Here is a 57671-nt window from a genome sequence, read left to right as displayed (position 1 = left end):
CTGGTCGAGATCCATTCGCACGCCTCGGTGGTGGGCGTGGTGTACGGCGAGGGCACCCGCGAGATCAGCGACGGCACGGTCGCGGTCTACAACACCCGCAACGGGCGGTTCCTCGGCACCACCACGCACGCCCACGACGGGGTGCCGTGGACCTCGCTGGCCGCCGGCACCCCGGCCCGGTTGCGCACCGCCGTCAAGGATCTGATCGACCGGCTGCCGCTGCGCACCGGTTTCGGGCCGGCGGGCCGCACCGGTCAGCCCATCGGATCGTCGACCGCGGGCTCCACATCGGCGCCGAACGGCGGGGTGTAGCGGCCCCAGCGGACGCAGTCCCAGCCGCGGAACTCCGGGGTCCCGTCGGGTGCCCCGTCCAGATAGCGCGGCAGCAGTTCCACCGTCTCGGTGTTGTCCAGATGGTTGTGGGTGGTGAACGGCGGCGCCATGCCGCCGATCGCGCGGGCCACCAGCCGGATCGCGGCACCGTGGCTGACCAGCAGCACATCGCCCGGCATCGGATCCGCGTCCACCGCCGCCGGGGTCAGCAGCGTGGTCCGCAACCGCTCCACCACCGGCAGATACCGGTCCAGTACCTCCTGCCCGGACTCCCCACCGGGCACGCGGACGTCCAGCTCGCCGAGATGCCAGGCGTGGTAGATCTCCTGGAAGGTGTCGTGCGCCGCGTCGGTGCCCTCGCCCTCCAGGTCGCCGACCTGCACCTCGTGCACGTCGTCGAGCACCTCGGCCGGCACCCCGGTCACCGATTCGATACAGCTCGCGGTCTGCCGGGCCCGCAGCGCCGCGGAGCAGAACAGCCGCCGCGGCGGCGAGGGCAGGCCGGCGGCGAACGACTTCGCCTGTGCCACGCCACGTTCGGTCAACGGCAGGCCGGGCAATCGGGTGTCCAGCAGTTTCGCGACGTTGCCCTCGGTCTCACCGTGCCGAACCAGGATCAGCTTTCCCGTCACAGGTCCGTCACCCCCTTCTTCAGATCCGCCAACCAGACCGCCGACGGTTCGTCCGGCGGCGGCGGCGTACCGCTGGGCGAGCCGGCCGGCCACGATCCCAGGTAGCGGATCGCACCGGCGGTGCGGTGCAGCGCCTTCAGCGCCTCGGCCACCGCGGTGTCCTCGATATGCCCCACGCAGTCGAGGTAGAAGCGATAGGTGCCCATCCCGGTCCGGGTGGGCCGCGATTCGATGAAGGTGAGATCGACACCGCGGGCCGCGAATTCGTCCAGCGCTCGCATCAGCGCACCGGGCTGTTTCGGCAGGTCCAGCACCACCAGTGCGGTGCGGTCGGCGCCGGTGGGCGGCGGCGCCGGGCGCGGGCGGGTGACCAGCACGAACCGGGTGACCGCGTGGTCGTAGTCGGCGACGCCGGTGGCCAGCACGTCCAGGCCCATCCGCTCACCGGCCAGGGTGGTCGACACCGCCGCCTCGGCGTGGCCGCGCAGCACGTCCTCGGCCGCGGCGGCGTTGGAGGCGGAGGTGAACGACTGCGCCTGCGGCAGCCACTGCGCCAGCCACATCCGGACCTGCGCCAGCGCGACCGGATAGGCGGCGACGGTCCGGACCTCGGCCAGTGTCACCCCGGGCCGCGCGACGATGGTGAACGCCACGTCCAACTCGGTCTCGGCGACGATCTGCAACCGCGGGCCGACCGCCAGCGCGTCCAGGGTGGGGGCGATCGAACCGTCCACCGAACTCTCGATGGGCACCACCGCGCCCTCGGCCTCCCCGGCCCGGATCAGTTCCAGCGCCGCACCCTGACCGGGCGCGGCGATCCGTTCGACGGGGCCGTCGAAGGCGCCCGTCGCCTCCAGCTTGGCGAGGGCCATCTCGGTGAAGGTTCCCGACGGCCCGAAGTAGGCGATACGAGGCACGGATACGACACTACTGGCCGCGCGGCGGATCCGGCCGCGGTGCGGCGCCCGCGCCCGGACCGGCCGTCAGCACGGCCACACCACGTGTCACGGACTCCGGCGAATCGGACTCGACGGCCAGCAACACCTCGCGCACCGCTCGCACCGCCGCCGGGCGCAGCCCGCGCAGGAAGGTCACATCGGGTGCGGCCAGCGCGGCCCGGATATCCATGCCGCACAACGCGGCAGCGGTCCCGGCCAGCACCGCCAGCGCCCGCTCGCCGGACTCGGTGCGGGCCACGAAGCCGGTGTCGGCGTGCGCGATCCCGGCCAGGAAGTCGGCGATCCGCGCATCCGGCAGCCCGAGGTCCAGCACCGGCACCGCGACCGGTGTCACCGCGCGTACCAGCCCGGTGATCAGATCATCCGATCGCTCACCACCGGCATCGGATCGTTCGGCGGCGCCGCCGGTCCGCTCGACAGGTGCCGGACCCGGTCCGCCCAGCGGCGCCGCCGGTCGCTCGTCGCCCGTGGCGGCCGCTCGCGCGGGCATCGCGGGCAGGCCCAGCGGGAGCGGAATCGAGGCGGGAGCGGGGGCGGAATCGTGCGGCACGTTTCGACTGTAATGAGCGGAATGCTTGCGCGACCGGCCACCATCACTTAGCTTAGGTTTACCTAACTCTTGCACCACTACCGGTTCGGATCCCTGGAGGTTCGCATGGGCCACACGACTGTCGTCACCCCCTCGGCCGCGGAACGGGTGCGCAGCGCCTGCGCCCGCGCCGGGACGGCAACCCTGGCCCTGCCCGGCACCGAACCCGTGCCCACGGTGCTGCATCACGTCCGGGCCTGCGGCGACACGGTGGTCGCGGTCGCCGCCGAGTCGGGGGCCGCCGCGGCCGCGGCGGCCTGGACCCCCGCCATGCTGGAACTCACCGACCGGGCCCCGCTGCGGCTGCGGGAACCGGTGCGGGCGCTGATCTGGTTGCGCGGCCGGTTGCGGGCCGTCCCGGAATTCGCCCAGCGGGCGCTGGCCACCGAGGTGGCCGCGGAATATCCGCACCCCGCCCTGCTCGACGTCGGCCACACCACCGTGCTGCTGCGGCTGGTGCTGGATTCGGCGGTGATGGCCGACGCGGCGGGCGCCGTCTCGGTACCCCCGGCCGAATTACGTACCGCCGCACCGGATCCGTTCTGGGAGCTGGAATCGGCCTGGTTGCAGCACATCGACAGCGATCACGCGGAGATGGTGACCGCGCTGGCCCGGCATCTGCCGGTTCGCCTGCGCGGCGGCCGGGTCCGGCCGCTGGCGATCGATCGCCTGGGCATCACGCTGCGCGTCGAAGGCCCCGAATCGGACCACGACGTGCGGCTGCCCTTCGCCGCACCGGCCGAGGACGTGGAGTCGCTGTCGCGCGCCCTGCGCATCCTCGCGGGCTGCCCGTTTCTGAACCGCATGCGCCGCCAGTGATCCGGCGCCGCGAATCGGACGCCTAGATTGGCGGTCATGGTGTCTGATTCCGCGCCGGCGTGGCCCGCGCCCGCCCCGGACCGGCCGCGGTCGGCGATCCGGCTGGAGATCGTGATCGTCCTGATCGTCACGTTCGGGCTCAGCGGTGCGAGTGCGGCGCTGTCGCTGGTGGAGAGCGCGCTGGCGCCCGGCGGCCTCGGCGGGCAGAAAGTCGCGCTGAACCCGTCCCGCGCCACCGAGTCCACCATCGACCTGCTGTTCCAGCTGTTGAGCGCGCTGCGCCTGCTGGGCTGGGCGGCCCTCGGTCTGTACCTGCTGTGGCGCAGCGGAATCGGGCCGCGCCTGATCGGCCTCGCCCGCCCGCGGCTGCGCGGCGACGTGCTACCGGGCGCGGCGCTGGCGGCGGTGATCGGACTGCCCGGCCTCGCCCTGTATCTGATCGCCCACGCCCTGGGCCTGAGCGTCACCATCGTGCCGGCCTCGCTGGGTGACCACTGGTGGCGGCTGCCGGCCCTGGTGCTGTCCGCGATCGCGAACGCGGTGGCCGAGGAGGTGCTCGTCGTCGGCTACCTGATCACCCGACTGCGCGCGCTGGACTGGTCGCCACGACGATCGTTGCTGGCCTCGGCCCTGCTGCGCGGCAGCTACCACCTGTACCAGGGCCTCGGCGGCGGGCTCGGCAACCTGGTGATGGGTGTGATCTTCGGCGGCTTCTGGCAGCGCAGCACCCGGCTCTGGCCCCTGATCCTCGCCCACGCCACCATCGACAGCGTCGCCTACATCGGCTACACGGTCCTGCACGGCCACGTGTCCTGGCTGCCCTGAACCGAATCGGGCGCCGCCCGCGCCGTTCGGGGGCGCCGTACACCGCCGCCGATTCGACATGAACCGCACCGGCGGCGGCATCAGTAGCATCAATGGAGATGAACGGCGAAGACCCCAGGCGCAATGCACGGACACGCCGGGTGTCGCCGTCCGGCGCGCCCGGTGCGTATCCGCCCTCCGACAACAAGTATCCCGACGAGGCGCCGACCCGCCCGGCGCCCGAGCCGACGCAGGTCATGCGCCGCGACCGGAACACCGGTTCGCCGCTGGCCTATTCGCAGACGCCGGGTTCGGGAAATCCACCGCCGCACCGGAATCCGCCACCCGCACAGCAGCGGTACGACCGGCCGCCGCCGCGTGACCCGAACCGGGGCGCGCCGCCGACCGCGGGCCGTCGGCCGCCACCTCCCCCGCCGCAGCGCGGATGGCGCAACCCGCCACCGGACGCCCCGCGCCATGCGGGGGCCCCGCCGCGACGGCGACGGCGGCCACGCTGGGGACGGCGACTGCTGATCCTGCTGCTGATCCTGATCGTGCTGCCGATCGCCGCGCTGATCTACCTGGACACGTCGCTGACCCGCATCGATGCGCTGGGCGGTTATCCGAACCGGATCGGTGACACGCCCGGCACCAACTGGCTGCTCGCCGGTTCGGACAGTCGCGACGGCCTGACCGCGGCGCAGGAGGCGCAGCTCACCACCGGCAGCACCTCGGATGCGGGCGGTGAGCGCAGCGACACCATCATCCTGGTGCACCTGCCGAAGTCGGGGCAGCCGACGGTGGTCAGCCTGCCCCGCGACTCCTACGTGAGCATTCCGGGCCACGGCCGCGACAAGCTCAACGCCGCGTTCGCCCTGGGCGGCCCGAAGTTGTTGTCGCAGACCGTGGAGATCGCCACCGGACTGCACATCGACCATTTCGCGAAGATCGGCTTCGGTGGTTTCGCCGGGCTGGTCGACGCGGTCGGCGGCATCGATATGTGCCTGCCGCAGCCGATGAACGATCCGCTCGCGGGCATCGACCTGCCCGCGGGCTGCCAGCATCTGAACGGCCCGCAGGCACTGGGTTTCGTGCGCAGCCGGGCCACCGCGCGCGCCGACCTCGACCGGATGAACGATCAGCGCCAGTTCCTGACCGCCCTGTTGAAGAAGGCGGGCAGCGCCTCGACGCTGGCGAACCCACTGCGGTGGTGGCCGCTCGCCCACGGCGCCACCCGGGCGGTGCAGGTGAACAACGGTGATCACCTCTGGGATCTGGCCCGGCTGGGCTGGGCGCTGAAGGGCGGCACGGTGGCGACGACGGTGCCGATCGGCGGCTTCACCGACGTGTCCGGCAGCGGCAATGTGCTGCTGTGGGACCACGATCGGGCCACCACCTTCTTCGGCGACCTGGCCGCCGACCGGCCGCTCCCACCGGATCTGATCACCGCCGGCTGAGGCCGGACCGACCCGGCCGCCGCGGCCCGGGTCCGGGCAGACCCCGGCGCCACCCACCGAATTCCGGCGGATCGGCCGGTACCGACCGGATCCCGCCACGACGGACCGGCCTCGTCGGGTCCGCCCGAATCCTGCGGATCGGATCCCACCACCGCGGAACCGGTTCCGGCGAGGTCGGCCGGAATCGGGCAGATCCGGTTCAGCGCAGGGTGATCTGCCGCGACCGCAGGCCGTCGCGCGAGCGGCGCTCGTCGGCGGTCAGCGGCGCGTCGGTGGCCAGGGCCGCGGTCAGCCGGGCGCCGAATTCGGCCGCCGCCGTGACCCATTCGCTGGGGTGCCGCTCCCGGTCCAGATCGAAGACCGGTACCAGCAGCCCGTGCGTCCGGAACGAACCCGCGAACCGGGAGCCCTCGCCGAGATGCAGTCCGCCCGCGGCGTGCACGCGGGCCAGCGCGAGCATCAGATCGTCCTCCGGTTCCGGCCGCACCCAGCGCAGGTGCGCCCGCTCCCCGGCATCCACCCACCAGGCCGCACCGATCGCGTCGGCGCCCAGTTCCAGCCGGGCCGACGGCATGATCGCCTGGTTGGCCTGCTGGATGGTCGCCGCCACCTGCGGATCGGGCTGTACCCCCTCGGGCACCCACCAGGCGAAGTCCGCGTGCACGGTCAAATCCAGGCTCGCACCGGGATCGATGACCTCGGTCAACGCCGGTGCGGCCCCGGCGGATTCGGCCACCGCGTTCAGCGAGTCGCCCGGCTCCGCACCCTGGGTCCACAGGATGGCGGCCGCCAGATCGGCGGCCGGATTGCCGGACTGGAACTGCACCTGCGCGCCGACGAATCCGGTCGGCTCGGCACCGGCCCGCACCAGCGCGGCGACCGCGCCGGGCAGCACGGTGGCGAGGACGACCGGCCGGTCGCCCTGGGCGCCCGGCGCCAGCTTCAGTGTGGCCGTCGCCGACGGCACGAACTCGCGGAGCGCGACCAGATCGCATTCGGCGGCCAGCCCGGCGAACGGGCGGGTCACGGTCTGCGCGGCCTGTTCCTGCGCTGCCCGGCGCTCGGCGAGGCGCTGTGCCCGATTGCTGTCGGGCTTGGGACTGTTGCGCTTGCTTTTACCCACGAACGCAGAAAATACAGTGTCGACGCCGTACGCACACAACCCCTCGCCGAAGCCGGTCGGCCACCATCGCCGACACCGACCAGCAGTTCCGCACCGACATCGTCCGGGCGCTCCCCGTGAGCACCAGCCGGACGAGTCCCGCCGGACGCCTTGCGCCGGCGACAACCCGGACGCTCGGACCGCCGCCGCCGTACCGAATGCCGATGGCACACCACCCGGCCGAGCGTCGGTGTTCGAGACGGCGGCCGCCCGGATCGGCGAAGCGCCGCGGCAATTCGCCGGACACGCGGTGCGCACGCCACCCGCGCCGCGCCGACGCGAACGTCGACCCGGCCCGACGGACCTCCGGCGGCTCAGACGGTGTCGAGCACCGCCTTGGTGCGGCCGGGATGGTTGGTGGCGATCCAGCTGACGCCCAGGTCGGCGCACAACTCGACGTCGGCGGGATCGTCGACGGTCCAGCAGTAGGTGGCGCGCCCGGCGGCGGCCGCCTTGTCGACCAGGTCCGGATGTTCGCGCAGGGTCTTCACCGAGGGGCCGACCGCCGTGGCGCCCACCGTGGTCGCGGCGCTGCCACCCAGGTAGCGGGAGGACTCGCCGAGCAGCACGGTCGGCAGCAGCGGCGCGGCGCGGCGGATCCGCCAGACCGCGGTGGCGGCGAAGGACATCACCACCGCCCGGGAGTGATCGGCCGAGGCCGGGGTGGCGATGCCGAACCGCTGCAACTCGGCCAGCAGCTTGTTCTCGACCAGGGCGCCGTAGCGCACCGGATGTTTGGTCTCGATGAACAGCTTGCTGGGCTGACTGCGCCAGTCCAGCACCAGCGTGATCAACTCGCTGAGGGTCAGCACCGGAGCGGGCTCCGCCGCGGTGCCGAAGTTCAACTCCCGCAGTTCGTCCAGGCTCATCTCGCTGACCAGCCCGGTGCCGTCGGAGGTGCGGTCGACGGTGCGGTCGTGCACACAGACCAGATGCCCGTCCCGGGTCAGCCGGATGTCGCATTCGAGGCCGGCGGCGCCCTCCTCCAGGGCCAGTTCATAGGCGGCCAGGGTGTGTTCCGGGCGTACGCCGGACGCACCCCGATGTGCGACCACGAACGGCGCGCGATTGCCCGCGTTCACTTCGCCATGACCTCCTCCTGCTCCGCCGCGCCGGGCGCGGGGTCCGATGCGGCACGATCCGCGTCCGAATCATCCCCGACCCCGGGCTCCGGCGCGCGGTCAGCGGACTCGCCGACCCGGTGCACCGGCTCGATCACGACCGCGGCGGGACCGGACGCCGGCACCCAGCGCCGCAGCTGCCGTTCCCGCCCGCGCAGGTCGCGGCCCTCGCATCGGCGCACCACCCACAGCGACAGCACAGCGACCGCCGCGGCCGCCAGATCGGTGTAGGCACTGATCATCACACCGTCGGCGCGGGCCTGCAGCGAATCGGCGGTGTGCCAGCACAATGCGACCACCACCAGCACGCCGTCGAGGACCCAGGCGCACCACCAGATCCGGACCGCGCGCAGCGCCCGCGGTTCGCCGCGCCGGGCCAGTTCGGTGAGGAACACGCCGGGCCACAACAGGTTGACCACCGGGATCAGGCAGCCGCACCACACCATCGGCCCCGGGCGCGGATCCTGTTCGCCGACCGCCGCATAGGCGTTGCGGCGCGCGCGGATCAGCCAGCCGGTGAGGGCGACCGCGGTGAGCAGCGCGGCCAGCAGCGCACAGCCCGCCAGCACGTACAGCGATAGATCCGAGGCCAGCAGCAACGGCTGCGGGATCAGCCGGGTCCGGTTGCGCAGCAGGATCAGGTACCGCCCGATCTCGGCCACCGCGGCCAGGACGAACAGCACCGCGGTGAGGACCAGCAATCCGGCGACCCGCGTGCTCAGCCGCGCCAGCCGGCCCGGCACGACCGGCGCCGGTTCGGACCGCGAGTCGTGCAGACCCCAGCGCGGAATCTCCTGGTACCGGGGCGGACCGGCGACGGGCGGGGACACCGGCCGGGCGCTCGGCCGCGGGCGCCGGCCCGGCGGCCGCGCCACCCAGCGGTAGTTGCGGCGCTCGGGCGGCGCGTCGACCGGGCCCGGGGACAGCAGCACGCCCCGGCAGCGCGGGCACCAGTGCATCGGCGCGCCCTGCACCGCCCAGCGCGATCCGCACCGGGCGCAGGGCTGCACCATCGCGCCGCCGCGGGGGGCGCTCATCAGTAGACCTTCGGCTCGTGCGGGCCGGTCGCGGCCAGCGGCCGGCCCGACTGCTGCCAGGCCACCATGCCACCGGCCACGTTGACCGCGTCGAAGCCGAAATGCGTGAGATAGCGCACGATCTGCAGGGAGCGGCCGCCCTGGCGGCAGACGACGTAGATCTCGGCGCCGGCCGCCAGCTCGCCGAGGCGGGCCGGGACGTCGTCCATCGGGATGTGCACGGCGCCGGGCGCGTGCCCGAGCTGCCATTCGTCGTCCTCGCGGACGTCGAGCAGCACACGGACACCGACCGACTCGGCGGCCGCGGCGGCGGATCCGGCCGGCGCCGCGGTGTCGAATTCGGCCGGCACGGCCTCGACCGGCACGGACGGGATCTCGGAGCTCGTCACGATTCGATCCTGCCACGTCGGCGCATCGAAGCCGAGGGTTCGGGGGCGGGCGGGGTGCGGTTATCCACAACTATCCACAGTTTCCACAACCTGATCCACAGGTCGAAGGTGCGGGATTCGGATGGCGAGAGCCGGCGGAGACACGGCACGGAACGGCGGGCGACCGATCCGGGACTCCCCTCCTCCAATCCCGGAGCAATCGCCCGCCGAATACTTGGACGGGGTGCGGGACCGTTCGGTTCCCGTGACTTCCGAAAATCGGCACCGCAAATCCGACACCACTTCCGAGGTCACGGAAATGCAGGACCCGTCCCGACGGCGTCGGTAGCCTGACCGCATGGAAGCGACCCGGGGGCTAATCGACGACTTGGATACGGCTGGGCTGAACATGGCACTGTCCGAGGCCACTTGTCTCGGCGCTGCCGTCGATATCGCAAATGCCCGGTTACATCTGGAGCTGGAGGTGCTCACCCTCCCGGTCGACGGGCCGCCGCCCGAGGATCGCTTCGTCCAGCTCACCCTGACCGGCGTCAGCCGGGTCGCCGCGTCGCTGCGCATCCAGTACTGGGACGAGATCGAGCCGAAGGTGATGCCGCTGGCCCTGGACGGGCTCGGCGAGGCCACCGCCGGATTCGGTGGCGCCGCCCTGCACGGCTGGGAATTCATCGATACCGACGACAGCGGCTGGTCGCTGTGGCGGGAACTGCTCAGCTTCGACACCGAGGTGAGCGACCGGCCCGCGCTGCACGTGCTGGAGTTCAGTCAGCAGGAGGGCGCCGACCCCCGCGAACTGGATGTGCGGGTGTGGTTCGAGGGCGTCGAGGTCACGACGAGCGCCGGGCGGCCGGTGGCGCTGCCGGATTTCGTCGCGGGCAGCCGGCGCTGGTGGAAGGCGCACGACGCCTGTGATCCGCGCACCATGCTGCCGGATGTCGCACCCCCCATGTGATGCCGGTATCCCCGTGAGGCCGGGGGTATTCCGGGTATCGGAATGGAGGGGCACACCCTCGGGTTGCACGGGGGCGGGTGTACGAATGATGGTTGGTGCGCTCGAACCCTACGACCGAGCGCACACAGCCCGACATCAAGGAAGGGACATCGTGGCCGAGTACACGTTGCCAGATCTGGATTACGACTACGGCGCCCTGGAGCCCCACATCTCCGGGCAGATCAACGAGATCCACCATTCCAAGCATCACGCCGCCTACGTGGCCGGTGTCAACACGGCGGTCGAGAAGCTCGAAGCGGCCCGGGAGGCCGGCGATCACGCCGCCATCTTCCTGAACGAGAAGAACCTCGCCTTCCACCTGGGCGGGCACGTCAACCACTCGCTGTGGTGGAAGAACCTGTCCCCCAACGGCGGCGACAAGCCGGTCGGCGAGCTGGCCGCCGCCATCGACGACCAGTTCGGCTCGTTCGACAAGTTCCGTGCCCAGTTCACCGCGGCCGCCAACGGCTTGCAGGGTTCCGGCTGGGCCGTGCTGGCCTACGACACCCTCGGCCAGAAGCTGCTGACCTTCCAGGTGTACGACCACCAGGCCAACTACCCGGTCGGCATCCTCCCGCTGCTGATCGTCGACATGTGGGAGCACGCCTTCTACCTGCAGTACAAGAACGTCAAGGCCGACTTCGTGTCCGCCTTCTGGAACGTGGTCAACTGGGCCGACGTCCAGGATCGCTTCGGCAAGGCCGTCTCGCAGGGCAAGGGCCTCGTCTTCGGCTGATCCGCCTGCCGTTGCGGCACAGCACGATCGGGCCCGGATTCCCGCTTGGGATCCGGGCTCATTGCTGTTTCAGGCGTGTTACCAGCGGATTGGCACTCTCCGGTACTTGTGTGCCAGACATTGTTCGAGGCATTCTCGGGTACCCAGTGATCATCGGCGACGCGTTCGCCAGCATGCGGACCGCCGCCGGGTCGACTCGGCTTCGGGAGGCACGATGCGCGCACACGACGATCCGGTCCGAATCACCCCGTTCGGACTGCACGGCTCGTTGCGGGGATTCATCATCGCCGGGCGCTGGCCCGACACCACCAAGGAATGGGCGCAACTGCTGGTACTGGCGGTGCGCGTGGCGAGCATGCCCGGCCTGCTCACCACCTCCACGGTGTTCGGCGCCCGGGAGGAACTGCCCGACGATCCGCAGCCCGGCACGGTCGGCCTGGTCGTGGCCGAGGGACCGGTGCTGGGCGCCGAGGCGGTCGAACCCGGCAGATTCGCGGGCCACGTGCCACCGGCGCTGATGATGCTGCATCCCCCCTCGGAGACCCGGCCGTCGCTGCCGGAATGCGCGGGCGCGGCCTCCGGCTGCGTGCTGTTGCCCGGGGTGCCGCATCTGGGTCTGGCGCATCGCGCGGCCTGGGTGGAGGCGGAGCTGGACGGCACCGTGACCTCGATGATCAGCCGGGTGGGCGTGGACCCGATCAGCGATCCGGACACCGCGGTGCTGGCCATGCTGCTGGCCGCGTGAGGGCGGCCGAAATCCGCCGACAAGGGTTCCCGAACTGATTCGGGTGGACACCCGAACTTGTTGTGCCGTTTGCGATTCCATGCGGAGAGGGTTGGCCTCGGCCCGAGGTTAGGGTAGGCTTGGCCGAAGCGAAGGGGAGTAGCCCGCAATCGCGCGGTCGACATACTGGTCCCATCGGGGCCCGGCCGTGTGAACCGGATTCGTTCCGGTGGGCGAGACCTTCGGCCGACGACCGATACCGACATTCCGTTCGGATGCGTCGCCGGCCGAGGGCATCCGTCTCCGGCCGGCGAGGTGACCGGGCGGTGGGGAGCCCCACATGATCGCCACCGTTCTGCTGAGTTTCGGCATGTTGTTCGTCGCCGAGCTCGGCGACAAATCCCAGCTGATGGCGCTGACGTTCACCCTGCGCTACCGATGGTGGGTGGTGCTGGCCGGGATCAGCGTCGCCAGCGTCGTGGTCAACCTGCTCGGCGCCGGAGTCGGGCACGTCCTCGGCGCCGCCCTCCCCACCTCGGTGATCGCCCTGTGCACCGGCCTGGTGCTGCTGGCCGTCGGCGCCTGGACGCTCTACGACAACCGCCCCGGGCACGAGGACGGCGAGGAGCAGGCCCCCGCGGTCCGGCCCGGCCGCGGCTTCGCGGTGGTGTTCACCGCATTCCTGATCGCCGAGTTCGGCGATCGCACCATGTTCGCGACCCTGGCGCTGGCCTCCGGCCGGGACTGGGTGGCGGTCTGGATCGGCGCGGCGCTGGGCATGGTGGCCGCGGGCGCGCTGGCCATCGCGATCGGCGCCACCGTCGGCCGCCATCTGCCCGAGCGGCTCATCGGCGTCGGCTCCGGGCTGCTGTTCCTGTATCTCGGTGTGGCCGAACTACTCTCGGCGCTGGCACCCGGTCTGGGCCGGCCCGCCGAACTGGCGCTGGCGGCCGTCCTGCCGGTCCCGGCCGGACTGGCGCTGTGGGTGGCGCACCGCCGCGCCGGTCGGTCGTCAGGGCTGATCGATACCGAACAGCTCACCGCCGCGACGCACCAGTTCGAGGATGGGTTCGCGCAGCGTCCGCAGCCCGTCCAGGTCGCCGGCGGCGATCCGGGCCGTGACCATCGTGCTGATCGCCGCCACCAGGGTGGTGCAGGCGAAGCGCTGGGCTGAGGAATGCGCGCCGAGCAGATCCACGATGATGTCGACGAAGGATTCCTGGAGTTCGACGCGGCGGGCGATCGCCTTCGACCCGACCGCGTACACCTCGACCAGATACAGCCGGGCATAGGTCGGTTCGTCCGCCAGCGCGTCCAGATAGGCGCGCAGCAGCCGGTCCAGCCGCTGCGCCGGGGTACCGGCGGCGGCCTCGGTGCGGCGGGCCGCGCCGGTCCGGGTCAGCATGATCTCCACCGCGCGCTGATAGCCCGCCTCGAAACAGTCCTCCCGGGAACGGAACTGCTCGTAGAAGGTCTCCCGGGACACCCCGGCCCGCTTGATGATCGTGGCGACCGACGTTCCGACATAACCGTTCTCGGCCATGGCGGCGGCCATCGCGCCGAGTATCCGCTCACGTTGTGAGGCGATCACCGTCTCCCGGGACAGACCGTGGCGGCCGCGGGGCAGTTGACGGGTGATACCGGCCGAGGGGGGCATGGCGGGCAACTCCATTCCGATTCACGACGGGCCGTGGGTCCCGGCACGACCTGTCGGTGGGGACGATGCGGACAGTGGGGCGGGCCGCTCCCTCCGGCGGGAGCGAGCCGGCTGGTCGGTGGTGAAGACGACCGGCTCGGTACGCGCGATCGCCACCGCCTCGCCCACACCACGACGTAGCGCCAGGTCTATTACCCATTGACCGAGTGGTCGAAACGGCAGGATCACGCCGACCCACCACGGTGATACCACCCGCCGCGAGCGCCGGGCCAATGCCCGCTCCAGCACATCGATGGCGGGTCCCAGGGGCGCCACCCCGGAGACGGTGGTGCGGCCCAGGATGGTCCGGGCCGCATCGGTGCCGAAGCCGCGTGCGGTCATATCGGTGTCCAGCTCGGCGAAGTACGCGACGCCGACCCGGGCGCCGGTGTGCCGGATCTCGTTGCGCAGTGTGTTGGCCAGCGCCTCCGCCGCCGCCTTGGAGGCGCTGTAGGCCCCCGCCAGCGGCAGGTGCACCGCCGCTGCCAGCGAGGACACCACGAGCAGATAGCCGGCGGCGTGGCCGAGATGCGGACCGGCCGCGCGCATCGTGTAGTAGACGCCGAGCACGTTCACCGCGAACGTCTCCTCCACCACCCGGGCATCGCCGCCGACGAGCGCGAGCTGCCGGGCCACCCCGGCGTTGGCGACCACCGCGTCCAGTCCGCCCAGCTCGCCCACGAGCGAATTCACCACGCGCTCCACCTGGGTCGGATCGCCGATGTCGCAATAACGCCAGGGCGCGTCGCCACACTCGCGCGCGACCTCGGCCAGCAGTTCGGCCTCGATGCCCAGCACCGCCACCCGGGCGCCGTGCGCGTACAGCTGCCGGGCCAGCGCGGCGCCGATCCCGCGAGCCGCGCCGGTGATCAGAATCCGTTGTCCGGCAACAGTTCTGCTGCGCAGTGGCCCGCGCCACCGGGACGCGCGATCCACAGGGGGGTGCATACCGCAGACCGTACCACCGATGAACAGAACTGTTCGCCGATGCGCGGCGGACAACGGATCCGCACCGCGCCGCCCTCCCCTCGTGACCATGCCCGGAACTCCGGTTAATGTGCGTTAACGGAGGGCCAGCGAGCCGTTCAACAACGAGAGGACCTTTGCCATGGAGATTTCGGGCTCCGCCGCAATCATCACGGGGGCCGCGTCCGGGCTGGGCGCCGCGACCGCCAAGCGCTTCGCCGAACTCGGGGCCACCGTCTTCGGGCTGGATCTGAAGCAGTCCATCGACCGGGCGGGCGACAACGTGCCCGGCGGCGTGACCCTGCTGCCCACCGACGTCACCAGCGGGGACGAGGTGGCCGCCGCGATCGAGACGGTGGTGGGATCCGGTGTGCCGCCGCGCATCGTGGTCAACTGCGCCGGCGTCGGCTGGGCCGGGCGCATCCTGTCCAAGAACGGCCCGCACGATCTGGAGCTGTTCCGCACGGTCATCACCGTCAACCTGCTGGGCAGTTTCAACGTGATGCGGCTGGCCGCCGACGCCATCTCCAAGACCGAGGCGGTCGACGAGTACGGGCAGCGCGGCGTGGTCGTGAACACCGCCTCGGTGGCGGCGTTCGAGGGCCAGATCGGCCAGATCGCCTACTCCGCGTCCAAGGGCGGCGTCGCGGGCATGACGATTCCGGCGGCCCGGGATCTGGCGCAGTTCGGCATCCGGGTGAACACCATCGCCCCCGGCATCATCGACACCCCGATGCTGGCCGGTGTCACCGAGGAGTACCGCAAGGGCCTCGAGGCGGGCGTGCCGTTCCCGTCGCGGCTGGGCCGCCCGGACGAGTACGCGCAGCTGGCGCAGTACATCGTCGAGCACGACTACCTCAACGGCGAGACCATCCGGATGGACGGCGCGCTGCGCATGGCGCCGCGGTAACCACTCCTCCGGCAGAACGGGCCCGTCGTGCACGGCACGACGGGCCCGTCGCATGCACCTACCACAGCGCTTCACAACCGTTGCGTGCAGTGCGGTTCACGAGGTTGTCGGTGTGAGGGACCATACTGCTACACGTGTATTCGGGCAGTGGTGACCGGAACGGTCGCGAACATGAGGGCGGGCACTCCGAGCCGCCGGCGGCTGTGGTGTGCGCGTCCGGCGAGTTCGCGGCAGCCACGCCGGCGGCTGCCACAGCCACGCCGGCGGCTGCCACAGCCGCGCCGACGGCATCGGTCACCGCCTTCGTCGATGCCCGGTCCCTCATCGGCTGTCGTCATCGGCTGCATCTGAATTCCGCGCATCCCGAGGTGCTGACCGGGGTGACGGAGGATGCCGGGGTGGTGCAGCGCCGCGAGGCGGCCACCGCCCACCGCGAGCGGGTGCGCGATCTGCTGGTCGCCGCCGCCCCCGCGCAGTGGACGGTGATCGACCCCGCGCAATCGGCCGGGGCGCGCGCCGCGGCCACCATGCGGGCGTGCGCCGCCGGGGCGCCGCGCATCTGGGGTGCGCTGCTGCCGCAGGAGCCCGACACCGGGCGGCGCGGCGGCTCGGAGATCCTGCTGCGCGACGAGCAGCGCGGCGGCTATCTGCCGATCATCGTGGTCAACCACAAGGTCACCGACCCGCGGCAGCCCGATCCGGCCGAATTCCATCCGCTCACCACCGGCCTGTACGAATGGAATCCGCGGCCGGACCGCACCGTGCGCGTCCGCACCCAGCCGCGCGACCAGCAGCGGCTGGTCCATCTCTACCGGATGTTGCAGCGGCACGGGCTGGCGAGCCCGGCCCTGGTCGGCGGCGTCGTCGGCTTCCACGCCGACCGGGTGCTCATCCACGATCTGGGCCCGCTGCTCGACGAGTACGACCGCCGCTACGCCGATCGGATCGCGGTGGTGCGCGGCGAGCTGCCGACGGTGCCGTCCAAGGTGCCGGAATGCCGTCAGTGCCCGTGGTGGACCCGCAGCGAGACGCCGGACACCCCCAGCTGCGAGCGCTGGCTCACCGACCATCGCGATGTCAGCCTGGTCGCCGCCGGTTCGCGCGCGGAGGTGCTGCGCCGCCACTCCGTCGACACCATCGAGGATCTGGCGAACTGGACCGGCGACGCCCCCGACGACTGGCAGTACGAGCCGTTCGAGGAGGCCGTGGTCACCGCGCGGGCCTGGATCTCCGGAGCGCCGCTGGTCCGGCGCGTCGAGCGACTACGGGTGCGGCGGGCCGATGTCGAGGTCGACGTCGACCTGGAGAGCTATCAGGAGTACGGCGCCTATCTGTGGGGCACCCTGCTCGACGGCGTCTATCGCCCGTTCGTCAGCTGGGATCCGCTGCCCACCCGGGACGAGGCGCGTTCGTTCGCGGAGTTCTGGACCTGGCTGATGGAGATCCGCGCCGAGGCCGTCGCGAACGGCAAGACCTTCGCGGCCTACTGCTATTCGCGTACCGCCGAGGACAAATGGCTGTACGAGTCGGCACGCCGGTTCTCGGGCCTGCCCGGCGTCCCGACCGAGGCGCAGGTGCGTGAGTTCGTGGACGGGCCGCAGTGGGTGGACATGTTCGAGGCCGTCTCCACCCAGTTCATCTGCCCGAACGGCAAGGGGCTGAAGAAGATCGCCCCGGTCGCCGGATTCGCCTGGCGTGATCCGGAGGCCGGCGGCGAGGCGTCGATGAGCTGGTACCGGCTGGCCGTCGGCTACGACGGGCCGCCCGATATCGGCCAGCGCACCCGGTTGCTGGAATACAACGAGGACGATGTGCGCGCCACCAAGGCGTTGCGCGACTGGATGGCCCCCACCGAGCCGGGCGCCCGCAGCGCCGAGGCCGAGGTCCCGGCGATGGCGGACTTCCGCTGACCCGCGGGTGACCCTTCGGAGCGCCGGGGCCGCCGTCGTATTATGTCGACGTGACTGAGCACGTCGAACAATTGGAGTTTCAGGCCGAAACCCATCAGCTGCTGGAACTGATGATCCACTCGGTCTATTCGAACAAGGACACATTCCTGCGCGAGTTGATCTCGAATGCCTCCGACGCACTGGACAAACTGCGGCTGGAGTCGTTCCGGGACAAGGATCTCGCGGTCGACATCTCCGATCTGCACATCGAACTGGCCGTCGACGCGGAGAACCGCGTCCTGACCGTCCGCGACAACGGCATCGGCATGTCGCGCGACGAAGTGATCGACCTGATCGGCACGCTGGCCAAGTCCGGCACCGCGGAACTGCGCAAACAGTTGCTGGACGGCAAATCCGACGCCGCCGCCGAGGAACTCATCGGCCAGTTCGGCATCGGCTTCTACTCCACCTTCATGGTGGCCGACAAGGTCGCACTGACCACCCGCCGCGCCGGCGAGACCACCGCCACCCGCTGGGAGTCGCACGCCGGCAGCTCCGCCTACACCATCGAGACCCTGGAATCGGGCCCGCAGGGCACTGCGGTCTCGCTGCACCTGAAGCCCGCCGACCCGGACGACCACCTCTTCGACTACACGCTGGAGTGGAAACTCCGCGAAATCGTCAAGAAATACTCGGATTTCATCGCCTGGCCGGTCCGCATGCAGGTCGAGCGGACCGTCACCGAGGGTGAGGGCGAGGACGCCGAAGAGAAGACGATCATCGAGGATCAAATCCTCAACTCGCAGAAGGCGTTGTGGACCCGCCCGCGCAGCGAGGTGTCCGAGGACGAATACAAGGAGTTCTACAAGCACGTCTCGCACGCCTGGGACGATCCGCTGGAGATCATCCCGATGAAGGCGGAGGGCACCTTCGAATATCAGGCGCTGCTGTTCCTGCCCTCGCAGGCGCCGTTCGACCTGTTCAACCGCGAGCACAAGCGCGGCGTCCAGCTCTACGTGCGCCGGGTGTTCATCATGGACAACTGCGAAGAGCTGATGCCGGAGTACCTGCGCTTCGTGAAGGGCGTGGTCGACGCACAGGACCTGTCGCTCAACGTGTCCCGCGAGATCCTGCAGCAGGACCGGCAGATCCAGATGATCCGCAAGCGCCTGGTCCGCAAGGTGCTGTCGACGGTCAAGGACATGCAGTCCGCCGGCCGCGAGGAGGGCGGCGACGATTCGAAGTACCGCACCTTCTGGTCGGAATTCGGCCGGGTGCTGAAGGAGGGTCTGCTCGCCGATTTCGACAATCGCGAAACCATCCTGCAGGTCTCGTCGTTCGCGTCCACCCATTCGACCGAGAAGCTCACCACCCTCGCCGAATATCTCGAGCGACTGCCCGAGGGCCACGACAAGATCTACTACATGACCGGCGAATCCCGGCAGCAGATCGAGAATTCGCCGCATCTGGAGGCGTTCCGGGCCAAGGGTCTGGAGGTGCTGATCCTCACCGATCCGGTCGACGAGATGTGGGTCGGCTCGGTCACGGAGTTCGAGGGCAAGCAGTTCCAGTCCATCGCCAAGGGCGAGGTCGATCTGGAGACGGAGGAGGAGAAGAAGGCCTCCGAGCAGCTGCGCGAACAACAGGAGAAGGACTTCGGCGAGGTGCTGACGTGGTTGCAGCAGGCGCTGGACGAGAGCGTCAAGGAGGTCCGGCTGTCGTCGCGGCTGACCACCTCGCCGGCCTGTGTGGTCGGTGACGTCTTCGACTTCACCCCGCAGCTGGAGCGCATGTACCGGGCGTCGGGTCAGGAACTGCCGCAGACCAAGCGGATCCTGGAGCTGAATCCGACCCACCCGCTGGTCACCGGCCTGCGCGAGGCCTACGACAAGAACCGGGCCGCCGCCGACGAGGGCACCGACGGCGATCTCACCGCGACCGCCGAATTGCTCTACGGCACCGCGATCCTCGCCGAGGGCGGGGAGCTGAAGGATCCGGCCCACTTCGCCCGGATCCTCACCGATCGCCTGACGAAGTCGTTGTGATCACCCGGCCCGCGGCGCCACGGTGGTGACGCGGGCCGGTCCCTCGTGGAGCGTCAGCGCGACCGGATAGGGTTGTCGCAAACCGTGTGGCTCGTGGGCGGGTACACCGGCTGACGACCATCCGCCCACGGCGAACCAGCATGACGGAGGCCTACCCATGGGGTTGTTCACCAAGCGCTCGCGGCGCGCGAACCGCAAAGCCGAGGCGAAAGCCCTCAAGCACAAGGCCGGCCTGGAGGCGAAGCTCGGCGCCCGCAACGAGCGCAAACGTGACCGCGCCGAACTGCGCACCCAGCGGGACGTGGCCAAACAGCAGGTGGCGACCCTGAAGGCCCAGGAGAAGGCGGCACTGAAGACCGCCGCGAAGGCCGAGCGCGATCTGTTCAGCGTCGGCCAGGTGCGCAAATACCTGGGGGTGGCCCGGATCCTGGTGCCGGTGCTGGCCCCGCTGGCTTACCGCGCGGCGACCTTCGTGCGCGGTGAACTCGACACCCGCCGCGCCCGGCAGCTGGGCATCGGCATCGACCAGCTCACCGACTACTCCGGCCCCGGCGCCGCGTTGCAGGTCCGCATCGCCGGCGCCGAACAGACCCTGACCGAGCTGGAGCAGAAGTCCGATCAGAAGCGGGCCGAGGCCGGGCGCTCCCGCAGCGGTAAGAACGGCCGCGACGACGACACGGTGAAGTTCGTCGCCGGTACCCGGGACCGGCTCGACAGCCTGACCGCGGCGGTCCGCACCGCCGACCGGATGCCGGTGCCGCGCCGCCGCACGGTGCACGAGTCGATCTCGCACGAACTGGCCGATATCGAAGCGGACCTGCTGACCCGCCTCGGCGTGCACTGACCCCACCCCACTCGACCAGAGATCTCCCGTGCCCCCTGGTGACCGTTGCCGAATGCCGACCCCGGGCCCCGCGCCCGCCGGGTCCGCTTCGGCGTCGGCGCCCGGCCGGACCGCTGCGAACCGCTCGCCGGTACTGCCGCATCACGTCGTTACCCGGTCCGATCACCAGCTCGCGACGCATCGCGCCGTCCGCGCGAACATCCCCGCCGGCAGGCGGCGGAATCGGCCGGGCAGGCCACGCGACACCGGGATTCCGGGCCGGACCACGACGACCGGTCGAGCACCGGAGCGACCGCGACGCCACGAATGGCGGCAAGCCCGCGATACCCGCGGCGACAGCGGTCGTCACCGGCCGGCCGCCGCCGGCGTCGCCGAAGTGCGCGGTACCGCGCTGGGTCTGCTGTCGGCCGCGCTGGCAGTCGCCGCACACGGCCTCGGCGGTGGGGGTTTCCCGGACTCCACCGCGCTGATGCTGTTGTTCTCGGTGGCCGTGGTCGCCGGGACACTGGCGGCCGCCCTGCCACCCCCGGGCCGGATCACCGGCCGCGCCGGACTGCTCGCGGCTTTGGCCGGCGGCCAATGGATGGGCCATGAGGTGCTGACCGGGCTGATCGGTCATCAGCACGCGATGATCCACGCGGCGACCAGCCGGGTGACCGCCGCCGGATCGCCGTTCCCGCTCCCGATGTCCGGGCACGCGATGCTGATCGTCCACGCCGTCGCGGTGCCGCTGTGCGCGTTGCTGCTGGTCGCGGCGGAACGGCTGTATGCCGTTGTCAGCCGGGCGATCCGGGCCGTGACCGAGCGGCCCCGCCCGATCTTCCGGGTCGCCGGACCGGCCCGCCGACCCGGTGACCACCTCGAACTTCCCCGCTTTCTCCACCTGGGCGCGATCGCTGCGCGCGCCCCGCCGGTGCCGGCCTGATCCGCCGTCACCCGGGATCTCGCCCCGAGATCCCGTACCTCACACGAGAAAGCAGCATCCCCATGTCTGTTGCGTTGTCGCGCGCCCTGCTCGCCACCGGCGCCGCCGCCGGTCTGACCCTGCTGGCCGCCGGGACCGCCGCCGCCCATGTCACCGTCGATGCCCCGGGCGCGTCCCAGGGCGGCTACGGCTACCTCACCTTCCGGGTGCCGACCGAATCGGAGACCGCGTCCACCACCAAACTGTCGGTGCAGCTGCCGGCGGTGTCCTCGGCGCTCACCGAGCCGCTGGCCGGGTGGACCACGAAGATCGACAAGAACGACAAGAACCAGGTCACCGCCGTCACCTGGACCGCCGACCCGGGCAACCCGGGCGTCGGGCCGGGCCACTTCCAGCGCTTCGTACTCTCCGTCGGCCCGCTGCCGAAGCAAGCGTCGGTCAGTTTCCCGGCCGCCCAGACCTACAGCGACGGCAAGGTCGTCAACTGGAACGAGCCGATGAGCGCCGACGGCAAGGAGCCGGAGAATCCGGCGCCCATGCTGGCCCTGGCACCGAGCAAGGGCGGGGACGGTGACGACGACCACATGAGCGCCGCACCGGCGACCGCCGATCACGACGGCAACGGCTCCGACGACACCGCGCGCTGGCTGGGCGGCATCGGCTTGGTGCTGGGCGCGCTCGGCGCCGCGCTCGGGCTGGGCAGCGTGCTGCGCGGCCGCCGGTCATGATCCGGCGCCTGCTCGCCGGTCTGGTGGCGGGGCTGCTGCTGGGCGGGCTCGCGGTCACGGCCGCGGGCCCGGCGGCCGCGCACTCGATCGTGGTGTCCACCGATCCGGTCGACGGCGCTCAGCTGGACACCGGCCCGGCCCAGGTCAGCCTCACGTTCAACGAGAACCTGCAGACCAGCTTCCCGGCGCTGACCGTGGTCGGCCCGGACGGCAACCTGTGGTCGAAGGGGCAGCCGACCATCACCGGGCCGGTGATCAGCGTGCCGGTCGGCGCGCTGGGCCCGGCGGGCAGGTACACGATCGCCTACCGGGTCACCTCCGCCGACGGTCACCCGGTCAGCGGCACCCGCAGCTTCACGCTGACCCGGGCCGGCACCGGCACCCCGGGACCGAAGGCCGCCGACACCGGGGGCGTCGCCGCCGCCGGTTCCGGCGGCGGCTTCCCGTGGCTGTGGGTGTTCATCGTGGCGGCGGTCGTGCTGTTCGCCGGCGGGCTGGCGTTCGCGCTGTTCGGCGGACCACGGCAGCGTGGAAAGGGTTCGGCGGGCTAGTGGCGGGACAGGCGACCGGCGGCGGTTTCGGCAGACGGCGTTCGGCGCTGCTGCTGGTCGTCCCCGCCGCACTGCTGGGTGCGGGCTGGGCCTGGGCGCTGGCCGCCCCGGATCCGGTGCAGTTCGAGGCGCCGGTGCGGGGGCTGGCCGACTGCGCCGGGGCCGCCGTGCTCGGCCTGGCCCTGCTGCCGCGGTTGCAGGGCCCCGGCAGCGTTCCGGCCTGGCGGCCGCTGGCCGTCCTGGCCGGGCTGTGGGCGGTGCTGGAGTTGGTCCTGCTCGGCTGCCAGGCGGCCGAGGTGGCCGGGGTGCCGGTGGCCCGAGTGGGCGCCGGGCAGTTCGGCGTCTATCTCACCCGGGTCAGCACCGGTCAGGTCGGGATCGCGATCCTGATCGGCACGGCGCTGATCGCCGGGTACGGCGCGGTCGCCCACCGGCGGCCCGAACGCGCGGCGGCCGATCCGGTGCTGGTATTCGCGGCGGTGACGCTGACGCTGCGGCCGATCACCGGGCACATGTCGCAGCAGCCGTTCGGTTCGCTGCTGGCGGCCGTGCACGCGCTGGCCGCGGCGGCCTGGTTCGGGCTGTTGCTGGCGCTGGCGGTGGTGGCGCGCGGCCGCGGTGACTGGGCGACGCTGCTGCCGCGGTATTCGCGCTGGGCCTTACCGGCGGCGGTCGCGGTGACCGGCACCGGCGTCTGCAACGCGCTGGTCCGGCTCGGCGGTTTCACCCCGCTGCTCACCACCGGATACGGCCACATCCTGCTGGCCAAGACGGCGTTGCTGGTGGAGTTGCTGGCGTTGGGCTGGTGGTGGCGGCGCACCTGGGTGCCGCGGGCCGGCGCGCACCGGATCGGCGCGGAGAATTCGCTGCGCCGGGCGGTGACCGAGGTGCTCGCGATGGCGGTCGTGTACGGACTGGCGGCGACCCTGTCGGTCACCGCGTGAGGTCCGTTCGCGTGCCGTTCGGCGATACCACCTCCGACGGCGGAATCGATACCGTCTCGAGTCATCTCGAGAAATCCGGCAGAAAGGTCTCAGGGAGCTCGCGGGCGGAGCGTGGCAAGCTTGCTCCCGTGACCGAAACAGCCAAGACAGTCGCCACCGCCGATCTCGCGGACGAGATCGGTCCCGGCATCCGCAGCTGCGACACGCAGTTCACGCAGTTCGGTGGCCGCGAGCAGTTCGCGGGCCGCATCGTCACCATTCGCTGTTTCCAGGACAACCTGCTGGTCAAGCAGACACTGGGCGAACCCGGCGCGGGCCGGGTGCTGGTCGTCGACGGCGGCGCCAGCGTGCACACCGCGCTGGTCGGCGATCTCATCGCCGGGCGCGGGGTCGCCAACGGCTGGTCGGGTGTCGTGGTCAACGGCGCCGTCCGCGATTCGGCCGTGCTGCGCACCCTCGACATCGGTCTGAAGGCGCTGGGCACCAACCCGCGCAAGAGCACCCAGACCGGTTCCGGCGAACGGGATGTCGCGGTGGAGTTCGGCGGGGTCACCTTCACCCCGGGCGACATGCTCTACAGCGATCACGACGGGATCGTCGTCCGCGCCGAATGAATCGAGCCCGCCGGCTAACCGACGGTGACGACCCGGACCTGGTGCCCGGCCAGCGCGACCACGTCACCGGATTGCAGTTGCCGGCCGCGGCGTACTTCGACCTCGTCGTTCACCCGGACCAGCCCGGCGGCTATCACCGTCTTGGCCTCGGCGCCCGATTCGATGAGGTTGGCCAGCTTCAAGAATTGCCCGAGGCGTATGACGTCGTCATCGATCGGCACATCGACTGGATCCGACATGGGTACATCTTTACCTTCCCGTACGGGAGGAACCGAATCCGACCCCCGCGACCGGGGAGTTGCCGAGCCGTACGGTGGGGCGAGCGGCGGCGCGGACATACCCGCCGACCTTCTGCGATCGAGTGAGGCCAACATTCACACTGATGCGGTGACGTCGACGCAGGACCGGCAGTACGGCACTGCCACACCCCCGCCCATCGGGCCGCCGGCACCCGATCCGCGGCGGGGCCCGAGTTCCTCGGAGGTGCCGCACCGCGGCCACGGCCGGCTCAGCGGGGTCCCCCACCTCGCCGGGCTGGTGCTGGGGATCTTCGCGGTCCTGTGCACGTTGTGGAGCATCTCCCCCGGCCTGCGCTACATCATCGCGGTGCCGCGGCGCTACATCGACGCCTACTACTTCGACGCCCCGGAGACCAGCCTGGTCTGGGCGCTGGTCATCGGGCTACTGGCGGGCGCGACGGCCGGGCGCAAACGCATCGCCTGGTGGCTGGTCGTCGGCTACATGGCGTTGTTCGCGGTCGCCAACACGCTCGACTTCGCCGACGAACAGGACTGGAATGCGCTGGCCGCGCTGGTCGTGCACGCGGTCGTGGTGGTGCTGCTGGTCGCCGCCTGGCCGGAGTTCTACACCCAGGTGCGCCGCGGCGCGGTGTGGAAGGCGCTCGGCGCGCTGGCCGGCGGGCTGGTGGTCGGCTGGCTGCTGGGCTGGGGTCTGGTGGAGCTGTTTCCCGGCTCGCTGCCGCGCGGGCCGGAACGGCCACTGTGGGCGCTCGCGAAGGTCACCGCGACGATCCTGGTGGACACCAACAACTTCGACGGCAGCCCCCGGCACTGGGTGAATCTGCTGCTCGGCCTGTTCGGCGCGATGGCGCTGCTGGCGGCCGCGACCGTGCTGTTCCGGTCGCAGCGCTCGTCCAACGCCATGACCGGGTTGGACGAGTCGGCGCTGCGCGGGCTGCTGGAACGGTCCGATGTCGAGGATTCGCTCGGCTACTTCGCCACCCGCCGCGACAAGGCGGTGGCGTTCGCGCCCAGCGGCAAGGCCGCCGTCACCTATCGCGTGGAACTGGGCGTCTGCCTGGCCTCCGGCGATCCGATCGGCATGCGTGAGGCGTGGCCGCAGGCGGTCGACGCCTGGCTGCGGGTCGCCGATCAATACGGCTGGGCCCCGGCGGTGATGGGCGCGAGCGAGGTGGGCGCCACCGCCTACCGCCGGGCCGGACTGTCGGCGCTGCGGCTCGGCGACGAGGCGATCCTGGACACCCGCACGTTCTCGCTGGCGGGCCCGGATATGAAGCAGGTCCGCCAAGCCGCCAACCGGCTGCTCAAACACGGCATCACGGTCCGGATCCGGCGGCACAGCGAGCTGTCCGAGGCGGAGTTGCAGCAGGTGATCGCCCGCGCCGACACCTGGCGCGACACCGAGACCGAACGCGGTTTCTCGATGGCGCTGGGCCGCCTCGGCGATCAGCTGGACGGCAACTGCCTGCTGGTGGAGGCGGTCGGCCCGGTCATGCCCGGCGACGATCCGGGGGTCGGCGCCGACGGCGAGGACCGGGTGTGGGGCATGCTGTCGCTGGTGCCCTGGGGCCGCACCGGTGTCTCGCTGGATCTGATGCGCCGGGATCCCCAGGGCCCCAACGGGATCATGGAGCTGATGATCTCCCAGCTGGCGCTCACCTCGGAGCAGTACGGCATCACCCGGGTGTCGCTGAACTTCGCGGTGTTCCGCTCGGTGTTCGAGGAGGGCGGCCGGATCGGCGCGGGCCCGGTGCTGCGGCTGTGGCGCGGGGTGCTGATGTTCTTCTCGCGCTGGTGGCAGCTGGAGGCGCTGTACCGCTCCAATGTGAAGTACCAGCCGTTGTGGGTGCCGCGCTTCCTGCTGTTCGAGGAGCGCCGCCAGCTGCTGCGGGTGGGCGTGGCCAGCGCGCTGGCCGAGGGCTTCCTGCCGCGGCTGGGCAAACAGCCGGACGCGATGGAACACACCGGCCTGCATCCGGCGGTCCCGGCGACGCTGACCGGGCTGCACGCCGACGGCAGTCCGCCGGATCCGCCGCCGACCGGGCCGGAACAGGCCGTCTTCCGGCGCCCGGAACAGGTCCGGGTCCGGATGGACAAGGTGAGCCGGCTGGACGAGGCCGGGGTGGACGCCTATCCCGTCGCCTATCCCCCCACCCATACGGTGGCGGCGGCCCGGCGCTCGCCGAAGGGCACCACTGTGCGGGTGTGCGGGCGGTTGCTGCGCATCCGCGACTACGGCGGCGTCATCTTCGCCCTGCTGCGGGACTGGTCCGGGGAGATCCAGCTGGTCATCGACCGCGGCCGGGTCGGCCCGGCCCGGCTGCACGAATTCGACGAATTCTTCGACCTGGGCGATCTGATCGAGGTCAGCGGCCAGCTCGGGCACAGTCGCAGCGGTGAGCTGTCGCTGCTGGCGGCGGACTGGCGGATGATCGGCAAATGCCTGCACCCGCTGCCCGACAAGTGGCGCGGCCTGGCCGATCCGGAGGCCCGGGTCCGGCAGCGCTACGTCGACATGGCGGTCAGCACCGACACCCGCGAGATCCTGGCGAAGCGCAGCGCGGTGATGAAGTCGCTGCGGGACACCCTGAACCTCTGGGGCTTCCTGGAGGTGGAGACGCCCGTGCTGCAACAGGTGCACGGCGGCGCCAACGCCACGCCGTTCGCCACCCACATCAACGCCTACGACCTGGACCTGTACCTGCGCATCGCGCCGGAGCTGTATCTCAAGCGGCTGTGCGTGGGCGGCGTGGAGAAGGTGTTCGAGCTGGGCCGGGTGTTCCGCAACGAGGGGGTGGACTTCAGCCACAACCCGGAATTCACCATCCTGGAGGCGTACGAGGCGCACAGCGACTACGAGCGCATGATGCACGCCTGCCGGCAGCTGATCCAGAACGCCGCCACGGCCGCCAACGGCATGTGCGTGGCGCTGCGGCCGCAACCGGACGGCAGCCTCACCGAGGTGGACATCTCCGGCGACTGGCCGGTCCGGACCGTGCACGGCGCGATCTCGGACGCGCTCGCCGAGACCATCACCCCGGACACCGATCTGGAACGACTGCGGGTGCTGTGCGACAAGTCCGGCGTGCCCTACCAGTACGGCTGGGACTGCGGTCAGGTGGTGCTGGAGATGTACGAGCATCTGGTCGAATCCCGCACCGAGATGCCGACCTTCTACATCGACTTCCCCACCTCGGTGTCCCCGCTGACCCGCGCCCATCGCAGCATCGCCGGCGTGGCCGAACGCTGGGATCTGGTGGCCTGGGGGGTGGAACTCGGCACCGCCTACAGCGAGCTGACCAACCCTCTGGAACAGCGTGACCGGCTCACCGAGCAGTCGCTGCTGGCCGCCGGCGGTGATCCGGAGGCGATGGAACTGGACGAGGACTTCCTGCAAGCGCTGGAATTCGCGATGCCGCCGACCGGCGGGCTGGGGGTGGGCGTGGACCGCGTGGTCATGCTGATCACCGGCCGCAGCATTCGCGAGACGCTGCCGTTCCCGCTGGTCAAACCGCGTACTTCGCAGTAGCGGACCGGGTCCGTGCCGGGCGGGCGGACCCGGTACGGCACAGTGAAGGTCATGCAACTCGTCTTGGTTCGCCACGCCCAGCCGCAACGGGCGGTCACGACCTCCGGGATCGCCGACCCGGAACTGACCGACACCGGCTGGGCCCAGGCCGCACGGGTCCCGGCGGCGCTGGCCCACCACCGGATCGCTCGCGTGGTGAGCAGCCCCCAGCGCCGGGCCCGCGAGACCGCGGCGCCGCTGGCCGAGAAGCTCGGCCTGGACGTCGACATCGTGGACGGGCTGGCGGAATACGATCTCGGCCTGCCGCTGTACCTGCCGATCGAACAGGCCCGCGACAGCGATCTGAACACCCAGGCGGCCTACGAGCGGATCAAGGCCGGACATCTGCCGGAGGGCATCGACGCCGCCGGCTTCGTGGCGCGGGTACTGGCCGCCGTCGACGCGGTGATCGCCGCGGCGGATCCGGCCGATACCGTGGTCGCCTTCGCGCACGGCGGCGTCGTCAATGTCACGCTGCAACATCTGCTGAAACTCGAACTGCCGCTGACCTTTCCGATCGACTACTGCTCGATCACGCGAATATTGCAGTCGCGCACCGGTCGTCGCTCGGTGGCTACCGTCAACGAGAACGGGCACGTCTGGGACCTGTTGCCGCGCAATATCTCCCAGCCCTGAGCAGCGGACTCATGTTCCCAGCGATCTGCCAGCGTCCTGCTACGGGAATCTGAGCCGGGCCCTGTTACATGGTGGATGAGCCGCCGGAGAGGCGGCTGGATCCCACAGAGAGGCCATGACCTTGCCTTCCATGATGAAGTCCCGCCGGATGGCGGCCCGTATCGCCATCGCCGGCGTCGTGATCGCCGCACCGCTCACCGCGCTGGCCGTGCCCGCGTTCGCCGCCACCACCGACGGGTCGCAGTCCGCGGTCGCGATCGACTGGAACGACAACGGCCCCGGCCCGAACGACCACCGGGACCACGACGGGCCGCGTGACGATCACCGGGACCACGGCCAGGACCAGCCGGCGCCGCCGGCCCCGCAGCCGCCGCTGCCGCCGACCGGTTCCTTCGGCTGATATCCGCGCATCCAAGCGCGCCGAATTCCTCGGCGCCACTACGAGGGCCACCTCCGTATCGATGTGGCCCTCCGCATTTCACGGGTATCGGCGCGAAACCCGCTGGCGCATTTAGGACATCGTGTCAAGATGTAGATTCCTGTTCCCAGCGGATTATAAGGTTTATCGCACCTGTCCTTCAGAAATTCGACCTTCCATGGAGAACCATGAGCTCCGCACAGGCGTGACTCATGTTTTTCTACAGAAAGGCATTCCTTTGCGCTCCACGAACACAACTCGCGGTCGGCGGGTGACGGCCCGCATCGCGGTCGCCGGCGCCCTGCTCGCCGCCCCGCTGGCCGCGGTTGCCGCGCCCGCACTGGCCGCCACCGACGACGCCACCCCGAGTGCCGTCGCGGTCGACTGGGACCACGATCACGACCACGGCCCCTGGGATCACGACCACGACCACGGCCCCTGGGACCATGACCACGACCACGGCCCGTGGGATCACGACCACGATCGTGGTCCGGGTCCGTGGTGGCCGGGTGGCCCGGGCTACCCGCCGCTGCCGCCCACCGGTTCGTTCTGACGAACGTCGCACGCGCCCGGTGATTCCGGGTAGCCGGCAACAGCGAAGGCCACTCCCCCTCCCGGGAGTGGCCTTCGTTGTTCTCCGATATTCGAGAAAGCGGATCAGGCCATGCCGGCGATCCAGTTGTGCATCCAGGAGATCGCGGTCTGACCACCACCGACCTGGTAGAAGCCGTACGAGGTGTGCGTGCCGGAGCCGTAGAAGTCCGACAGCTGTTCGACCCGTTGCTTGTTCGCGTCCTCGGTGAGCTGCGATTGCAGGGTGGCCACGCCGCCGTGCGCCATCAGATCACCGATGATCGACCCGGCCTCCATCTGGTACCGCCACATGTTCAGCGGATTGGGATCCGAGGTCTGGGCCAGGAATCCCGCGAGCCGGAACAGATAGTCCTGATCGTCGGTGGAGCAGTACAGATCCCCGTCGGCGCAGATGGTCCGCACCCGGTCGCTGAGGAATCCGAAACCACCCACCCGCGGGCCACCGGCGCCCGCGCCGCCCACCGGCGGACCGACCAGCGCATCGGTCGGCGACCGCCGCGGATCGGAGATCAGGCCCACACCGGCCACCCGGTCCGGCGGCACCACACCCAGTCCGGTGCCGATCTCGGCCGCGAGGTCACCCGCGGCATCGGCGCCCTGGCTGTAGCCGACGATCGCGAAACGCGTTGCGCCACAACGGCGAGCCATATCGCCGAGGAGACCGCGGGCGTTGTCGGTCGCCTGCTTCTTGGACGCGCCGTAGATATCGCCCTCCCAGGGGAAGGCGGTCGCCGCGTAGTCGACGTAGTCGACGTCCACCGAGCCCGGTAGCCCGCGCGTGACCCCGGACAGCATGCCCGGACCGGACATGTCCTCGGGACGGTCCTTGCCCGTCTCCCAGGTACCGGGAATCGCAACGACATACAGATCGGGACAACCCGGATCGGCTGCCGCGACACCATTTCCGAACGCGATCCCGGACATCGAACCCAGCGCTGTCGCCGCGGCCACAGCCGTGGCGGCGGCAATCCTCTTCAACCGCATACTGCTCCAGTTCAGCCAGCCCCGACCCGTGGGGCTTCCGACCATGTATCGGTGATCATCATGTCGTCGCGGAATTGCGGTGTGGTTAACGCCGTCGAAACTGGTTACCCTACCTACGCCCGGCCGTCGATCTCCGCGGAACAGCATAAACGTTCCGCCGCTTCCGCGCTCATCACCTCGGCGCGTTTCGGCGAAAGCCACGGACCGGTCGGGCGAACACTGTCGATCCACCGGCGATCGAAACGTCGACGCCCCCGCGGAAGTTTCCGCGGGGGCGTCGAATTCGTGCATCCGGAACTATCGCTGCGCCATGGTGGTCGGCGCGATCGGCGCGGGCAGCGCGCTGTCGCCCTCCAGGTAGCGATCCGCCGCGGCGGCCGCGGACCGGCCCTCCGCGATGGCCCACACGATCAGCGACTGACCACGGCCCATGTCGCCGGCCACGAACACACCGGGAACCGTTGTCTGCCAGTTCTTGTCGCGCATGACGTTACCGCGCTGGTCGTAGCCGACACCGAGATCCGAGAGCAGGCCCGGCTTCTGGGGTCCGACGAAGCCCATGGCCAGCAGCACCAGATCGGCCTCGAGGGTGAAATCGGTACCCTCGACCTTCTCGAAGCGGCCGTTGACATTCGTCACCTCGTGCGCCTGCAGGCCGGTGACCTTGCCGTCCTCGCCGACGAAACGTTCGGTGTTGACCGAGTAGACCCGCTCGCCGCCCTCCTCATGCGCCGAGGACACCCGGTACATCAGCGGATAGGTCGGCCACGGGGTCGAATCGGCGCGCGCGGCCGGCGGCCGCGGCATGATCTCGAACTGGTGCACGCTCGCCGCGCCCTGCCGGTGCGAGGTGCCCAGGCAGTCGGCGCCGGTGTCGCCACCGCCGATGATCACGACCTTCTTGCCCTTGGCATTGATGGGCGGAAGACCATCGGCATCGGCGATGTCGTCGCCGAGCTGCACCCGGTTGGCCTGCGGCAGGAATTCCATCGCCTGGTGCACACCGTCCAGATCCCGGCCCGGGACCGGCAGATCGCGGGCGATGGTCGAGCCACCGGCCAGCACCACCGCGTCGTACTTCTCCCGCAGCTGGGCCGCGGTGATGTCGACGCCGACGTTCACCCCGGTCTTGAAGATGGTGCCCTCGGCCTCCATCTGCGCGATCCGGCGGTCGATGAACCGCTTCTCCATCTTGAATTCCGGAATGCCGTAGCGCATCAGACCGCCGATGCGGTCGTCGCGCTCGAACACGGTGACCGTGTGGCCCGCCCGGGTCAGCTGCTGGGCGGCGGCCAGCCCGGCGGGGCCGGAACCCACGACGGCGATCCGCTTACCGGTCAACCGGGTCGGGTAGACCGGCTGCACCCAGCCCTCGTCGAAGGCATTCTCGACAAGTTCGACCTCGACCTGCTTGATGGTCACCGGATCCTGGTTGATGCCGAGCACACACGACGCCTCGCACGGCGCCGGGCACAGCCGCCCGGTGAACTCCGGGAAGTTGTTGGTGGCGTGCAGGCGATCGATACCGTCGCGCCACCGGCCCTTGTACACCAGGTCGTTCCACTCGGGAATCAGGTTGCCCAGCGGACAACCGTTGTGGCAGAACGGGATACCGCAATCCATGCAGCGGCTGGCCTGGGTCTGGAGGGTGTCGTGCGAGAACTTCTCCTCGTAGACCTCTTTCCAGTCCAGCAGGCGCAGTGGCACCGGCCGGCGCTTCGGCAGTTCCCGGCTCGTGTGCTTCAGGAATCCCTGTGCGTCAGCCACGTGCAGCCTCCATGATCGCTTCCTCCACGTCCCGGCCGTTCTTCTCGGCCTCGGAGATGGCGAGCAGAACCTTCTTGTAATCGCGCGGCATGACCTTGACGAAGTGGTTCACCTGCTGAGACCAGTCGCCGAGGATGCGCTCGGCCACCACGGAACCGGTCTCGTCGCGGTGCCGGGTCACGATGTCGTGCAGCCAGGTGAAGTCGTCACCGGACAACGGCTCGATCGCCTCCGCCTGCTCCGTCGAGATGTTCGTGGCGAAGGCGCCGTCCGGGTTGTAGACGTACGCGACGCCGCCGGACATACCCGCGCCGAAGTTGCGGCCGGTGGCGCCGAGCACGACCACCCTGCCTCCGGTCATGTACTCGCAGGCGTGGTCGCCGACGCCCTCCACCACCGTGATGGCGCCCGAGTTGCGCACGGCGAACCGCTCGCCGACCACACCGCGGATGAACGCCTCGCCGCTGGTCGCGCCGAACAGGATCACGTTGCCCGCGATGATGTTGTCCTCGGCGACGAAATCCGCCGGGGCGTTGAGCGACGGGCGCACCACCAGGTGGCCGCCGGACAGGCCCTTGCCGACGTAGTCGTTGGCGTCACCGAGCACCCGCAGCGTGATACCCGCCGGGACGAACGCGCCGAAGCTGTTGCCCGCGGAGCCGGTGAAGGTGATGTCGATGGTGTTGTCGGGCAGGCCCGCGCCACCGTAGAGCTTGGTCACCTCGTGGCCGAGCATGGTGCCGACGGTCCGGTTCACGTTGGTGATCTTGGTGTCGAACTTCACCGGCTCGCCACGTTCCAGGGCGTCGGCGGCCTGGGCGATGAGCTGGTTGTCCAGCGCCTTGTCCAGCCCGTGGTCCTGGGACTTGGTGTTGCGGCGGTCCTGGTACATGAACGCCGTCTCGATGTTGTCGAGGATCGGCGACAGGTCCAGCTTGCTGGCCTTCCAGTGATCCTTGGCGCGGGTGGTGTCGAGCAGGTCGACCCGGCCGATCGCCTCGTCCAGCGTGCGCAGGCCCAGCGCGGCCAGGTGCTCGCGCACCTCCTCGGCGATGAACAGCATGAAGTTCTCGACGAACTCCGGCTTACCGGTGAACCGCTGCCGCAGCACCGGATTCTGCGTGGCCACGCCCACCGGGCAGGTGTCCAGGTGGCAGACCCGCATCATGATGCAGCCGGAGACCACCAGCGGCGCGGTGGCGAAGCCGTACTCCTCGGCGCCGAGCAGCGCGGCGATCAGTACGTCGCGGCCGGTCTTCATCTGGCCGTCGACCTGCACCACGATCCGATCGCGCAGGCCGTTGAGCAGCAGCGTCTGCTGGGTCTCGGCGAGGCCGAGCTCCCAGGGACCGCCCGCGTGCTTCAGCGAGGTGAGCGGCGAGGCGCCGGTGCCACCGTCGTGGCCGGAGATCAGCACCACGTCGGCGTGCGCCTTGGAGACACCCGCGGCGACGGTGCCGACGCCGGGCTCCGCGACCAGTTTCACGTGAATCCGCGCCTGCGGGTTCGCGTTCTTCAGGTCGTGGATCAGCTGGGCCAGATCCTCGATCGAGTAGATGTCGTGATGCGGCGGCGGCGAGATCAGGCCGACGCCCGGCGTCGAGTGCCGCACCTCGGCCACCCACGGGTAGACCTTGTGCGCCGGCAGCTGACCGCCCTCGCCGGGCTTGGCGCCCTGGGCCATCTTGATCTGGATGTCGGTGCAGTTGGTCAGGTAGTGCGCGGTCACGCCGAAGCGGCCGGAGGCCACCTGCTTGACCGCGCTGCGCCGCCAGTCGCCGTTCTCCTCGACCTCGAAGCGGGCCGGATGCTCGCCGCCCTCGCCGGAGTTGGAGCGGCCGCCGAGCCGGTTCATCGCGATCGCGAGGGTCTCGTGCGCCTCCGAGGAGATCGAGCCGTAGCTCATCGCGCCGGTGGAGAACCGCTTCACGATCTCGGTGGCGGGCTCGACCTCGTCGATCGAGATCGGCTTGCGCTCACCGGTCCGGAAGGCGAACAGGCCGCGCAGCGAGGCCAGTCGCTCGGACTGGTCGTCGACGAGCTTGGTGTACTCCTTGAAGATCCGGTACTGGCCGCTGCGGGTGGCGTGCTGCAGCTTGAACACCGTGTCCGGATTGAACAGGTGGTACTCGCCCTCGCGGCGCCACTGGTACTCGCCGCCGACCTCGAGCTCGCGGTGCGCGCGCTCGTTGTGGTTCTCCAGGTAGGCGATGGCGTGCCGGGCCGCCACGTCGGCGGCGATGTCGTCGAGCCCGATGCCGTCCAGCGGCGACTTCAGACCGGTGAAGTACTGGTCGACCAGCTCCTGCGAGAGGCCCACCACCTGGAACAGCTGGGCGCCGCGGTACGAGGCGATGGTGGAGATGCCCATCTTGGACATCACCTTCAGCACGCCCTTGCTTGCGGCCTTGATGTAGTTGCCGACCGCCTTGCGGTAGTCGGCCCCGATATCGGCCTGGCCGAGCGACAGCGCGCCGCGCTCCAGCATGTCCTCGAGCGACTCGAAGGCCATGTACGGATTCACCGCGGCCGCGCCGAAACCGTTCAGCAGGGCCATGTGGTGCACCTCGCGGGCGTCACCGGCCTCCACCACCAGACCCACCTGGGTCCGGGTGCGGGCACGCACCAGATGGTGGTGCACCGACGCGGTGAGCAGCAGCGACGGGATCGGCGCCAGCTTCTCGTTGGACTCCCGGTCGGACAGGATGATGATCCGCGCGCCGCCGTCGATGGCCGCCGACACCTGGGTGTTGACCGCCTCCAGCGCCTTGCGCAGGCCCTTGCCGCCCTTGCGCACCGGGTACAGGCCGTGCACGACCACCGAGCGCAGGTCCGGCCGGCTGCCGTCGTCGTTGATGTGGATCAGCTTCGACAGCTCGTCGTTGTCGAGGATCGGCTGGGTCGTGGTGATCTGCCGGCAGGATTCCGGACCCGGGTGCAGCAGGTCGGCCTCCGGGCCGATGGTGCCGCGCAGGCTGGTCACCACCTCTTCCCGGATCGCGTCCAGCGGCGGGTTGGTGACCTGGGCGAACAGCTGCGAGAAGTAGTCGAACAACAGTCGCGGCCGGGACGACAGCACCGCGATCGGGGTGTCGGTGCCCATCGAGCCGAGCGCCTCGCCACCGGTGGTGGCCATCGGGGAGATCAGCAGATTGAGATCCTCGGTGGTGTACCCGAAGATCTGCTGCCGGATCCGCACCCGGTCGTGCGGCATGTGCACGTGCGGGCGATCGGGCAGGTCGGCGAGCTTGATCACGCCGTCGTCCAGCCACTGCTGGTACGGCTCGGACGCGGCCAGTTCGGACTTGATCTCGTCGTCGCCGATGATGCGGCCCTGCGAGGTGTCGACCAGGAACATCCGGCCCGGCTGCAGGCGGGCCTTCTTGACCACCCGGGCCGGATCGATGTCGAGCACGCCGACCTCGGAGGCCATCACGACCAAGCCGTCGTCGGTGACCCAGATGCGGGACGGGCGCAGGCCGTTGCGGTCCAGCACCGCGCCGACGACCGTGCCGTCGGTGAACACCACCGAGGCCGGGCCGTCCCACGGCTCCATCAGCATCGAGTGGTAGCGGTAGAAGGCGCGGCGGGCCGGGTCCATCGACTCGTGCCGCTCCCACGCCTCGGGGATCATCATCAGCACCGCGTGGGGCAAGCTGCGGCCGCCGAGGTGCAGCAGTTCCAGCACCTCGTCGAAGCGGGCCGTATCGCTGGCTCCCTTGGTACAGACCGGGAAGATCTTCTCCAGCCGGTTGTTGCCGGACTGGTCGTAACCGAAGACGTCGGAGTTCAGCAGCGCCTCGCGGGCGCGCATCCAGTTCTCGTTGCCGGTGACGGTGTTGATCTCACCGTTGTGCGCCACCCGGCGGTACGGGTGCGCCAGCGGCCAGGACGGGAACGTGTTGGTGGAGAACCGGGAGTGCACCACGCCCAGCGCGGATTCGATGCGATCGTCCTGGAGGTCCAGGTAGAACGCGCGCAGCTGCGGGGTGGTGAACATGCCCTTGTAGACGAAGGTCTCGCCGGACAGGCTCGGGAAGTACACCGTCTCCTTGCCCACGGGGCCCTCACCGGCGCCGGAGCGGCCCAGTTCGTGCTCGATGCGCTTGCGCACGACGTAGGCCCGTCGCTCCAGGTCCATGCCGGAGAGCTGCTCGGCGCCCTCGGCCGGGGAGGCGATGAACAACTGGCGGAAGGTCGGCATGGCGTCGCGCGCCAGCGCGCCCAGCGACGACTCGTCGATGGGTACCTCGCGCCAGCCCAGGACGGCCAGGCCCTCTTCCTTGACGATCTTCTCCACGCCGTAGCAGGCGCGGGCGGCCTCGCGACGGGCCTGGGGCAGGAAGGCGATACCGGTGGCGTAGGAACCGACCGGCGGCAGCTCGAAATCGGCTCCCTTCTCGGCCAGGACGGCCCGGAAGAACTTGTCCGGGAGCTGGATCAGGATGCCGGCACCGTCGCCGGAGTTGGGCTCGGCGCCGGCGGCACCGCGATGCTCCAGGTTCAACAGCGCGGTGATCGCCTTGTCGACGATGTCGCGGCTGCGACGGCCGTGCATGTCGACGACGAACGCGACACCACAGGCGTCGTGCTCGTACGCCGGGTCGTAGAGACCGACGGGGCCAGGTGACCTATGGCCAGGAAGTTGCGTCATGCCCTCTGCCTTCAAAAAAATCAGGCCTTCGATGAATGCGGCCTTCGCCGAACGCCTCCGTCTAGACTGCATCCGGACGGACGTTTCTCCAGACCAGCGGCGCTGATGGTCTTCCCTGCAGTCAACTTTCCAGTTGTCCACCCGCTCCGGATGTCGTCGTCGGGTGCTCGGTGGTAGCGGGCTTCTCGAGTCGCCACTACAACCGCGCCGTTCCCTCCCGGTAGGGATAGCTGTATTCGTCGGCCTCGGCCGATCCGGGTGATGCAGTCGGACATTTAGTACCGACGTAAGAGCAAACGATAAGTCAGGACCGGGGCGCAACCAACTAAGGTTGCGCTAATTACCGCTTCTACCTGGGCTTCTTCATCGGTCCTCCACTACCTGCGCGTTCTCCAGTGTAAAGCAGGCAACGCGGATCGCCGCAGTCGGCTTCGCCACTGTGGCAGACGCGGTACCGCCGCGGTAGCCAGCCGTCCAGCATGCGCGCGACATGCCGTCCGACCTGCACCGCAACAGAATTCCCCGGGGTCGCCCCCGACAAACCACCGACCGGTACGGCTAACTTCCCGGACACCTGCCCGTGACATGACGGATACGCGGGCGACATGCTCCGCATACGTTACGACCGTACGGCATGATTCCGTACGGCCCTAGATTGGCAATCTCACAGCAAACTATAACCAGGTCGCTGCGGGCGTTACTGTGCGATCCATCACACCCCCGCCCACCGCACCCGGATCTTGTGACGATAACCACATCCGGGCCGCGACGCGCGGTACGGCCCGCGCGGGCCTGCCACCCTGAACCCATACCGTCGCCTGCCATACCGTCGCCGCCGACCGGCCGATACGGTGCCGGCGGCGGCCGAACCGGGACCGGAGAGGCTGTGAACTCATGACCACCGCACCCACCCGGCCCCGAGACGCTCCACCGGTCCGGCGCGCCCGGCTCGGTGGTGCTCCGCTCACCCGGCTCGGCAGTGCCCGGCTCGTCGGCGCCCCGCTGACCTGGCTCGGCGGCGGCGGTTCCGACCTCGACGACCCGCACGAACGGTCCGGCTACGCGCTGTCGGGCGCGCTCGTGATCGTGATCGCCGCCGCCGCGGGCACGGTCACCGGCCTCGCGGGCGCCGCGGCCGCATGGTCACCGGCCGCCGTGGCCGCCGCCGCAGCCGGTTCCGCCGTGGTGGTCGGCGGGGTGTCGCGGGCGCTGGCCACCGCCTCCTACTCCGCTCGCGCCGACGGCGCCCGCGGTGACCGCCTCGCCCGCATCGCGGTGGCCGTGCTGATCGGCCTGGTCGTGGCGGAGCTGGCGAGCACGGTACTGCTCGGCGCCGCCGTGGGTCGCAGGCTCGACGCGCAGGCCCGGCAGGCCGCCGACGGCACCACCGCGGTGGTCACCGCCCGCGCCGCCGCCGACGCCGCCCGCAGCGACCGGGCCGTGCTCGGCGCGACCCTGATCCAGGCCCGCGCCGACAGCGACCGGGCGCTGGTCGTCGCCCGCTGCGAATTCCATCCGACGCCGGAATGCCCGCAGACGATGATCACCGGCGTACCCGGCTACGGCCCGGAGGAACGCACCGCCGACTCCATGCTCGACGATGCCCGCGCCCGGCTGACCGCCGCCGAGGCCCGGATCCCGGTGCTCGACCAGCGGGTGGCCGCCGGCGACGCGGCCGTCGACCGGGCCCGCGCCACCGCCGTGGCCGGCGCCGGTCGCGGCCTGGGCGCCCGCTGGCTGGCGATGAACGGCGAGACCACCGCCCATCCGGGCGCGCTGCTGCTGCGGCTGGCGGCCGCCGCGGTGGCCGTGCTGGTGGCGCTGCTGCCCCTGCTGCTGCGCTGGTGGCGGGGCGAGACCTCGCTGGATCGGCGGCTCGCCGCGCGCACCGTCGTCGCGCGGGCCGAACAGGACGCGGCGACCGCGGTCACCGTCGCCCGGACCGAGGCCCGCGCCGACGCCGAACGATTGCGCGTCGAGCGGGAGACCGCCGTCGCCCGGCTGGCGGCGGAGGCCGATACGGCCATCGAGAGCGAACGACAGCGCCGCCGCGTCGTCGCGGCCATCGGCACGCTGGAGATCGGCGTCACCGAACCGTCGCGGCACGTGGTCGCCGCGCCGGCCGCCACCGCGCACCATCCGGACCCTCGCGCCGACCAGGAGCAGATCGTGACCCCACCGCACCGGCCCACCGCACCGACCGGCGACCTGGAACTGCCGCTGATCGGCGCGATCCCGTTCACCGGCGCGGCCGCGCGGCTGATCCGACCGCTGGTCCCGGCCTTCGTCACCGAGGCCGTCGACACGGCGCTGGGCACCGCGGCGGCTCCGCTGCGCACCGTCCGGCAGGTCTTCGAGGAGGCCGAGGAGATCACCTTCACGCTGCGGCGCACCCGCCGGGTGACGGTCGAGACGCAGGCGCCGGGTCCGATCGCCGAACATCCGATCGTGGATCTCAGCGATCCGGCCTATCTGCATCCGGCCGGATCACCGCGGTCCGATGCCGATCCGGAGCTCACCGACGCGACGTCCGCACCCGGTGAGCTGCGGCCCGGCGGAGCGCGCGGCCTGCCGCACTGATCCGCGGCACGCGCCGAAGTGATTCGCACAAGCAATGTTTCACGTTGAACAAGTCCAGCGCCGAACCCCGCCTGCCCGGCCGTGGCGCCGATCATCGTGTCGGAACGAGCCGGATGTCGGCCGGGACCGATAGACTCGGGCGCGTGTTTCCAGGCGAGGCCGCGGGGGCCGGTCCGTCGCCCGATCCGGCGAGCGGTGCCGTGCGGCCCGATCCGGCGGATGCCGGGCTCGACGCACCCGAATCGATTCCGGTGCGGCCGCTGGGTTTCCGGGAATTGCTGGACCTGCCGTTCGCGCTGATCCAACCGCAGATCGCGGCGCTGGCCGCCACGACGGGCCTCGTCCTCGCCGTCGCCGAGGGCATCGTGCTGGCGGTCACCGCGGCCGGATCGGCGGCCACCGGCGGCTCCGACGCCGGAACCGCCTGGTCGGCGATCCTCGCGACCGTAGTCTGCGGTGGTGCACTGCGATTCGTGGTGCGGGCGGTGACGGTGCCGATCGGGCTGGCCCGGGTGCGGCAGCGGCCGATCGGCATCCGGCCCGCGCTGGCACTGATCTCCGGGAGATTCGGCGCCCTGCTGAATCTGCAGGTCCGGTACACGGTGGTCGGCCTCGGCGTGCTCGCGCTGGGCACGCCACTGCTGATCACGCTGCCACCGGCGCTGGTGTGGCTGGGCTGGCTGCGGGCACGCCAATTCACCGCGGTACCGGTGCTTTTCGAGGAGGGTGGGCCGGCCGCGGTCGCCGTCCGGCGCGCCAAGACGCTGTCCGCCGGGGCACAGTGGCGGCTGGCCCGGCTGTCCTGGACGCTGCGGCTGGTGTCGCTGCTGCTGATGCCGCCGCTGATCGGGCTGATGTACTTCGTGTCGAGCATCTCCGGCACCCATCGCTGGCCGATCATCGCGCTCGCCGTCGCCACGGTGCTGATCCTGCTCGCCCTCGTCGAAATGGTGGAGTCGGCCGCCCGGGTGCTGGCCTACGTCGACCGGCGGTGCCGCCGCGAGGCCTGGGACGTCCGGTTGCCCGGAGCGGCCCTGGAGGGGGTGCGATGACCGATCCGGACCGGGTGCCACCGCCGGCCGGGCTGGGACCGGCGGGCGCCCATCGCGAGGCCGCCGCGGCGGCCGCCGCGCGGGACGATTTCGACACCGCCCTGCGCGAACGCTTCCGCGCGGTGCTGCGCGGACTGGAACAGGGTGGCGCCCTGCCGGTGCGGCGCTCGCGCACCGCGCGGGAGACCGCCACGGACGCCGCGCCGCTGATTGAATTGTCCGATGCCGCCGCCAGTTTCGACGAGGTCGTCTACGGCGGCCGCACCGCGACGGCCGACGAATACCGGCGGCTGACCGATTCCGACCGTTTCTCCCAGGCCCCGCCGCCGCCACCGGAGCCGGTGGAACTCGTCGCCGCCGACCGGAACCGTTCCCGCACACCGCGCACCCGCGGCCGGTTCACGCTGCCCGGCGACCGCCGCATCTGGCTCGCCGCGCTGGCCGCCGTCCTGCTCGCCCTGCTGGTCCTGCTGCTGATCCGGCTGGCCACGGCGCCGCACGCACCGCCGGCGCCGCAGCCGACCGTGCCGCACCCACCCCAGTCGCCGCCGTCCCCGCCCGATGTCGACTGGGGTTCGGGCGACGATTCGATCTTCTCCCGCTGGCCGCACTGGCTGGCCTACGGCGGGTTGCAGTGGTTGCTCTGCGCGGCCGTGGTGGTGTGGTGGCGGGCGCGCCGGCGCGGCGCGCTGGTCGGCGAGCCCCGCCCGGTGGAGGCCCCCGCCCACGAACTGCTGAGCGGCCATGCCGCGCTCTACCGTCGCGCCCGCGACCACGCGCACGTCGCGGCGATCCTGCGGGCGGCGACCCTGCGCCGCATCCGGCCCGCCCTCGACCTCGCCGCCGGCGCCCCGCCCGACCGGGTGGTGGCGGCGATCGCACATCGCACCGGGATGCCGCCGGATCACCTCGGCGCCACCTTGTTCGGTCCGGTGCCCGATACCGGCACCCTGACGGCGGTCGCCGGGCAATTGCTCCGGATCGAGACGGAACTGGATCGAAACCGGGACCATGGGATGCGACCGGTATGACGACGAACCCCACGGCATATCCGGTCATCCGGCATGCCGGACCACACCGACAGGCGCGACCGGGCCGGATCGACCGGCGCCGGTACGACGGCCGCCGCAGCTGAAAAGGCAGAGATGACCGAGCTGACCGATACGACATCCACCGACGCGACGACGCGGCTGACCGCGACCGGGCCGGACGCCGCCCCGACCGCCGACGAGGCGCGACAGGCGCTCGGCGCGCTGCGCGCGGAGATCGGCAAGGCGGTGGTCGGCAACGATCCGGCCGTGCTGTTCCTGGTGCTCGCCCTGCTGTGCCGCGGCCACGTGCTGCTGGAAGGCGTACCCGGGGTGGCGAAGACGCTGCTGGTCCGCGCGCTGGCGGCGGCCCTGGACCTGGAGCACGCCCGGGTGCAGTTCACCCCCGACCTGATGCCCGGCGACGTCACCGGATCGCAGATCTACGATCCGCGATCGGCCCAGTTCACCTTCCGCCGCGGCCCGGTGTTCACCAATCTGCTGCTCGCCGACGAGATCAACCGCACCCCGCCGAAAACCCAATCGGCCCTGCTGGAGTCGATGGAGGAGCGGCAGGTGTCCGTCGACGGGCAGCCGCAGCCGCTGCCCGACCCGTTCGTCGTGGTCGCGACCCAGAACCCGATCGAGCAGGAGGGCACCTATCCGCTGCCCGAGGCGCAGCTCGACCGGTTCCTCTTCAAGGTCGACGTCAGCCTGCCCGATCGCGACGCGGAATTCCACGTGCTCCGGCGGCACGCCACCGGCTTCGACCCGCGCGACCTGGCCGCGGCCGGATTGCGCCCGGTGGCCGGGCCCGCCCATCTCGCGGCGGCCCGCACGGCGATCGGCACGGTCACCGTCGGCGCCGAGGTGCTCGCCTACATCGTCGACCTGTGCCGCGCCACCCGCACCGCACCGGCGGTGCAGCACGGTGCCTCCACCCGCGGCGCGACCGCGGTGCTGGCCGCCGCCCGCGCCTACGCCTGGCTCACCGGCCGCGGCTTCGTCACCCCCGACGACGTGAAGGCGGTCGCGACGACCGTGCTCCGGCATCGACTGCAACTGCGGCCGGAGGCGCAGCTGGACGGGGTGACCGCCGAGAGCGTGCTGACCGCGCTGCTGCTGTCGGTCCCGGTCCCGGTGTAGCCCGATGGTGCTGACGGGCCGGGCGGCCGTACTGGCGGCCGCGGCCGCGCTGATCGTCATGCTCGCGGCGCCCTCCTGGGCCGGGGTGGTGGTGACGACGAGCCTGCTGCTCGTCGCGATCGCCGTGGATGTCGCGACCGCGGGCCCGGCGGCCCGGCTGACACTGTCCCGACCGCCGCTGACCGTGGTGCGGGCCGGTCGGGAGACCGGGGTGACGCTCGAGGTGGTGAACACCGGCGCCCGCACGATCCGCGGCCGGCTGTGGGACGACTGGCCGGACAGCGCCCGCGCCACCCCCGTCGCCGCGCACCGGCTGCGGCTGCCCCCGAACACCAAATTCGGCGTCACCACCCGGTTGTCCCCGGCGCAGCGCGGGGACCGGGTGGCCGGGCCGGTCACCCTGCGGCTGATCGGCCCGCTGGGCCTGGCCGGCCGGCAGGTCCGCCGTACGGTCCCGGCCCGGGTCCGGGCCCTGCCCCCGTTCCGCGCCGAACGGATCCTGGTCTCGAAGGTGAAGCTGGTCCAGCATCTGGAGGGCCGCAATGTGGTGAACATGCGCGGCCAGGGTTCGGAATTCGATTCCTTCCGCGAATACGTCGCCGGTGACGACGTCCGGGCCATCGACTGGCGGGCCACCGCGCGGGCGACCGACGTCCTGGTCCGCACCTGGCGGCCGGAACGCAACCGGCATGTCCTGATGCTGCTCGACACCGGCCGGTCCGCGGCGGGCCGCGTGAGTTCCCGTGCCGCGGGGACGGCCGGTCCGGGCGGTTCCACGCCGACAGGTCCGGTCGGCTCCACCGCGGCCGGTCGGGACGGTGCCACGGCGGCGAATCACCACGGCGGCGCCGCGCCCGGACAATCGGGCCGCCCGAACCCGGCGGCCGGTCGTCCCGTCCTCGACGGCACCCGGCTGGACGCGAACATCGAGGCGGCGCTGCTGCTGGGCGGGCTGGCCGCGGCGGCGGGCGACACCGTCGACCTGATCGCCTACGACCGGTCGGTGCGCGCCGAGGTCCGGGGCGCGAGCGGTCGCGGTGTGCAACCGACGTTGATGCACGCGCTGTCCGGGGTGGTGCCGGCGCTGGTGGACACCGATACCGCCGGCCTGGTGCGCACGGCGATCCGGTACGCCCGCCGGCGCAGCCTGGTGGTGTGGTTCACCAGCCTGGACGGCGCCCTGGTGGAGGAGAACCTGCTGCCGGTGCTGCCGATCCTCACCGCGCGGCACCGGGTGCTGCTGGTCTCGGTCACCGATGCGGAACTGACCGCGGCGGCCGGGACCCGCGGCACCACGGCCGAGGTGTTCACCGCCGCGGCGGCCGAGAGCGCGCTGGCCGAACGCGCCCTGGTCCGCGAGACGCTGCGCCGCCGCGGGGTCGAGGTGATCGCGGCCGACGCGGAACAGCTGCCGGGCCTGCTCGGCGACGAATATCTGGAACTCAAGCAGTCCGGCGCGGTCTGACCGCCGCTACCAGGAGACGTGTTCCAGCGGCATGAGATTCGGCTGGGCGGGCACGCCGAGGGTGCGGCGTTGCCGCTCGGAGATGACGGCACCGAGGATGTGCAGCGGCGGACTGCCCGGCGGCGGCACCGCACGGATCCGCGCGCACACGGCGGTCACCAGCGCCTGTCCCAGCCGCTGCTGGGTCTCCGGGGTCAGTTCGAAGTATCGGGTGAGGTAGTGCCGGGTGGGCAGCGCCAGATCCTCGGTGAGCCCGGACAGGTCGAGTTGCCGCGCCCACTCCTGCATCCAGGGCGGCATGATCGCCAGCTTGGGCCACGGGATCCTGGTGCGGTCGTAGACCACCACGGTCCCGGCCAGCACGTCGCCGACCCGCCGCGCCCGCGCCGAGCACAGCGAGGTCAACACCCCGATCGCACCGAACACCCCGAAGGCCCAGAAGTCGATGATCACCGCGGCCAGGCCGCGGGTGAGGGCGTGCCGGAAGTCGATCGGGCCGCCGTCGCCGCGCACCACCCGCAGCCCGAGCGCAGCCTTGCCCGGGGTGCGGCCGCGCAGCAGCGTCTCCCAGACGATCGGATATCCGGCCAGCACGGCCACGAACGTGACCGTGAACGCGGTGTCCCACCAGGCCAGATCGGCGCCGAAGAGGGCGAGCAGCGCCATCACGCCGACAGTGAGCCCCCAGCCCAGCATCACCTGCAGCAGCACGTCGAGGACGAAGGCCACCGCCCGGGTGGGGATCCGGGCGATCGGCAGGTCGAGGGCGACGGCCTCGCCGGTGGTGAATACCGCCATGTCCGTCCCCACCGTCGGTGCCCGGTCCCGGACCGGCCGCTGCCAATTCGCCGTGTGCGAGCGCATCGCGCCCGAACGCACCTCCACAGATTAACCTTTCGGGAGGCCCCCTTCGAAAGACGCGGCGGCCACGCGGTATCCGGCACGGGAGGGCCCACCGATGGATGTGGACGCATACGCCTACGCGCATCGGCGGGCCTGGGAGCGGCTCGACCAGCTGTCGCGCCGCCGCCGGTTGACCGGGGCGGAATCCGACGAACTGGTGGCGCTGTACCGGCGGACCTCCCAGCAGGTGGCCCGATTGCAGGTGCAGTCGCCGGAGGCGGAGCTGCTGGCCGGGCTGAGCACGGTGCTGGGCCGGGCGCGGGCCCGGATCCTGGGCAGCCGCGCGGATGCCTGGGCGGAGATCGGCCGCTTCTTCACCCACCGGTTCCCAGCGGCGGTGTATCGCGCCCGCTGGTGGTGGCTGGGGGTGGCCGCGGTATTCCTCGCGCTGGCCACCGGACTGGCGCTCTGGGTGCCCGGATCCGGCACCGCGCACCGGGCGCTGGGACTGCCCGCCGACACCGGCGATCTCACCGATCCCGGCGGGAAGTTCGAGACCTACTACTCCGAACATCCGCACGACGCCTTCGCCGCCCAGGTGTGGACGAACAACGCCTGGGTGGCCGCCGGCGCCCTGTTCACCGGGGCGCTGATCCTGCCGGCGGTGTACATGCTCTTCATGAACGCGCTCAACCTGGGCGTCTCGGCCGGGCTGATGGCCCAGGCGGGACGGCTGGAATCGTTCTTCGGCTTCATCCTCCCGCACGGGATGCTGGAGCTCACCGCGATCTTCGTGGCGGGTGGCGCCGGCCTGCAACTGGGCTGGACACTGATCGATCCGGGCCGGTACAGCCGCGCCCGGGCGCTGGCGCGGCGCGGACGGGCGGCGGCCACGATCGCGCTGGGGCTGGCGGGCGTGCTGCTGGTATCCGGACTGATCGAGGGTTTCGTGACCCCCAGCGGCTGGCCCGCGCCGATTCGGATCGGGGTGGGCGTGATCGCCGAGCTGGCCTTCCTCGGTTACGTGTTCGGGCCGGGACGGTGGGCCGCGCACGCGGAGGCGGGATGGCAGGCCGAATCGCCGCGCACAGCCGATGACATATCAGCTACCGAATGGCGCATACCCGCCTGAACGAATCGAGCGGCCCGGATCGAGGGCCTCGAGGAGAAGATTCGGACCCTGCCAACCGGTCCGGATTTGAGATCCACTGGCCGCAGCGAGTCCAGCTCAGCTGCGGCCAGCGTTAGCTACAACTCTACACAATCGTTATCGCGATGCAACCGTCCCCGCGCCGGTCGAGACCGCGAGCGGACCTTCCGGGCAAAGGGTGACGAGGCGGTCCGGAGCCGTTTTAGCTACCCTTCAGCTATCAAATTTCGAGGCCGAAAAGGGCTGAACGCCCCTATCACACACCCTCCGGTCGCGCATCCGATCGGATCATCGCGAGCCGCTCCGCACCTCGTGCACGGCGGTTTGCCCCATCGCCACCACACTTCGGAACGCCGCCGGGAACAGGCCCGTACGCTGGCCGTTCACCCGAAGTACATCAGGTGGCGGGCAGATTGCCACCCAGAAAACAGACTGCAAGTTTGTTTAAGGGCAATGATTCAAGATACGAGTCAGGTGATAATCACACTTCGCTGTATCGCAACTTAATTTCATCCGGAGCGAGGGCGCACCGTGTTCGCTCGACGGCCCCTGCAACCCGCCGAACCGGTTACCCCGGTACCGGTCCGGACCGGCCGAATGCGGCGAAGATCACACCACCGGGCCGGTCCAGGCACTTCCGCCACCGAGACGCCCCACAGCGGCGGAACCCGCTGGTCGGTTTCTCGTAAACTGTGCGCTTGACGCCGCAACCAGTGAAGATAACGGTGTGCGGACGAAATTCTCCTCCGAGCTCGCGGCACTGACCGAGGAGCTCGCCGGGCTGGCGAGCCTGGCGCAGGAGGCCACCGAACGGGTCGCGGTGGCGGTGACCGAGGCGAACCTCACCGCTGCCTACGAAGTCTTCGCCATCGACGAACAGCTCCGGCAACGGCACGGGGCCTGCGAGAACCGAGCGGTGATCCTGCTCGCCCTGGAAGCCCCCGTCGCCCGCGATCTCCGGCATGTGGTGAGCGCCATGCAGATCGGCGACGATCTGGCGCAGATGAGCTGGCTCACCAGCCGGATCGCCGACAGCGTGGTGCACCGGTATCCGGCCCCGGTCGCGGCCGCGGACATCATCGAACTGCTCGGCGAGATCGGCCGTGCCACCGCGGATCTGGCGGCGGCGGCGCGGCGGGCCATCATCGCCGACACCCCCGCCGCGGACGATTCGCCGGTGCTGCCGGACCGCGCGCTCGCCGAGGCCAGACAGCAGCTGCTGCAAGCGGTCTCGGCCCCGGACTGGCCGCACGGCCACGCCACCGCCGTGGATCTGGCGCTGCTGGTGCACCACTACGAGCGCTGCGCCGAGCACTGTGTCCGGATCGGCCGGCTGATCCGTTTCTTCCACACCGGTCTGCCGCTGTCGGTGCAGACGCCGGAGGAGTGATCGGGGACGGGCGCCGCCCCGGCGCCACCGCCGCGGCGGCGGCCGGGCGCACCGCATGGACGCGCCTGCCGAGGGGGATGTACCTACCGATGAAAATGACTCAGGCCGATCATCGGAAACTCGATGATCGGCCTGATTCCATTACTGTGGGCGAAGGGGGACTTGAACCCCCACGTCCCGAAGGACACTGGCACCTGAAGCCAGCGCGTCTGCCATTCCGCCACTCGCCCGAGCGACTGGAGAACACTAACACGGCCTTTTGCCTGATAAGAAATCGGCTGGTCAGATACCTTAACCGAGATTATCCAGGGTCGTTTGCAGGACTATCCTGGGCCGGGGAACTCCTCCTGCCTGCCAAGAGTTACAGGGGTGGAGGATCGTGGATATCATGCAGGGACTGTGTCCGTCCGGCGACACGCCCTATTTGCGTGTCACGGAATGATGGCAACTGGCGGAGACGACACCCGCACGTCGTACGGCGTGCACGGAGAGGAGGCAGGCGATGGGCATCGTGTCCCGTTTCGAGCGCCGTCTCCAGGGGGCCGTGGGCGATGCGTTCGCCCGGGTCTTCGGTGGCAGTGTCGTTCCCCAGGAGGTGGAAGCGGCGTTGCAACGCGAGGCGACGGACCGGGTCACCGAACTCGAGGGCGGGCACCTGCTCGCCCCGAACCGCTACGTGATCACCGTCAACCCTTCCGACCTGCAGCAACTGGATGCCGACGAGGATCTGACCGTACGCGCGTTCGCCAAACATCTGCAGGATTACATTCACGATCAGGGCTGGCAGACGTATGGCGAAGTGCACGTCGAATTCGAAGCATCCCCTACGCTGCACACCGGACAGTTCAGGACGCACGGCCGGGTCGACCCGGACGTGGGTCGCCGGGAACCCCCGGCGCACCGACCTCCCGACCGACCTGGACACCGTCCCCCACAACGAACCGCAACCCCGCAACCAGGAGCTGGCCCCATGACGCAGAACTCTGGCTACGACCCCAGCCGTGAGCCCGCGGAGTCCGATCCACGCAATCGCGGGTACGCGCCGCCACCCGCTCAGGGCGGCTACCGCGAGGACTACGGCCGTGGGCAGCAGCAGTACGGCGAGTACGGCGCCCAGGAGTCGCAGCAGGGCTACGGCGAGTACCAGAACGGCTACGACTACTCCGGCGGCAACGCCGCCGGGTACGGCCAGCAGGGCGCCGGCTACGGGCAGCAGCAGGGTTACGGCCAGCAGGGCGGTTACGAGCAGCAGGGCGGCTACGCCGAGCAGGGCTACGGGCAGCAGCAGGGCTACGGCCAGCAGAGCGGCTACGACCAAGGCTACGGCGACCAGGCGTACGGCCAGCAGCAGGGCTACGCCGACCAGGGTTACGGCCAGCAGGGCGGTGGCTACGGCCAGCAGCCGGGCTACGGCCAGCAGGGCTACGCCGAGCCGGGCTACGGCCAGCAGCAGGCGTACGGGCAGCAGGCCCCCGCGGGCTACAACCAGGGCTACGGCGCCGCCGAGGACCAGGCCTACGGTCAGCAGGCCGGCTACGCGCAGCAGGGCGCCGGTTACGGCGCCGCGGCGGCGCAGCCGCGCGGCGGCTCGGGCTACTCCGCCACCCTCCAGCTGGACGACGGCAGCGGCCGGACTTACCAGCTGCGGGAAGGCAGCAACATCATCGGCCGCGGCCAGGACGCCCACTTCCGGCTGCCGGATACCGGGGTCTCCCGCCGCCACATCGAGGTGCGCTGGGACGGTCAGACCGCGATGTTGTCCGACCTGGGGTCGACGAACGGCACGCTGGTCAACGGGTCGCCCGTCCAGGACTGGCAGCTGGCCGACGGCGATGTGATCCGCGCCGGGCATTCCGAGATCCTGATCCGAATCGTCTGATCCCGTAAGCTCGCCGGTGCAGGTCACGGTGTGACCCGAGATTCCCCTCGGTCGTATCGTGATCGCAACCGGTCGTCGGCCCTATGATGCTGCCAACACTCGGTCGGCTTGCAGCACCAGGTCCGCAGTCGGCCGATCAGCCGGTTGGGGGACGAACCGTACCTACGACACCGGTCGAACAGGAGGTGGAGCGCCGTGCAGGGACTGATCCTGCAACTGACCCGTGCGGGGTTCCTGCTGCTGTTGTGGCTTTTCGTGTGGGCGGTGCTCCGCACCCTGCGCAGCGACATCTACGCGGCATCCGGAATTCGGATCCAGCCCCGGGCCGCACGCGGTTCCGCGGTGCTGCCGTCCTTCAACCGGGGCCAGAAGGGCGCCAAATCTCTAGTGGTGACTCAGGGTTCACTCGCCGGCACGCGCATCACGCTGGGCACCCAGCCGGTGCTCATCGGGCGTGCCGACGACTCCACACTCGTTTTGACCGACGACTACGCTTCGACCCGGCACGCTCGGCTGTCGCCACGCGGTGAGGACTGGTACGTCGAAGATCTAGGCTCCACCAACGGGACCTACCTCGATCGAGCGAAGGTCACCACCCCGGTCCGAGTTCCGCTCGGTACCCCTGTCCGTGTCGGTAAGACAGTGATCGAGCTGCGATCGTGACACTTGTTCTCCGCTACGCAGCGCGCAGCGACCGTGGTCTGGTCCGGGCCAACAACGAAGATTCCGTCTACGCCGGCGCGCGGCTGCTCGCCCTCGCCGACGGCATGGGCGGTCATGCGGCCGGTGAGGTCGCCTCCCAGCTGATGATCGCGGCGCTCGCCCATCTCGACGACGACGAGCCGGGCGACGATCTGCTCGGCAAGCTGGATCGCGCGGTGCGGGAGGGTAATGCCGCCATCGCCGATCAGGTCGAGGAGGAGCCGGAACTCGACGGCATGGGCACGACGCTCACCGCCATCCTGTTCGCGGGCCGCAAACTCGGCCTGGCCCACATCGGCGATTCGCGCGCCTACATGCTCCGCGGCGGCGAGCTGTCCCAGATCACCCGCGACGACACCTTCGTGCAGTCGCTGGTCGACGAGGGCCGGATCACGCCCGAGCAGGCGCACACCCATCCGCAGCGTTCGCTGATCATGCGCGCCCTCACCGGCAACGAGATCGAGCCCACGCTGATCGTCCGGGAGGCGCGGGCCGGCGACCGCTACCTGCTCTGCTCCGACGGCCTGTCCGACGTGGTCAGCGACGAGACGATCGCGAACACGATGCGCGAGGGCAACACCGACGACGCGGCCGACCGGCTCATCGAGCTGGCGCTGCGCAGCGGAGGCCCGGACAACGTGACGGTCGTCGTCGCCGACGTCATCGATCTGGACTACGGCCAGAGCCATCCGATCGTCGCGGGCGCCGCCTCCGGCGAGGACGAGGACACCCCGCCACCGAACACCGCAGCCGGGCGGGCCGCCGCGATGCGCCCCCCACGCGCGACGCCGCGACGGGCCCCCGTCGCGGCGGAACCACCGGCCCCGCGTAAGAGTCACAAGCTGCGCTGGATCGTGCTGTCGCTGGCGTTGCTGATCGCCGTGGTGGCCGGGCTCGCGGTGGGCTACAAGATGATTCGCGGCAACTACTACGTCGGCGCCGAGAACGGCAACGTGGTGGTGCTGCGCGGGCTGCCCGGTGCGGTGCTCGGCTACTCCATCCACGACGTCGATCAGGTGTCGTGCGTGGACCACGACGGCCGGCTCACCCTGATGCGCCCCGGCGCCGGATTTCCCGGCGGCTGCCGGCAGCTCCAGGTCACCGATCTGAAGCAGACCGGCCGGGACAAGGTCAACAACGGCCTGCCGCCGGGCTCCTTCGACAGCGCCCGCCGCCAGCTGGAGATCCTGGCCCACCAGGATCTGCTGCCCGCCTGCGTGGTCGCGCCGGCGCAGCAGCCGGTGACCACCCAGGCGCCGGCGCCGGTTCCCGTCGACACCACCGCCGCGGCCCCGCCGCCCGGTGACGCCCCGCCGCCGCCTCCGCCCACCGAGACCAAGCCGCCGGCGCCGGCGCCGACCACCATCGCGCAGCCGCCGCAGACCCCGGGGGAGAACTGCAGGAAGGCGGACTGATGTCCGCACCGGCAGCGCCGTCCACCGGAGCGTTCCCGAATCCTCCGGGCGGGTTCGCCCCCGCGCCTGCACCCGCGACCCGGCGCAACGTCGAGTTGCTGCTGCTGGCCTTCGCGGTCGTCATCACCGCGGTCGCGGTGGTGCTGGTGGAGGCGGGGCAGAATCAGCGGATCACCCGGGAACTGGCGACGGTGGCGCTGGCCGATCTGGCGCTGTTCGGCGTCGCGCATCTGGCCGTGCGCCGGTTCGCGTTGTTCGCCGATCCGTTGCTGCTGCCGATCGTGGCCCTGCTCAACGGGATCGGGCTGGTGCTGGTGCACCGGCTGGATCTCGGCAGCGAGCAGACCGCGGCCTCCAATTTCGCGCCGGTGCCGCCGCCGGACGCGAACCACCAACTGCTGTGGACCGCACTGGGTATCGGACTGTTCGTCGCGGTGCTCGCCGGGCTGCGCGATTACCGCACCCTGGCCCGGCACGGTTATCTGCTCGGCCTGCTGGGCCTGGCCGCCCTGGTGCTGCCGGCGATTCTCCCGGAGCGTTGGTCGGAGACGAACGGCGCGCGAATCTGGTTGCGGCTGAACGGATTCACCATCCAGCCGGTGGAGTTCGCCAAGATCCTGCTGATCGTGTGCTTCGCGGCGGTGCTGGTGTCGCGGCGCGACATGTTCACCGCGGCCGGCCGGCATCTGCTCGGCGTCGAACTGCCCCGGCTGCGTGATCTGGGCCCGCTGCTGCTGGTCTGGCTGGCCTGCACCGCGGCGCTGGTGTTCGAACAGGATCTCGGTGTCGCACTGCTGATCTTCGCCTCCGCGCTGGCGCTGCTGTACATCGCGACCGAGCGGGTGGGCTGGCTGTTCGCCGGGGCGGTGCTGACGGTGGCCGGCTACCTCGTCGCCTACCACTGCTCCGATCGGGTGCGGATCCGGATCTCCGCCTGGATCCATCCGTTCGCCGACTATCACAACACCGGCTATCAGATCGCCCAGTCGCTGTTCGGCCTGGCCACCGGCGGGCTCGCGGGCACCGGGCTGGGCAGCGGCCGGCCGAATCAGGTGCCGTTCGCCAAGACCGATTTCATCGTCGCCACCGTCGGCGAGGAGCTGGGCCTGATCGGCCTCACCGCCGTGCTGGTGCTGTTCACGGTGCTGGTGCTGCGCGGCCTGCGCACCGCGCTGGCGGTGCGCGACAGCTTCGGCAAGCTGCTCGCCGCCGGACTGGCCTTCGCCCTCGGACTGCAGGTCTTCCTGGTCTTCGGCGGGGTCACCAAGCTGCTGCCGGTCACCGGGCTGGCCACGCCGTTCCTCTCCTACGGCGGTTCGTCCCTGCTGACCAACTACGTGCTGCTGGCGCTGCTGGTGAAGATCTCCGACGCCGCGCGCGCTCCCGCCCCGGCCCGTCGCAAGGACACGGCGCCGACGGCCATGATGGAGCGGCCGACGGCGCTGATCCCGACCGGAAGCGGGGAGGCGACCGGATGAACACCCCGTTGCGGCGCGTCGCGATGGCGGTGCTGCTGATGATCGTGGCGCTGCTGCTCAATGCCACCTACGTCCAGGTGATCAAGGCGGACAGCCTGCGCAGCGATCCGCGCAACTCGCGGGTGCTGCTGGACGAGTACTCCCGGCAGCGCGGCCAGATCTCGGCCGGCGGCGCCGTGCTCGCCAGTTCGATCGCCACCGACGACCGGTACAAGTACCTGCGCACCTACCCCACCGATCCGACGGCGTACGCGCCGATCACCGGTTTCTACTCGATGCAGTACGGCAGCACCGGCCTGGAGCACGCCGAGGATTCGATGCTCAACGGCTCGGACAGCCAGCTGTTCGGGCGGCGGCTGATCGACCTGGTGTCCGGCCGCGACCCGCGCGGCGGCAACGTGCTCACCACGATCAATCCGGCGATGCAGAAGATCGCCTACGACCAGCTGACCAGCAAGGGGTACACCGGTTCGGTGGTGGCCATCGAGCCGAGCACCGGCCGGATCCTGACCATGGTGTCCACGCCCAGCTACGACCCGAACCAGCTGTCCGGGCACGACGGCGCCCGCGACACCCAGTCCTGGGAGTCGCTGTCCTCGGATTCGCGCCAGCCGATGCTCAATCGCGCGGTGTCGCAGACGTATCCGCCCGGCTCCACGTTCAAGGTGGTGGTGGCCGCGGCCGCGCTGTCGGCCGGCATCAAGCCCGAGGACCAGTTCACCGCCGCGCCGAACATCACCCTGCCGGACACCACCACCACGCTGGAGAACTACAACGGCACACCCTGCGGCAACGGGCCCACGGCCTCGATGTCCGACGCCTTCGCGCGGTCCTGCAACACGGCCTTCGCGGAGATCGGCATGAAGGTCGGTGCCGCGAAGCTCAAGGACGAGGCCGCGGCCTTCGGCATCGGGCAGCACGCCAACATCCCGATCCCGGTGGCCGACAGCACCGTCGGCACCATCTCCAGCACCGCGGCGCTGGCCCAGAGCAGCATCGGGCAGCGCGACGTCGCCCTCACCCCGCTGGACGACGCCGTCATCGCCGCCACCATCGCCAACGGCGGGGTGCGGATGGAGCCGCACCTGGTCGACCAGTTGCAGGGCCCGGACCTGAGCGACCTCTCGCGCACCAAGCCGGTGTCGGTGGGCCAGGCGGTCAGCGCCCAGGTGGCGTCCACGGTGACCGGCATGATGATCGCCTCGGAGAACTACTCCACCGGCGGTGTGAACACACGTCCCTATCAGATCGCGTCCAAGACCGGGACCGCCGAGCACGGCACCGACCCCCGCAACACGCCTCCGCACGCCTGGTACATCGCCTTCGCACCGGCGGCGAATCCGAAGATCGCGATCGCGGTCATCGTGGAGAACGGCGGAGATCGCGCCCTCGCGGCCACCGGCGCGTCGGTGGCGGCGCCCATCGCTCGGGCCGTCCTCGACGCGGGCCTGCAGGCGGGCTGAACGACATGAACAGAGATAGCCTACGGGGGCTGGAATGCTGAACAACGGTGCGATGATCGCGGACCGGTATCGACTGCAACGGCTCATCGCCACCGGCGGCATGGGACAGGTGTGGGAGGCCCTCGACACCCGGCTGGACCGCCGGGTCGCGGTGAAGGTGCTCAAGGCCGAGTTCTCCGCGGACCCGACCTTCCGGCACCGGTTCCGCACCGAGGCGAAGACCACCGCACAGCTCAACCACCCCGGCATCGCGGGCATCTACGACTACGGCGAGACCTTCGACCAGGCCGGCGGTGAGACCGCCTACCTGGTGATGGAGCTGGTGCAGGGCGAGCCGCTGAACGCGGTGCTGAGCCGGATGGGCCGGCTGTCGGTGGCCCAGGGCCTGGACATGCTGGAGCAGACCGGCCGGGCGCTCGAGGTCGCGCACGCCGCGGGCGTGGTGCACCGGGACGTGAAGCCCGGCAACATCCTCGTGACGCCGACCGGCCAGGTGAAGATCACCGACTTCGGCATCGCCAAGGCCGTCGACGCCTCGCCGGTCACCAAGACCGGCATGGTGATGGGCACCGCGCAGTACATCGCGCCCGAACAGGCCACCGGCGAGGACGCCACCTCCGCCAGCGACGTGTACTCCCTCGGCGTCGTCGGCTACGAGGCGCTGGCCGGGCAACGGCCGTTCAGCGGTGACGGCGCGCTGACCGTCGCGATGAAACACGTCCGCGACACCCCGCCGCCGATGCCCGGCGATCTGCCCGCCAACGTGCGCGAGCTGATCGAGATCACGATGACCAAGGATCCGACGCGGCGCTACCGCAGCGGCGGGGAGTTCGCCGATGCCGTGGCCGCGGTGCGCTCCGGGCGGCGGCCGCCGATGCCGCGCGGCATGGGCAGCACTCCGACCGGCGCGGCGCGGGTGCTGCCGCCCACCGGGCCGACCGCCGTGATGTCCCGCGGCGACTACGACCGTTACACCCAGCCGGGGCGGCATCAGCCGCCGGGTGGCGGCGCCACCACGGTGCTGCCGAACCGCCCGGTCACCCCGCCGCCCGGTACCTACGACGATCGCGGGCCGCGCTTCACCAACGCGCAGAAGGCGGCCGCCGGCGGTGTCGTGGGCGTCCTCCTGATCGCTCTCGTCATCGGGCTGTTGTTGAAGGGGTCCTCGCATCCGGCGCCGACCGGCACGGTCGGGACGACCACCTCGGTGGTGGCGCCGTCGCCGACCACCACCACCGCGCCGACGACCACGGTCACCACGACCACCGAGGACGAGACCACGACCAGACAGGCGCCGCCTCCGCCGGTGACCACCGTGCCGGACACCACCGTCCCCACCACGACGGCACCGCCCAGCAGCACGCCCACCACCACGACGCCGACCACCACCACCCGCGGCCGCCCCACCCCGCCGACCACCAGTGGTCGCGCAGGTTTCCCGGGAATCGACATACCATCAATGCCGAACATCCCCGGCGCCCACGGCACCTCGGGCTACGGCGGCTACTCGAGCGGTAACCAGTACGACAACACCAGCGTCCCAGCCACCGCCTCGCAAGGACTGCCATGACGACCCCGAAGAATCTGGCCTCTCGGTACGAGGTGGGCGAGATCATCGGGTTCGGTGGCATGTCCGAGGTCCACAAGGCCCGTGACCTGCGCCTGGGCCGGGATGTCGCGATCAAGGTGCTGCGCGCCGACCTGGCCCGCGACCCCACCTTCTACCTGCGCTTCAAGCGCGAGGCCCAGAATGCCGCCGCGCTGAACCATCCGGCGATCGTCGCCGTCTACGACACCGGCGAGGCCGAGGTGGACGGCGGCCCGCTGCCGTACATCGTGATGGAGTACGTCGACGGCGAGACCCTGCGCGACATGGTGCGCGGCAAGGGCCCGCTGCCGCCACGGCGGGCGATGGAGATCATCGCCGACGTCTGCGCGGCGCTGGACTTCAGCCACAAGAACGGCATCGTGCACCGGGACATGAAGCCCGCCAACATCATGATCAACCGCCAGGGCGCGGTGAAGGTGATGGATTTCGGCATCGCGCGGGCGCTCGCGGACAGCTCGAATCCGATGACGCAGACCGCCGCGGTGATCGGCACCGCACAGTATCTGTCGCCCGAACAGGCTCGCGGGGAGCAGGTCGACGCCCGCTCCGATGTCTACTCGGTCGGCTGTGTGCTGTTCGAGATTCTCACCGGCGAGCCGCCGTTCACCGGCGATTCCCCGGTCGCGGTCGCCTATCAACACGTGCGCGAGGATCCGCGGCTGCCCTCGCACGTCCATCCCGGGGTGCCGCGCGAGCTCGACTCGGTCGTCCTCAAGGCGATGGCGAAGAATCCGGCCAACCGGTACCAGACCGCGGCCGAGATGCGCGCCGACCTGATCCGGGTACTGGGCGGGCAGCGGCCGAACGCACCCATGGTGATGACCGACGAGGACCGCACCACCTTCCTCGGCAGCATGGATTCGGGTCCGCGCAATTACAGCGACGACACCGACGAGCACGACCTGCGGCGGCCCGATCGCGGCCGACGCACGATGTTGCTCTGGGTCACCGCCGTCGCGGCGGCGATCGTGGCGTTCGCGCTGTACTGGATCCTGCTCGGTCCGGGCAGCCGGCCCGATCAGATCGCCATCCCGGATCTGGCGAACAAACCGGCGGCCTCGGCCCAGACCGACCTGCAGAAGGCCGGTTTCGTGGTGGCGGTGCAGGAGAAACCGGACGGCAAGGTGGCGGCGGGCAATGTCATCGCGACGCAGCCGCTGGGCGGTTCCCGGGTCGACAAGGGCAGCACGGTCACCGTGCAGGTGTCCACCGGTCCGCAGCAGGTGGCGGTGCCGCGGCTGGCGACGCTCAGCCAGCAGCAGGCCGAGCAGCAGTTGAACGCCGTCGGGCTGCGGATGGATCCGCAGGTCGGGCGCAGCGCGTCCAGCGTGGACGACAAGGACAAGGTGGTGAACCAGAATCCGCCGGAGGGCACGAAGGTGGATGCCGGCAGCCCGATCACCCTCTTCCTCGGCAGCGGTCCGGAACAGGTGCGGGTGCCGCAGGTGGTCGGTCAGTCGATCGATGTGGCGCAGCCGAACCTGGAGGTGACCGCGGGCTTCAAGATCTCGATCCAGCAGGTGCAGTCCTCCCGGCCCAAGGGCGAGGTGATCGCGACCACCCCGTCCGGCGGCTCGATGGCCGACAAGGGGTCGACGGTCACCGTGCAGGTGTCCTCCGGCGATCTGACCATGCCCAGCCTGGTCGGCCTGACCCCGGCACAGGCGGTGGACCGACTGCGGTCGGCGGGCTGGACCGGGGGCGCCGGCCAGATCGCGCAGACCACCC

Annotated in this window: 48 protein-coding genes, 1 tRNA gene and 1 pseudogene (2 of these 50 cut by a window edge); 35 read left to right on the top strand and 15 right to left on the bottom strand. The window is 70.7% G+C overall.

Going from position 1 to position 57671, the window contains the following annotated elements; genetic code table 11:
• Positions 1-312, top strand: the final stretch of a protein-coding gene (locus LBW94_RS30015; protein WP_225058059.1) for an ESX secretion-associated protein EspG. The gene continues 573 nt to the left of window position 1, outside the view; only the last 312 of its 885 coding nucleotides appear in the window; its start codon lies off the left edge, out of view; the stop codon is at positions 310-312.
• On the opposite strand, the gene LBW94_RS30010 is transcribed toward LBW94_RS30015, so the two are convergent.
• The 3 genes from LBW94_RS30010 to LBW94_RS30000 are packed head-to-tail and all read right to left on the bottom strand — an operon-like array spanning position 255 to position 2474.
• Entirely contained in the window at positions 255-965 is a 711-nt protein-coding gene (locus tag LBW94_RS30010; RefSeq protein WP_225058058.1) for a histidine phosphatase family protein, read from the bottom strand. The two genes, LBW94_RS30015 and LBW94_RS30010, sit on opposite strands and share 58 nt — an antisense overlap.
• A complete protein-coding gene (pheA, locus tag LBW94_RS30005; RefSeq protein WP_225058057.1) occupies positions 962-1882 on the bottom strand; it encodes a prephenate dehydratase in 921 nt (306 codons plus the stop codon). Before pheA ends, LBW94_RS30010 begins: the two co-directional genes overlap by 4 nt.
• Before the next feature lie 10 nt (positions 1883-1892).
• Positions 1893-2474 carry a hypothetical protein gene (locus LBW94_RS30000; RefSeq protein WP_225058056.1) on the bottom strand — a complete coding sequence of 194 codons (582 nt, stop codon included), beginning with the start codon at positions 2472-2474 and terminating at the stop codon, positions 1893-1895.
• 105 nt (positions 2475-2579) lie between these two features.
• On the opposite strand from LBW94_RS30000, the gene LBW94_RS29995 reads away from it, so the two are divergent.
• From LBW94_RS29995 to LBW94_RS29985, 3 genes are all read left to right on the top strand, one after another.
• Entirely contained in the window at positions 2580-3332 is a 753-nt protein-coding gene (locus tag LBW94_RS29995) for a DUF2470 domain-containing protein (protein WP_225058055.1), read from the top strand.
• A gap of 36 nt (positions 3333-3368) precedes the next feature.
• Entirely contained in the window at positions 3369-4157 is a 789-nt protein-coding gene (locus LBW94_RS29990) for a CPBP family intramembrane glutamic endopeptidase (protein WP_225058054.1), read from the top strand.
• Between the two features lie 98 nt (positions 4158-4255).
• A complete protein-coding gene (locus LBW94_RS29985) occupies positions 4256-5593 on the top strand; it encodes an LCP family protein (protein ID WP_416276975.1) in 1338 nt (445 codons plus the stop codon).
• 199 nt (positions 5594-5792) lie between these two features.
• Here the strand turns inward: LBW94_RS29985 and LBW94_RS29980 are convergent, their stop codons facing one another.
• From LBW94_RS29980 to LBW94_RS29965, 4 genes are all read right to left on the bottom strand, one after another.
• Entirely contained in the window at positions 5793-6716 is a 924-nt protein-coding gene (locus tag LBW94_RS29980; protein WP_225058052.1) for a DUF5926 family protein, read from the bottom strand.
• A 353-nt stretch (positions 6717-7069) separates the two neighbouring features.
• Positions 7070-7837, bottom strand: coding sequence for a glycerophosphodiester phosphodiesterase (locus tag LBW94_RS29975; RefSeq protein WP_225058051.1), 768 nt, complete (start codon positions 7835-7837; stop codon positions 7070-7072).
• Positions 7834-8913, bottom strand: a complete 1080-nt coding sequence (locus tag LBW94_RS29970) for a DUF4328 domain-containing protein (RefSeq protein ID WP_225058050.1) — start codon at positions 8911-8913, stop codon at positions 7834-7836. The genes LBW94_RS29975 and LBW94_RS29970 overlap by 4 nt, the downstream gene beginning before the upstream one ends.
• Positions 8913-9302 carry a rhodanese-like domain-containing protein gene (locus LBW94_RS29965; RefSeq protein WP_225058049.1) on the bottom strand — a complete coding sequence of 130 codons (390 nt, stop codon included), beginning with the start codon at positions 9300-9302 and terminating at the stop codon, positions 8913-8915. The genes LBW94_RS29970 and LBW94_RS29965 overlap by 1 nt, the downstream gene beginning before the upstream one ends.
• 337 nt (positions 9303-9639) lie before the next feature.
• Here LBW94_RS29965 and LBW94_RS29960 point away from each other — a divergent pair, with 337 nt between their 5' ends.
• The 4 genes and pseudogenes from LBW94_RS29960 to LBW94_RS44265 all read left to right on the top strand — a co-directional run.
• Complete coding sequence (locus tag LBW94_RS29960) at positions 9640-10251, top strand: hypothetical protein (protein ID WP_225058048.1); 612 nt, start codon at positions 9640-9642, stop codon at positions 10249-10251.
• Between the two features lie 151 nt (positions 10252-10402).
• Complete coding sequence (locus tag LBW94_RS29955) at positions 10403-11026, top strand: superoxide dismutase (RefSeq protein ID WP_225058047.1); 624 nt, start codon at positions 10403-10405, stop codon at positions 11024-11026.
• A 214-nt stretch (positions 11027-11240) separates the two neighbouring features.
• Positions 11241-11771, top strand: a complete 531-nt coding sequence (locus LBW94_RS29950; protein ID WP_225058046.1) for a peptidase — start codon at positions 11241-11243, stop codon at positions 11769-11771.
• 319 nt (positions 11772-12090) lie between these two features.
• Positions 12091-12624 (top strand): annotated as a pseudogene (locus LBW94_RS44265) (TMEM165/GDT1 family protein); the annotation flags it as partial.
• A 138-nt stretch (positions 12625-12762) separates the two neighbouring features.
• Here the strand turns inward: LBW94_RS44265 and LBW94_RS44260 are convergent.
• Together LBW94_RS44260 and LBW94_RS29935 are read right to left on the bottom strand one after the other, a co-directional pair.
• Positions 12763-13407 carry a TetR/AcrR family transcriptional regulator gene (locus tag LBW94_RS44260; RefSeq protein ID WP_323137961.1) on the bottom strand — a complete coding sequence of 215 codons (645 nt, stop codon included), beginning with the start codon at positions 13405-13407 and terminating at the stop codon, positions 12763-12765.
• Positions 13408-13428: 21 nt separating this feature from the next.
• Entirely contained in the window at positions 13429-14394 is a 966-nt protein-coding gene (locus LBW94_RS29935) for an SDR family NAD(P)-dependent oxidoreductase (protein WP_225058044.1), read from the bottom strand.
• 160 nt (positions 14395-14554) lie between these two features.
• On the opposite strand from LBW94_RS29935, the gene LBW94_RS29930 reads away from it, so the two are divergent.
• The 9 genes from LBW94_RS29930 to rraA all read left to right on the top strand — a co-directional run bounded on the left by LBW94_RS29930 (position 14555) and on the right by rraA (position 23862).
• Positions 14555-15322, top strand: a complete 768-nt coding sequence (locus LBW94_RS29930; RefSeq protein ID WP_225058043.1) for an SDR family NAD(P)-dependent oxidoreductase — start codon at positions 14555-14557, stop codon at positions 15320-15322.
• 134 nt (positions 15323-15456) lie between these two features.
• Positions 15457-17232, top strand: coding sequence for a TM0106 family RecB-like putative nuclease (locus LBW94_RS29925; RefSeq protein WP_416276974.1), 1776 nt, complete (start codon positions 15457-15459; stop codon positions 17230-17232).
• A 50-nt stretch (positions 17233-17282) separates the two neighbouring features.
• On the top strand, positions 17283-19256 hold the full coding sequence (htpG, locus tag LBW94_RS29920) for a molecular chaperone HtpG (protein WP_225058042.1): 1974 nt from the start codon (positions 17283-17285) through the stop codon (positions 19254-19256).
• A gap of 157 nt (positions 19257-19413) precedes the next feature.
• Positions 19414-20100 carry a DUF6474 family protein gene (locus LBW94_RS29915; RefSeq protein WP_225058041.1) on the top strand — a complete coding sequence of 229 codons (687 nt, stop codon included), beginning with the start codon at positions 19414-19416 and terminating at the stop codon, positions 20098-20100.
• A 376-nt stretch (positions 20101-20476) separates the two neighbouring features.
• A complete protein-coding gene (locus LBW94_RS29910) occupies positions 20477-21025 on the top strand; it encodes a hypothetical protein (protein WP_225058040.1) in 549 nt (182 codons plus the stop codon).
• Positions 21026-21087: 62 nt separating this feature from the next.
• The gene (locus tag LBW94_RS29905) at positions 21088-21753 is read left to right on the top strand and encodes a YcnI family protein (RefSeq protein ID WP_225058039.1); all 666 of its coding nucleotides are present in this window, start codon (positions 21088-21090) and stop codon (positions 21751-21753) included.
• Positions 21750-22304: a copper resistance CopC family protein gene (locus LBW94_RS29900; protein ID WP_225058038.1), complete on the top strand. Its 555-nt coding sequence runs from the start codon at positions 21750-21752 to the stop codon at positions 22302-22304. The genes LBW94_RS29905 and LBW94_RS29900 overlap by 4 nt, the downstream gene beginning before the upstream one ends.
• Positions 22304-23248 carry a copper resistance D family protein gene (locus LBW94_RS29895; RefSeq protein ID WP_225058037.1) on the top strand — a complete coding sequence of 315 codons (945 nt, stop codon included), beginning with the start codon at positions 22304-22306 and terminating at the stop codon, positions 23246-23248. The genes LBW94_RS29900 and LBW94_RS29895 overlap by 1 nt, the downstream gene beginning before the upstream one ends.
• Before the next feature lie 128 nt (positions 23249-23376).
• Entirely contained in the window at positions 23377-23862 is a 486-nt protein-coding gene (gene rraA, locus LBW94_RS29890; RefSeq protein ID WP_225058036.1) for a ribonuclease E activity regulator RraA, read from the top strand.
• Between the two features lie 14 nt (positions 23863-23876).
• On the opposite strand, the gene LBW94_RS29885 is transcribed toward rraA, so the two are convergent.
• Entirely contained in the window at positions 23877-24101 is a 225-nt protein-coding gene (locus LBW94_RS29885) for an RNA-binding S4 domain-containing protein (RefSeq protein ID WP_225058035.1), read from the bottom strand.
• Positions 24102-24249: 148 nt separating this feature from the next.
• Here LBW94_RS29885 and lysX point away from each other — a divergent pair, with 148 nt between their 5' ends.
• The 4 genes from lysX (at position 24250) to LBW94_RS29865 (ending at position 29297) form a co-directional block, all read left to right on the top strand.
• Positions 24250-27651: a bifunctional lysylphosphatidylglycerol synthetase/lysine--tRNA ligase LysX gene (gene lysX / locus LBW94_RS29880; protein ID WP_416276973.1), complete on the top strand. Its 3402-nt coding sequence runs from the start codon at positions 24250-24252 to the stop codon at positions 27649-27651.
• 51 nt (positions 27652-27702) lie between these two features.
• Complete coding sequence (locus tag LBW94_RS29875; RefSeq protein ID WP_225058034.1) at positions 27703-28326, top strand: histidine phosphatase family protein; 624 nt, start codon at positions 27703-27705, stop codon at positions 28324-28326.
• A gap of 115 nt (positions 28327-28441) precedes the next feature.
• Positions 28442-28726: a hypothetical protein gene (locus tag LBW94_RS29870; protein ID WP_225058033.1), complete on the top strand. Its 285-nt coding sequence runs from the start codon at positions 28442-28444 to the stop codon at positions 28724-28726.
• Between the two features lie 289 nt (positions 28727-29015).
• The gene (locus LBW94_RS29865) at positions 29016-29297 is read left to right on the top strand and encodes a hypothetical protein (protein WP_225058032.1); all 282 of its coding nucleotides are present in this window, start codon (positions 29016-29018) and stop codon (positions 29295-29297) included.
• Positions 29298-29401: 104 nt separating this feature from the next.
• On the opposite strand, the gene LBW94_RS29860 is transcribed toward LBW94_RS29865, so the two are convergent.
• From LBW94_RS29860 to gltB, 3 genes are all read right to left on the bottom strand, one after another.
• A complete protein-coding gene (locus LBW94_RS29860; RefSeq protein WP_225058031.1) occupies positions 29402-30322 on the bottom strand; it encodes a cutinase family protein in 921 nt (306 codons plus the stop codon).
• 297 nt (positions 30323-30619) lie between these two features.
• Positions 30620-32089: a glutamate synthase subunit beta gene (locus LBW94_RS29855; RefSeq protein WP_225058030.1), complete on the bottom strand. Its 1470-nt coding sequence runs from the start codon at positions 32087-32089 to the stop codon at positions 30620-30622.
• Positions 32082-36743, bottom strand: a complete 4662-nt coding sequence (gene gltB / locus LBW94_RS29850) for a glutamate synthase large subunit (RefSeq protein WP_225058029.1) — start codon at positions 36741-36743, stop codon at positions 32082-32084. Before gltB ends, LBW94_RS29855 begins: the two co-directional genes overlap by 8 nt.
• Positions 36744-37637: 894 nt before the next feature.
• Between gltB and LBW94_RS29845 the strand changes: the two genes are divergently transcribed.
• From LBW94_RS29845 to LBW94_RS29825, 5 genes are all read left to right on the top strand, one after another.
• Positions 37638-39323: a DUF4407 domain-containing protein gene (locus LBW94_RS29845; RefSeq protein ID WP_225058028.1), complete on the top strand. Its 1686-nt coding sequence runs from the start codon at positions 37638-37640 to the stop codon at positions 39321-39323.
• 143 nt (positions 39324-39466) lie between these two features.
• Positions 39467-40375 carry a hypothetical protein gene (locus tag LBW94_RS29840; protein WP_225058027.1) on the top strand — a complete coding sequence of 303 codons (909 nt, stop codon included), beginning with the start codon at positions 39467-39469 and terminating at the stop codon, positions 40373-40375.
• On the top strand, positions 40372-41406 hold the full coding sequence (locus LBW94_RS29835; RefSeq protein ID WP_225058026.1) for a DUF4129 domain-containing protein: 1035 nt from the start codon (positions 40372-40374) through the stop codon (positions 41404-41406). Before LBW94_RS29840 ends, LBW94_RS29835 begins: the two co-directional genes overlap by 4 nt.
• A gap of 114 nt (positions 41407-41520) precedes the next feature.
• Entirely contained in the window at positions 41521-42549 is a 1029-nt protein-coding gene (locus LBW94_RS29830) for an AAA family ATPase (protein WP_225058025.1), read from the top strand.
• Between the two features lie 4 nt (positions 42550-42553).
• A complete protein-coding gene (locus LBW94_RS29825) occupies positions 42554-44014 on the top strand; it encodes a DUF58 domain-containing protein (protein WP_225058024.1) in 1461 nt (486 codons plus the stop codon).
• A gap of 6 nt (positions 44015-44020) precedes the next feature.
• Here the strand turns inward: LBW94_RS29825 and LBW94_RS29820 are convergent, their stop codons facing one another.
• Positions 44021-44812: an RDD family protein gene (locus LBW94_RS29820; RefSeq protein ID WP_225058023.1), complete on the bottom strand. Its 792-nt coding sequence runs from the start codon at positions 44810-44812 to the stop codon at positions 44021-44023.
• 160 nt (positions 44813-44972) lie between these two features.
• On the opposite strand from LBW94_RS29820, the gene LBW94_RS29815 reads away from it, so the two are divergent.
• Together LBW94_RS29815 and LBW94_RS29810 are read left to right on the top strand one after the other, a co-directional pair.
• Entirely contained in the window at positions 44973-45989 is a 1017-nt protein-coding gene (locus LBW94_RS29815; protein ID WP_225058022.1) for a stage II sporulation protein M, read from the top strand.
• A gap of 745 nt (positions 45990-46734) precedes the next feature.
• Positions 46735-47397 carry a phosphate signaling complex PhoU family protein gene (locus LBW94_RS29810; RefSeq protein WP_225058021.1) on the top strand — a complete coding sequence of 221 codons (663 nt, stop codon included), beginning with the start codon at positions 46735-46737 and terminating at the stop codon, positions 47395-47397.
• Between the two features lie 147 nt (positions 47398-47544).
• Here the strand turns inward: LBW94_RS29810 and LBW94_RS29805 are convergent.
• Positions 47545-47627 (bottom strand) — tRNA-Leu (locus tag LBW94_RS29805).
• A 272-nt stretch (positions 47628-47899) separates the two neighbouring features.
• Between LBW94_RS29805 and LBW94_RS29800 the strand changes: the two genes are divergently transcribed.
• From LBW94_RS29800 to pknB, 7 genes are all read left to right on the top strand, one after another.
• Positions 47900-49276 carry a DUF3662 and FHA domain-containing protein gene (locus LBW94_RS29800; protein ID WP_225058020.1) on the top strand — a complete coding sequence of 459 codons (1377 nt, stop codon included), beginning with the start codon at positions 47900-47902 and terminating at the stop codon, positions 49274-49276.
• A gap of 195 nt (positions 49277-49471) precedes the next feature.
• On the top strand, positions 49472-49939 hold the full coding sequence (locus LBW94_RS29795; protein ID WP_225058019.1) for an FHA domain-containing protein FhaB: 468 nt from the start codon (positions 49472-49474) through the stop codon (positions 49937-49939).
• Positions 49936-51393, top strand: coding sequence for a PP2C family protein-serine/threonine phosphatase (locus LBW94_RS29790; protein WP_225058018.1), 1458 nt, complete (start codon positions 49936-49938; stop codon positions 51391-51393). The genes LBW94_RS29795 and LBW94_RS29790 overlap by 4 nt, the downstream gene beginning before the upstream one ends.
• Positions 51393-52871 carry an FtsW/RodA/SpoVE family cell cycle protein gene (locus tag LBW94_RS29785; protein WP_225058017.1) on the top strand — a complete coding sequence of 493 codons (1479 nt, stop codon included), beginning with the start codon at positions 51393-51395 and terminating at the stop codon, positions 52869-52871. Before LBW94_RS29790 ends, LBW94_RS29785 begins: the two co-directional genes overlap by 1 nt.
• The gene (locus LBW94_RS29780; RefSeq protein WP_225058016.1) at positions 52868-54334 is read left to right on the top strand and encodes a peptidoglycan D,D-transpeptidase FtsI family protein; all 1467 of its coding nucleotides are present in this window, start codon (positions 52868-52870) and stop codon (positions 54332-54334) included. The genes LBW94_RS29785 and LBW94_RS29780 overlap by 4 nt, the downstream gene beginning before the upstream one ends.
• 34 nt (positions 54335-54368) lie before the next feature.
• On the top strand, positions 54369-55904 hold the full coding sequence (locus LBW94_RS29775; RefSeq protein ID WP_225058015.1) for a protein kinase domain-containing protein: 1536 nt from the start codon (positions 54369-54371) through the stop codon (positions 55902-55904).
• Positions 55901-57671 carry the 5' portion of a Stk1 family PASTA domain-containing Ser/Thr kinase gene (pknB, locus tag LBW94_RS29770; protein ID WP_225058014.1) on the top strand. Its footprint extends 119 nt past the window's final position, so 1771 of the gene's 1890 nt are visible here — the first part of the coding sequence; its start codon is at positions 55901-55903; its stop codon lies beyond the right edge, outside the window. The genes LBW94_RS29775 and pknB overlap by 4 nt, the downstream gene beginning before the upstream one ends.

Source organism: Nocardia sp. alder85J (assembly GCF_020176955.2).
Taxonomy (GTDB): domain Bacteria; phylum Actinomycetota; class Actinomycetes; order Mycobacteriales; family Mycobacteriaceae; genus Nocardia.
This window is presented reverse-complemented; position numbering and strand designations above follow the sequence as displayed.

Coding starts and splice junctions, on each gene's coding strand:
- LBW94_RS29995 (WP_225058055.1), top strand. CDS start 2,580: ATGGGCCACACGACTGTCGTCACCCCCTCGGCCGCGGAACGGGTGCGC.
- LBW94_RS29990 (WP_225058054.1), top strand. CDS start 3,369: ATGGTGTCTGATTCCGCGCCGGCGTGGCCCGCGCCCGCCCCGGACCGG.
- LBW94_RS29985 (WP_416276975.1), top strand. CDS start 4,256: ATGAACGGCGAAGACCCCAGGCGCAATGCACGGACACGCCGGGTGTCG.
- LBW94_RS29970 (WP_225058050.1), bottom strand. CDS start 8,913: ATGAGCGCCCCCCGCGGCGGCGCGATGGTGCAGCCCTGCGCCCGGTGC.
- LBW94_RS29960 (WP_225058048.1), top strand. CDS start 9,640: ATGGAAGCGACCCGGGGGCTAATCGACGACTTGGATACGGCTGGGCTG.
- LBW94_RS29950 (WP_225058046.1), top strand. CDS start 11,241: ATGCGCGCACACGACGATCCGGTCCGAATCACCCCGTTCGGACTGCAC.
- LBW94_RS44260 (WP_323137961.1), bottom strand. CDS start 13,407: ATGCCCCCCTCGGCCGGTATCACCCGTCAACTGCCCCGCGGCCGCCAC.
- LBW94_RS29935 (WP_225058044.1), bottom strand. CDS start 14,394: ATGCACCCCCCTGTGGATCGCGCGTCCCGGTGGCGCGGGCCACTGCGC.
- LBW94_RS29930 (WP_225058043.1), top strand. CDS start 14,555: ATGGAGATTTCGGGCTCCGCCGCAATCATCACGGGGGCCGCGTCCGGG.
- LBW94_RS29915 (WP_225058041.1), top strand. CDS start 19,414: ATGGGGTTGTTCACCAAGCGCTCGCGGCGCGCGAACCGCAAAGCCGAG.
- LBW94_RS29905 (WP_225058039.1), top strand. CDS start 21,088: ATGTCTGTTGCGTTGTCGCGCGCCCTGCTCGCCACCGGCGCCGCCGCC.
- LBW94_RS29900 (WP_225058038.1), top strand. CDS start 21,750: ATGATCCGGCGCCTGCTCGCCGGTCTGGTGGCGGGGCTGCTGCTGGGC.
- LBW94_RS29885 (WP_225058035.1), bottom strand. CDS start 24,101: ATGTCGGATCCAGTCGATGTGCCGATCGATGACGACGTCATACGCCTC.
- LBW94_RS29875 (WP_225058034.1), top strand. CDS start 27,703: ATGCAACTCGTCTTGGTTCGCCACGCCCAGCCGCAACGGGCGGTCACG.
- LBW94_RS29870 (WP_225058033.1), top strand. CDS start 28,442: ATGACCTTGCCTTCCATGATGAAGTCCCGCCGGATGGCGGCCCGTATC.
- LBW94_RS29860 (WP_225058031.1), bottom strand. CDS start 30,322: ATGCGGTTGAAGAGGATTGCCGCCGCCACGGCTGTGGCCGCGGCGACA.
- gltB (WP_225058029.1), bottom strand. CDS start 36,743: ATGACGCAACTTCCTGGCCATAGGTCACCTGGCCCCGTCGGTCTCTAC.
- LBW94_RS29845 (WP_225058028.1), top strand. CDS start 37,638: ATGACCACCGCACCCACCCGGCCCCGAGACGCTCCACCGGTCCGGCGC.
- LBW94_RS29835 (WP_225058026.1), top strand. CDS start 40,372: ATGACCGATCCGGACCGGGTGCCACCGCCGGCCGGGCTGGGACCGGCG.
- LBW94_RS29830 (WP_225058025.1), top strand. CDS start 41,521: ATGACCGAGCTGACCGATACGACATCCACCGACGCGACGACGCGGCTG.
- LBW94_RS29825 (WP_225058024.1), top strand. CDS start 42,554: ATGGTGCTGACGGGCCGGGCGGCCGTACTGGCGGCCGCGGCCGCGCTG.
- LBW94_RS29820 (WP_225058023.1), bottom strand. CDS start 44,812: ATGGCGGTATTCACCACCGGCGAGGCCGTCGCCCTCGACCTGCCGATC.
- LBW94_RS29815 (WP_225058022.1), top strand. CDS start 44,973: ATGGATGTGGACGCATACGCCTACGCGCATCGGCGGGCCTGGGAGCGG.
- LBW94_RS29800 (WP_225058020.1), top strand. CDS start 47,900: ATGGGCATCGTGTCCCGTTTCGAGCGCCGTCTCCAGGGGGCCGTGGGC.
- LBW94_RS29785 (WP_225058017.1), top strand. CDS start 51,393: ATGTCCGCACCGGCAGCGCCGTCCACCGGAGCGTTCCCGAATCCTCCG.
- LBW94_RS29780 (WP_225058016.1), top strand. CDS start 52,868: ATGAACACCCCGTTGCGGCGCGTCGCGATGGCGGTGCTGCTGATGATC.
- LBW94_RS29775 (WP_225058015.1), top strand. CDS start 54,369: ATGCTGAACAACGGTGCGATGATCGCGGACCGGTATCGACTGCAACGG.